The organism is Planomonospora antibiotica, assembly GCF_014647955.1.
In the GTDB taxonomy this organism is placed as follows: domain Bacteria; phylum Actinomycetota; class Actinomycetes; order Streptosporangiales; family Streptosporangiaceae; genus Planomonospora; species Planomonospora parontospora.
In genome coordinates, this window is sequence record NZ_BMQE01000004.1 from 57277 (window position 1) to 112152 (window position 54876).

The 54876-nt window shown below is 73.9% G+C and carries 58 protein-coding genes (2 of these 58 cut by a window edge); 27 read left to right on the plus strand and 31 right to left on the minus strand.

All coding sequences use genetic code 11. The features are described 5' to 3' along the window. Positions 1-109, minus strand: the start of a protein-coding gene (gene ku / locus IEZ06_RS04940; protein WP_189235453.1) for a non-homologous end joining protein Ku. Its footprint begins 782 nt before the window's first position; 109 of the gene's 891 nt are visible here — the first part of the coding sequence; it begins with the start codon at positions 107-109; its stop codon lies off the left edge, out of view. Positions 110-307: 198 nt separating this feature from the next. Between ku and IEZ06_RS04945 the strand changes: the two genes are divergently transcribed. The 3 genes from IEZ06_RS04945 to IEZ06_RS04955 all read left to right on the plus strand — a co-directional run bounded on the left by IEZ06_RS04945 (position 308) and on the right by IEZ06_RS04955 (position 1572). After that, a complete protein-coding gene (locus tag IEZ06_RS04945) occupies positions 308-541 on the plus strand; it encodes an Rv3202a family protein (RefSeq protein WP_229797792.1) in 234 nt (77 codons plus the stop codon). A 68-nt stretch (positions 542-609) separates the two neighbouring features. After that, the gene (locus IEZ06_RS04950) at positions 610-1230 is read left to right on the plus strand and encodes a TetR/AcrR family transcriptional regulator (RefSeq protein WP_153054514.1); all 621 of its coding nucleotides are present in this window, start codon (positions 610-612) and stop codon (positions 1228-1230) included. A gap of 111 nt (positions 1231-1341) precedes the next feature. Then, on the plus strand, positions 1342-1572 hold the full coding sequence (locus IEZ06_RS04955; RefSeq protein ID WP_068901389.1) for a DUF3107 domain-containing protein: 231 nt from the start codon (positions 1342-1344) through the stop codon (positions 1570-1572). A gap of 159 nt (positions 1573-1731) precedes the next feature. Here the strand turns inward: IEZ06_RS04955 and IEZ06_RS04960 are convergent, their stop codons facing one another. Then, a complete protein-coding gene (locus tag IEZ06_RS04960) occupies positions 1732-2382 on the minus strand; it encodes a ferritin-like fold-containing protein (protein WP_189235454.1) in 651 nt (216 codons plus the stop codon). A gap of 403 nt (positions 2383-2785) precedes the next feature. Between IEZ06_RS04960 and IEZ06_RS04965 the strand changes: the two genes are divergently transcribed. From IEZ06_RS04965 to IEZ06_RS04975, 3 genes are all read left to right on the plus strand, one after another. Then, positions 2786-4537, plus strand: coding sequence for a DEAD/DEAH box helicase (locus tag IEZ06_RS04965; RefSeq protein ID WP_203871819.1), 1752 nt, complete (start codon positions 2786-2788; stop codon positions 4535-4537). Between the two features lie 98 nt (positions 4538-4635). Further along, a complete protein-coding gene (locus tag IEZ06_RS04970) occupies positions 4636-5508 on the plus strand; it encodes an alpha/beta fold hydrolase (protein ID WP_189235455.1) in 873 nt (290 codons plus the stop codon). A 149-nt stretch (positions 5509-5657) separates the two neighbouring features. Beyond that, positions 5658-6575: an oxygenase MpaB family protein gene (locus IEZ06_RS04975; RefSeq protein ID WP_189235456.1), complete on the plus strand. Its 918-nt coding sequence runs from the start codon at positions 5658-5660 to the stop codon at positions 6573-6575. A 143-nt stretch (positions 6576-6718) separates the two neighbouring features. Here the strand turns inward: IEZ06_RS04975 and IEZ06_RS04980 are convergent, their stop codons facing one another. The 4 genes from IEZ06_RS04980 to IEZ06_RS04995 form a co-directional block, all read right to left on the minus strand. Then, positions 6719-7642, minus strand: coding sequence for a RecB family exonuclease (locus tag IEZ06_RS04980; RefSeq protein ID WP_189235457.1), 924 nt, complete (start codon positions 7640-7642; stop codon positions 6719-6721). Positions 7643-7648: 6 nt separating this feature from the next. Continuing rightward, complete coding sequence (locus IEZ06_RS04985) at positions 7649-8365, minus strand: MBL fold metallo-hydrolase (RefSeq protein WP_189235458.1); 717 nt, start codon at positions 8363-8365, stop codon at positions 7649-7651. Positions 8366-8408: 43 nt separating this feature from the next. After that, a complete protein-coding gene (locus IEZ06_RS04990; protein WP_189235459.1) occupies positions 8409-9026 on the minus strand; it encodes a MarC family protein in 618 nt (205 codons plus the stop codon). A gap of 176 nt (positions 9027-9202) precedes the next feature. Continuing rightward, positions 9203-9844 (minus strand): DUF6758 family protein, encoded by a 642-nt coding sequence (locus IEZ06_RS04995; protein ID WP_189235460.1) that lies wholly within the window; start codon positions 9842-9844, stop codon positions 9203-9205. An 89-nt stretch (positions 9845-9933) separates the two neighbouring features. Between IEZ06_RS04995 and IEZ06_RS05000 the strand changes: the two genes are divergently transcribed. After that, positions 9934-10338, plus strand: a complete 405-nt coding sequence (locus IEZ06_RS05000) for an NUDIX hydrolase (protein WP_229797793.1) — start codon at positions 9934-9936, stop codon at positions 10336-10338. Here IEZ06_RS05000 and IEZ06_RS05005 read toward each other — a convergent pair. Both IEZ06_RS05005 and IEZ06_RS05010 read right to left on the minus strand, forming a co-directional pair. Beyond that, complete coding sequence (locus tag IEZ06_RS05005; protein ID WP_189235462.1) at positions 10301-12649, minus strand: hypothetical protein; 2349 nt, start codon at positions 12647-12649, stop codon at positions 10301-10303. The genes IEZ06_RS05000 and IEZ06_RS05005 overlap by 38 nt on opposite strands. Positions 12650-13707: 1058 nt before the next feature. Next, the gene (locus tag IEZ06_RS05010; protein ID WP_203871820.1) at positions 13708-15249 is read right to left on the minus strand and encodes a transposase; all 1542 of its coding nucleotides are present in this window, start codon (positions 15247-15249) and stop codon (positions 13708-13710) included. Between the two features lie 537 nt (positions 15250-15786). Here IEZ06_RS05010 and IEZ06_RS05015 point away from each other — a divergent pair. Together IEZ06_RS05015 and IEZ06_RS05020 are read left to right on the plus strand one after the other, a co-directional pair. Next, positions 15787-16446, plus strand: coding sequence for a hypothetical protein (locus IEZ06_RS05015; RefSeq protein ID WP_189235463.1), 660 nt, complete (start codon positions 15787-15789; stop codon positions 16444-16446). After that, positions 16446-17033, plus strand: a complete 588-nt coding sequence (locus IEZ06_RS05020) for a DUF6529 family protein (protein ID WP_203871821.1) — start codon at positions 16446-16448, stop codon at positions 17031-17033. The genes IEZ06_RS05015 and IEZ06_RS05020 overlap by 1 nt, the downstream gene beginning before the upstream one ends. Positions 17034-17073: 40 nt before the next feature. On the opposite strand, the gene IEZ06_RS05025 is transcribed toward IEZ06_RS05020, so the two are convergent. After that, the gene (locus IEZ06_RS05025) at positions 17074-18015 is read right to left on the minus strand and encodes an HpcH/HpaI aldolase/citrate lyase family protein (protein WP_189235464.1); all 942 of its coding nucleotides are present in this window, start codon (positions 18013-18015) and stop codon (positions 17074-17076) included. Positions 18016-18173: 158 nt separating this feature from the next. Between IEZ06_RS05025 and IEZ06_RS05030 the strand changes: the two genes are divergently transcribed. Both IEZ06_RS05030 and IEZ06_RS05035 read left to right on the plus strand, forming a co-directional pair. Beyond that, the gene (locus IEZ06_RS05030) at positions 18174-18740 is read left to right on the plus strand and encodes a biotin transporter BioY (RefSeq protein WP_189235465.1); all 567 of its coding nucleotides are present in this window, start codon (positions 18174-18176) and stop codon (positions 18738-18740) included. A 64-nt stretch (positions 18741-18804) separates the two neighbouring features. After that, on the plus strand, positions 18805-19158 hold the full coding sequence (locus IEZ06_RS05035; protein ID WP_189235466.1) for a hypothetical protein: 354 nt from the start codon (positions 18805-18807) through the stop codon (positions 19156-19158). Here IEZ06_RS05035 and IEZ06_RS05040 read toward each other — a convergent pair. Next, positions 19145-20092, minus strand: coding sequence for an EamA family transporter (locus IEZ06_RS05040; protein ID WP_189235467.1), 948 nt, complete (start codon positions 20090-20092; stop codon positions 19145-19147). The two genes, IEZ06_RS05035 and IEZ06_RS05040, sit on opposite strands and share 14 nt — an antisense overlap. A 129-nt stretch (positions 20093-20221) precedes the next feature. On the opposite strand from IEZ06_RS05040, the gene IEZ06_RS05045 reads away from it, so the two are divergent. Both IEZ06_RS05045 and IEZ06_RS05050 read left to right on the plus strand, forming a co-directional pair. After that, on the plus strand, positions 20222-21457 hold the full coding sequence (locus tag IEZ06_RS05045; RefSeq protein ID WP_229797794.1) for a magnesium transporter MgtE N-terminal domain-containing protein: 1236 nt from the start codon (positions 20222-20224) through the stop codon (positions 21455-21457). After that, positions 21454-21960: a DUF1003 domain-containing protein gene (locus IEZ06_RS05050; RefSeq protein WP_189235468.1), complete on the plus strand. Its 507-nt coding sequence runs from the start codon at positions 21454-21456 to the stop codon at positions 21958-21960. The genes IEZ06_RS05045 and IEZ06_RS05050 overlap by 4 nt, the downstream gene beginning before the upstream one ends. 79 nt (positions 21961-22039) lie before the next feature. Here the strand turns inward: IEZ06_RS05050 and IEZ06_RS05055 are convergent, their stop codons facing one another. After that, on the minus strand, positions 22040-22510 hold the full coding sequence (locus IEZ06_RS05055; protein ID WP_229797795.1) for a MarR family winged helix-turn-helix transcriptional regulator: 471 nt from the start codon (positions 22508-22510) through the stop codon (positions 22040-22042). Between the two features lie 256 nt (positions 22511-22766). Between IEZ06_RS05055 and IEZ06_RS05060 the strand changes: the two genes are divergently transcribed. Beyond that, entirely contained in the window at positions 22767-23909 is a 1143-nt protein-coding gene (locus IEZ06_RS05060; RefSeq protein WP_068901354.1) for an Mrp/NBP35 family ATP-binding protein, read from the plus strand. 123 nt (positions 23910-24032) lie between these two features. On the opposite strand, the gene IEZ06_RS05065 is transcribed toward IEZ06_RS05060, so the two are convergent. The 5 genes from IEZ06_RS05065 to sigE form a co-directional block, all read right to left on the minus strand. Continuing rightward, entirely contained in the window at positions 24033-24407 is a 375-nt protein-coding gene (locus IEZ06_RS05065; protein ID WP_189235469.1) for a sec-independent translocase, read from the minus strand. A gap of 162 nt (positions 24408-24569) precedes the next feature. Then, positions 24570-26165 carry a S1C family serine protease gene (locus IEZ06_RS05070; protein WP_189235470.1) on the minus strand — a complete coding sequence of 532 codons (1596 nt, stop codon included), beginning with the start codon at positions 26163-26165 and terminating at the stop codon, positions 24570-24572. A gap of 261 nt (positions 26166-26426) precedes the next feature. Beyond that, complete coding sequence (locus IEZ06_RS05075) at positions 26427-26975, minus strand: anti-sigma factor family protein (RefSeq protein WP_189235471.1); 549 nt, start codon at positions 26973-26975, stop codon at positions 26427-26429. After that, complete coding sequence (locus IEZ06_RS37085; protein WP_268245577.1) at positions 26972-27106, minus strand: hypothetical protein; 135 nt, start codon at positions 27104-27106, stop codon at positions 26972-26974. The genes IEZ06_RS05075 and IEZ06_RS37085 overlap by 4 nt, the downstream gene beginning before the upstream one ends. After that, a complete protein-coding gene (gene sigE / locus IEZ06_RS05080; RefSeq protein ID WP_189235472.1) occupies positions 27103-27735 on the minus strand; it encodes an RNA polymerase sigma factor SigE in 633 nt (210 codons plus the stop codon). Before sigE ends, IEZ06_RS37085 begins: the two co-directional genes overlap by 4 nt. Before the next feature lie 171 nt (positions 27736-27906). On the opposite strand from sigE, the gene IEZ06_RS05085 reads away from it, so the two are divergent. Continuing rightward, on the plus strand, positions 27907-28557 hold the full coding sequence (locus IEZ06_RS05085) for an O-methyltransferase (protein ID WP_189235473.1): 651 nt from the start codon (positions 27907-27909) through the stop codon (positions 28555-28557). 143 nt (positions 28558-28700) lie between these two features. Here IEZ06_RS05085 and IEZ06_RS05090 read toward each other — a convergent pair whose 3' ends face one another. Together IEZ06_RS05090 and IEZ06_RS05095 are read right to left on the minus strand one after the other, a co-directional pair. Continuing rightward, complete coding sequence (locus IEZ06_RS05090; RefSeq protein WP_229797796.1) at positions 28701-30236, minus strand: leucyl aminopeptidase family protein; 1536 nt, start codon at positions 30234-30236, stop codon at positions 28701-28703. 150 nt (positions 30237-30386) lie between these two features. Next, complete coding sequence (locus IEZ06_RS05095) at positions 30387-30554, minus strand: DUF3117 domain-containing protein (protein ID WP_068901342.1); 168 nt, start codon at positions 30552-30554, stop codon at positions 30387-30389. 190 nt (positions 30555-30744) lie between these two features. Between IEZ06_RS05095 and IEZ06_RS05100 the strand changes: the two genes are divergently transcribed. Next, positions 30745-31527 (plus strand): PaaX family transcriptional regulator, encoded by a 783-nt coding sequence (locus tag IEZ06_RS05100; protein WP_189235475.1) that lies wholly within the window; start codon positions 30745-30747, stop codon positions 31525-31527. A 74-nt stretch (positions 31528-31601) separates the two neighbouring features. Here the strand turns inward: IEZ06_RS05100 and IEZ06_RS05105 are convergent, their stop codons facing one another. Both IEZ06_RS05105 and IEZ06_RS05110 read right to left on the minus strand, forming a co-directional pair. After that, positions 31602-32147, minus strand: a complete 546-nt coding sequence (locus IEZ06_RS05105) for a DNA-3-methyladenine glycosylase I (protein ID WP_189235476.1) — start codon at positions 32145-32147, stop codon at positions 31602-31604. Then, a complete protein-coding gene (locus IEZ06_RS05110; RefSeq protein ID WP_189235477.1) occupies positions 32144-32824 on the minus strand; it encodes a hypothetical protein in 681 nt (226 codons plus the stop codon). The genes IEZ06_RS05105 and IEZ06_RS05110 overlap by 4 nt, the downstream gene beginning before the upstream one ends. An 85-nt stretch (positions 32825-32909) precedes the next feature. On the opposite strand from IEZ06_RS05110, the gene IEZ06_RS05115 reads away from it, so the two are divergent. Further along, positions 32910-33359, plus strand: coding sequence for a hypothetical protein (locus IEZ06_RS05115; RefSeq protein ID WP_189235478.1), 450 nt, complete (start codon positions 32910-32912; stop codon positions 33357-33359). Here the strand turns inward: IEZ06_RS05115 and IEZ06_RS05120 are convergent. The 3 genes from IEZ06_RS05120 to dapE form a co-directional block, all read right to left on the minus strand. Further along, a complete protein-coding gene (locus tag IEZ06_RS05120) occupies positions 33336-33923 on the minus strand; it encodes an LOG family protein (RefSeq protein ID WP_189235479.1) in 588 nt (195 codons plus the stop codon). The two genes, IEZ06_RS05115 and IEZ06_RS05120, sit on opposite strands and share 24 nt — an antisense overlap. A 9-nt stretch (positions 33924-33932) precedes the next feature. Continuing rightward, positions 33933-34727 (minus strand): LOG family protein, encoded by a 795-nt coding sequence (locus tag IEZ06_RS05125; RefSeq protein ID WP_189235480.1) that lies wholly within the window; start codon positions 34725-34727, stop codon positions 33933-33935. Between the two features lie 282 nt (positions 34728-35009). Beyond that, the gene (gene dapE / locus IEZ06_RS05130; RefSeq protein WP_068901332.1) at positions 35010-36071 is read right to left on the minus strand and encodes a succinyl-diaminopimelate desuccinylase; all 1062 of its coding nucleotides are present in this window, start codon (positions 36069-36071) and stop codon (positions 35010-35012) included. Positions 36072-36240: 169 nt separating this feature from the next. On the opposite strand from dapE, the gene IEZ06_RS05135 reads away from it, so the two are divergent. Continuing rightward, positions 36241-37062 (plus strand): hypothetical protein, encoded by an 822-nt coding sequence (locus tag IEZ06_RS05135; RefSeq protein WP_189235481.1) that lies wholly within the window; start codon positions 36241-36243, stop codon positions 37060-37062. Here IEZ06_RS05135 and IEZ06_RS05140 read toward each other — a convergent pair. The 3 genes from IEZ06_RS05140 to fdxA form a co-directional block, all read right to left on the minus strand. Further along, on the minus strand, positions 37059-37760 hold the full coding sequence (locus IEZ06_RS05140) for a DUF4178 domain-containing protein (RefSeq protein ID WP_189235482.1): 702 nt from the start codon (positions 37758-37760) through the stop codon (positions 37059-37061). The two genes, IEZ06_RS05135 and IEZ06_RS05140, sit on opposite strands and share 4 nt — an antisense overlap. Before the next feature lie 11 nt (positions 37761-37771). Beyond that, on the minus strand, positions 37772-38851 hold the full coding sequence (gene dapC / locus IEZ06_RS05145; RefSeq protein ID WP_189235483.1) for a succinyldiaminopimelate transaminase: 1080 nt from the start codon (positions 38849-38851) through the stop codon (positions 37772-37774). Between the two features lie 110 nt (positions 38852-38961). Next, positions 38962-39288 (minus strand): ferredoxin, encoded by a 327-nt coding sequence (fdxA, locus tag IEZ06_RS05150; protein WP_189235484.1) that lies wholly within the window; start codon positions 39286-39288, stop codon positions 38962-38964. Between the two features lie 109 nt (positions 39289-39397). On the opposite strand from fdxA, the gene IEZ06_RS05155 reads away from it, so the two are divergent. From IEZ06_RS05155 to IEZ06_RS05190, 8 genes are all read left to right on the plus strand, one after another. Next, the gene (locus IEZ06_RS05155) at positions 39398-39622 is read left to right on the plus strand and encodes a putative acetyltransferase (RefSeq protein ID WP_189235485.1); all 225 of its coding nucleotides are present in this window, start codon (positions 39398-39400) and stop codon (positions 39620-39622) included. Positions 39623-39677: 55 nt separating this feature from the next. Next, on the plus strand, positions 39678-40772 hold the full coding sequence (locus IEZ06_RS05160; RefSeq protein WP_189235486.1) for an ABC transporter substrate-binding protein: 1095 nt from the start codon (positions 39678-39680) through the stop codon (positions 40770-40772). 129 nt (positions 40773-40901) lie between these two features. Continuing rightward, on the plus strand, positions 40902-41654 hold the full coding sequence (locus tag IEZ06_RS05165; protein ID WP_189235487.1) for a class I SAM-dependent methyltransferase: 753 nt from the start codon (positions 40902-40904) through the stop codon (positions 41652-41654). 121 nt (positions 41655-41775) lie between these two features. Beyond that, on the plus strand, positions 41776-43881 hold the full coding sequence (locus IEZ06_RS05170) for a hypothetical protein (protein WP_189235488.1): 2106 nt from the start codon (positions 41776-41778) through the stop codon (positions 43879-43881). 3 nt (positions 43882-43884) lie between these two features. Beyond that, positions 43885-45996, plus strand: coding sequence for a UvrD-helicase domain-containing protein (locus IEZ06_RS05175; RefSeq protein ID WP_189235489.1), 2112 nt, complete (start codon positions 43885-43887; stop codon positions 45994-45996). Positions 45997-46044: 48 nt separating this feature from the next. Next, complete coding sequence (locus IEZ06_RS05180; RefSeq protein WP_189235490.1) at positions 46045-47892, plus strand: sigma factor-like helix-turn-helix DNA-binding protein; 1848 nt, start codon at positions 46045-46047, stop codon at positions 47890-47892. A 48-nt stretch (positions 47893-47940) separates the two neighbouring features. Next, complete coding sequence (locus IEZ06_RS05185; protein ID WP_189235491.1) at positions 47941-49056, plus strand: CysS/YqeB C-terminal domain-containing protein; 1116 nt, start codon at positions 47941-47943, stop codon at positions 49054-49056. Between the two features lie 58 nt (positions 49057-49114). Next, positions 49115-49591: a GNAT family N-acetyltransferase gene (locus IEZ06_RS05190; protein WP_189235492.1), complete on the plus strand. Its 477-nt coding sequence runs from the start codon at positions 49115-49117 to the stop codon at positions 49589-49591. A gap of 147 nt (positions 49592-49738) precedes the next feature. Here IEZ06_RS05190 and rraA read toward each other — a convergent pair whose 3' ends face one another. The 5 genes from rraA to mshB all read right to left on the minus strand — a co-directional run bounded on the left by rraA (position 49739) and on the right by mshB (position 52758). After that, the gene (rraA, locus tag IEZ06_RS05195) at positions 49739-50218 is read right to left on the minus strand and encodes a ribonuclease E activity regulator RraA (protein WP_189235493.1); all 480 of its coding nucleotides are present in this window, start codon (positions 50216-50218) and stop codon (positions 49739-49741) included. 119 nt (positions 50219-50337) lie between these two features. Beyond that, a complete protein-coding gene (locus IEZ06_RS05200; protein WP_189235494.1) occupies positions 50338-50772 on the minus strand; it encodes a hypothetical protein in 435 nt (144 codons plus the stop codon). A gap of 73 nt (positions 50773-50845) precedes the next feature. Then, a complete protein-coding gene (locus tag IEZ06_RS05205; protein WP_229797798.1) occupies positions 50846-51340 on the minus strand; it encodes a flavin reductase family protein in 495 nt (164 codons plus the stop codon). An 18-nt stretch (positions 51341-51358) separates the two neighbouring features. Further along, complete coding sequence (locus IEZ06_RS05210; protein WP_189235495.1) at positions 51359-51841, minus strand: DUF6113 family protein; 483 nt, start codon at positions 51839-51841, stop codon at positions 51359-51361. An 11-nt stretch (positions 51842-51852) separates the two neighbouring features. Next, complete coding sequence (gene mshB, locus IEZ06_RS05215) at positions 51853-52758, minus strand: N-acetyl-1-D-myo-inositol-2-amino-2-deoxy-alpha-D-glucopyranoside deacetylase (RefSeq protein WP_189235496.1); 906 nt, start codon at positions 52756-52758, stop codon at positions 51853-51855. Between the two features lie 185 nt (positions 52759-52943). Here mshB and IEZ06_RS05220 point away from each other — a divergent pair, with 185 nt between their 5' ends. Next, on the plus strand, positions 52944-54876 hold the 5' portion of the coding sequence (locus tag IEZ06_RS05220) for a S9 family peptidase (RefSeq protein WP_189235497.1). Its footprint extends 137 nt past the window's final position; only the first 1933 of its 2070 coding nucleotides appear in the window; its start codon is at positions 52944-52946; its stop codon lies beyond the right edge, outside the window.

Consider the following 54876-nt stretch of genomic DNA (forward strand, 5'->3'; position numbering starts at 1 on the left):
CCCGGTGCACCTGGTTGAAGGCGACGCCGCGCTGCTCCGTCGCGGGGTACAGCCTGATCGGGATCGTGACGAGCCCGAACGACACCGCGCCGTTCCAGATGCTCCGCATGCCGTCTCCCTACGTCGGAACTCCCCCATCGATTTTCGCGCACCTGTTCGGAAAAATCGCCAAGCGCATGGAAACACTTACCAACGAGGGACATACCCGCCACGGTGCATCCGATGCCCTGCCTTGCCCGGCCCGGACGCCCGGGGGACGTACGCTGGGTGGCGTCCCTTGTTCACAGCAGGACGGAAGGACGGGCCGATGTCGGAGATGGACGTGAACGAGACCACCCTCGAGGAGATCGACGACGCCCTGTCCGAGACGGCGGGCCCGGAGGCGGGCCTCGAGACCCCCGAGGCGGACGCGGCCGAGCAGCACCGCGAGGTGCGCGCCGGGAACCGGAACTGGCCCGACCGGATCCCCTTCGACGCGGATCCCGCCGACGCCACGGACCAGAGCCGCGAGGTGGAGCTCGACGAGGATGACTATCGCTGACCTGGTTACCCGCGCGTAGGATGACCCGAGACGTAGGAGACGCAGGAGCATCCCGCAAGGAGAACGCCGTGACCACTACCCCGGACGCCAAGCCCCGGGGCACCCGGCTGCCCCGGATGGCCCGCCGCCGTCAGCTGCTCAGCGCGGCGCAGGAAGTGTTCGTGGAGAACGGCTACCACGCGGCCGCGATGGACGAGATCGCCGAGCGGGCCGGGGTCAGCAAGCCGGTTCTCTACCAGCACTTCCCCGGCAAGCAGGAGCTCTACCTCGCCCTGCTCGACCTGCACGTGGACGACATGATCACCCGCTGCCGGGACGCCCTCGCCTCCACCACCGACAACAAGCAGCGCGTCCAGGCGGCGATCGGGGCCTTCTTCGACTTCGTCTCCGGGCAGGGCGAGGCCTTCCGCCTCGTCTTCGAGTCCGACCTGCGCAACGTGGCCCCGGTCCGCCAGCGCATCGAGCGCAACCTCCGCGAGAGCGCCGAGATGATCAGCCAGGTCATCCAGGAGGACACCGGCTGCTCCAGCGACGAGGCCCACCTCCTGGGCGTCGGCCTGGTCGGCATGGCCGAGGTCAGCGCCCGCTACTGGCTCAGCAGCAACGGCTCCATCCCGAAGGACGCCGCCACCCAGCTCATGGCCCGCCTCGCCTGGCGCGGCATCTCGGGTTTCCCCCGCACCGGCTGACCCGGCCCGCCGCGCACCGGCGGGCTGTTCGCTTGACGCGATCAACCGGCGCGCGGAGCTCCCCGAGGGGCGACGATGAGACAGGCAGCCCTCATCGAAAGGGAGCAGCACATGGAAATCAAAATCGGCGTGCGGTCCGTGCACCGCGAGCTCGTGGTGGAGACCGACCTCTCGGCCGAGGAGGTCGAGAACGAACTCGGCAAGGCCCTCGCCGCCGACCGGGGCATCTTCTCCATCACCGACGTCAAGGGCCGCAGGGTCCTCGTCCCGATCACCTCGCTCGGCTTCGTCGAGATCGGCGAGGAGGAGTCCCGCCCCGTCGGCTTCGGCGGCACCCTCTGATCCGGCGCCCCGCCGCCGGGCGCCCTCCCGGGCGTCCTGCCGCCGGGCGCCCTCCGCTCGTGCACCGCGCCCCGGCCGGGCACGGCGCCTGACCGCGCCGTCCCCGGGAGGGGTCCCCGCCGCGGCGGGGACCCCTCCCGGGGCCGTGCCGCGGCGGGATCACGGCCCCGGGGTCAGCCCCAGAGCGGCCATCCGCCTGCCGTGCGCCTCGGTCAGCCGGTTGAACATCCGGGTGACGTCCTCCCCGTCCGTGCTCACCAGCAGCACCGCCAGCTCCGGCCGCGCCTCGGCCACCCGCCGGGCCTGGCTCAGCGCCTCGCCCACCATCCGCCTGGACCACAGCGCCAGCCGGCCGGCGAGCTTCGGATCCTCCTCCAGGGCCGCGCCGACCCGGTCCACCGCGAACTGGCAGCGGCCCTCGTCGGCCAGCACCTCCTCGACCAGCGACCGCGTCCCGGCGTCCACGTGGGCCGCGGCCTCACGGTAGAAGTCGAGCGCGATCCCCGTGCCGACGTACGCCTTGACCAGAGCCTCCAGCCAGTCGTTCGGCGCGGTCCGCTCGTGCCATCCGTCCAGCGCGTCGACGAAGGGGGCCATCGCCTCCTCCGGGTCGGCACCGAGCGAGGCGAGCCGGTCACGGAGCAGCCGGAAGTGCGCGTACTCGGCCGCCGCGAGGTCGCCGAGCGCGGCCCGGTCGGTGAGCGTCGGCGCGTGCCGCGCGGCCTCCTCGGCGAGGCGGAGGAACGCGGTCAGCTCGGCGTAGGCGAGCACACCGAGCAGGTCGGCGACGCCAGGGCGGGAATCACTCATGGGGGCAGACTACGAGCGTCCGGGGCCGCCGGTGAACGGGTCCCGGTCCCCCGCGGGTCACCGGCCTTATTCATGCGGAATACCAGGAAATCGGTTCTCGGTTGTGGTATCGGGTACACTTCCCAGTGAAAGTGCGACCGCACTGTGTTAACCCAGGAGATCTCTCCTGAACGCCCCCCGGAAATCGGCGTGACGCCGCAGCGGTCGCTGATGACATTGAGAGGGCTGGCCCTTCCGCGAGGACCCGGCACGGGGATCTGTTGGCCCGTGGTCCCGGCAGGACTGCCTTCAACGGAGATTTAGGCAGGCCAAGCTGACGACGTTCCGAGACCTCGGAGTCACACCAGAGATCGCTGACGCCCTCGACACCGAGGGCATCACCACGCCGTTCCCGATCCAGGAGATGGCACTCCCCCTGGCCCTCGCGGGCCAGGACATCATCGGCCAGGCGCGCACCGGCACCGGCAAGACCTACGCCTTCGGCGTGGCGATGCTCCAGCGTGTCGGCAAGCCCAGGAAGAACCGGAAGAAGCCTCGCGGGCTCATCGTCGTACCGACCCGCGAGCTCGCCGTCCAGGTCACCGAGGACCTGGTCACGGCCGCAGGCAAGCTGGGCTCCCGGATCCTCACCGTCTACGGCGGGCGCGCCTACGAACCCCAGATCGAGGCCCTCAAGCAGGGCGTCGACGTCATCGTCGGCACCCCCGGCCGCCTGCTCGACCTGGTCAAGCAGAAGCACCTCGACCTCTCGCAGATCGGCGTGCTCGTCCTGGACGAGGCCGACCGCATGCTCGACCTGGGCTTCCTGCCCGACATCGAGCGCATCATCAAGCTCGTCCCGGCCGAGCGGCAGACGATGCTGTTCTCCGCCACCCTGCCGGGCGAGATCGTCGGCCTGTCCCGGCGCTACCTCAACCGCCCGACCCACGTGCGGGCCGAGAACAACGACGCCGAGGCCGAGGCGACCCCGCAGACCACGCAGTTCGTCTGGCGCACGCACCGGATGGACAAGATCGAGATCCTCGGTCGCCTCCTCCAGTGCGAGGGCCGCGGGCTCACGATGGTCTTCTGCGAGACCAAGCGCGCCTGCGACCGGGTCGTGGAGGACCTCAAGGAGCGCGGCTTCGCCGCCGCCGCCGTCCACGGCGACCTCGGGCAGGGCCAGCGCGAGCAGGCCCTGCGGGCCTTCCGCAACGGCAAGATCGACGTCCTGGTCGCGACCGACGTCGCGGCGCGCGGCATCGACGTCGACGACGTCACCCACGTCGTCAACTACGACTGCCCGCAGGACGAGAAGGCGTACGTGCACCGGATCGGCCGCACCGGCCGCGCCGGCCGCACCGGCGTGGCGGTGACCTTCGTGGAGTGGGAGGACCTCACCCGCTGGAAGGTCATCAACAACGCGCTCTCGCTGGACTTCGCCGAGCCCGTCGAGAGCTACTCGACCTCGCCGCACATCTACAGCGCCCTGGGCATCCCCGAGGGCACCAAGGGTGTGCTGCCGCGCGCCAACCGCTCCCGGGCCGGCCTGGCGGCCGAGGAGGTCGAAGACCTCGGCGAGACCGGCCGCACCCGTTCGCGCACGCCCCGCAAGGGCCGCGACGAGGAGCGGGAGGAGCGCCGTGAGCGTCCCGCCCGCACCCCCCGCGAGCGCCGCCGCACGCGCGGCGCCCGGAACGGCGCGGAGGCCCCGGAGACGGCCGCCGTCGAGGAGGCCGCAGTGCCGGCAGAGGTCGTGGCGCCGGTCGAAGCCGCGGCGCCGGTCGAGGTCGCGGACGTCCCGAGTCCCGCCGTCGAGCTCCCCCAGGTGGAGGCAGATGTGGCACCGCACGACGGTGAGTCCGCGCCCCGGCGCGGCCGCACCCGCAGGACCGGGCGGAGCCCGGAGACCGCTCCCGTCGAGCCGGTGGCCGCCGAGGACCTCGACGCCCCCGACCTGGACGTCGAGGAGCCGGCGCCCGCGCCCCAGCAGCCGCGTCCCGAGCCGGAGAAGATCATTCCGCCGAGCCCGTTCGCGGTGATCTTCAAGTCTCCCGACCTGGCGACGGACGACGACGAGATCGCCCCCTCGGCGGCCTCCGAGCGCGTCCAGAACCGCCGCCGCCCGGCGGCCCGGGGCCAGCAGCGGGGTCCCCGCCGCGGCAACCAGCCGTAACCGCGGGGGAGGGGCTCCGGGCATCCCGCCCGGCGCCCCTCCCCCGCCGTCCGCGGAGGCGGCAGGCCATCCCGACCAGAGAGGTATCGTGGTCTCACGTGAGTACGCCGCGTTTTCTGACCCTGCCTCCTGGCGTCCGCCCGATCTCGGTCGACACGGCGGCGGGCACGTTCGCCGCGCTGGAGGCGATGCCCGTCAGCGGCATCCCGGAGCGCTGGCCCGCCCTGCTGGTCCCCGGTCTCACGGGCAGCAAGGAGGACTTCATCTCCGTCCTCCAGACGCTCGCCCAGTCGGGCCGCCGGGTCATCGCGATCGACATGCGCGGCCAGTTCGAGACGGACGGCCCGGACGACCCCGCCGCCTACACCTGCGCGGCGCTCGGCAACGACATCGACCTGCTGGCGCAGACGGTCGGTGAGGGTGAGCCCCTCCACCTGGTCGGCCATTCCTTCGGCGGACTGGTCACCCGCGAGGCGGTCATCGACGGCCGCACCAAGTTCGCCTCCTACACGCTGATGAGCTCGGGTCCGGGCGCGATCGTCGGCCCGCGCGAGCGCTTCAGCCGGAAGATGCTCGCCGAGCTGCCCGAACGCGGCATGGAGCACCTGTGGCACGACCGGATGGAGCCGGAGGCGCTGGCCGTCGGGGTGCCCGACGAGATCGTCGCGTTCCTGCGCAAGCGGTTGTTCTCCAACTCGCCGGTGGGCATGGCCGCCATGACCCGGCAGGTGCTCTCCGCGCCCGACCGCTGCGGCGACCTCGCCCAGGTCGGCGTGTCCACCCTGGTCCTGTACGGCGAGCACGACGACGGCTGGCCCCCGCACCTGCAGGCCGAGATGGCGCACCGGCTGGACGCCGAGTGCGTGGTCGTCCCCGGCGCGGCGCACTCCCCCGCGGTGGAGGCCCCCGAGACCACGGCCGCCGCCCTCGTCCGGTTCTGGAACTCCGCCGAGGCCCGGCTGCTGAGCTGACCGTCCGGGGCAGGGCGGTTCCCCGGCCGCGGAGGCGGCGCTCCTCTGCGGTCACGGCGGGGCGCACGTCACGGGACGGGACGGTTCCCCGGTCACGGAGGCGACGTTGTTGGACGATCCGTCCAATCCCATGTAATCATCTACTTACCATGGCGAGCATCGAAGACATCGTCGTCCAGCCCCCGTACACCGCGACCTGGCTCGTGCACATCGACCGCTCCATGTGGATCGGCGGCGTCCGCGGCCTCATGCTCCAGGCCCTGCACCCCCTCGCGATGCGCGGGGTCTGGCAGAACTCCACCTTCCAGGACGACCCGTTCGGGCGGCTCCGCCGTACCGCCGACTTCGTGGGCCGGGTGACCTTCGGCAGCCCCGCGGAGGCCGAGGAGATCGGCCGCCGGGTCCGGGGCATCCACCGGAGCCTGCGCATCGACGACCCGGACACCGGCCGGACCCACCGGGTGGACGATCCCGAGCTGCTGCTCTGGGTGCACTGCGCCGAGGTCTCGTCCTACCTGTCGGTGGCGCGGCGGGCGGGTCTCGCGCTCACCGACCGCCAGGCCGACCGCTACCTCGCCGAGCAGCGCCGCAGCGCCGGCTACGTGGGACTGCACGCCGAGGACGTGCCGGGCTCGCTGGCCGAGCTGGACGACTACCTCGCCGGGATCCGGCCCGCGCTGAAGGTCACCCCCGAGGCCGCCGCGACCGTCCGCTTCCTGCTCTGGCCGCGCCTGCCCGCCGAACTCCGCATGCTCAACCCCGGCAAGCCCGCCTACTTCCCGTTCGGCGCCCTGTGCTACTACTCGCTGCCCGGCTGGGCCAGGCGACTGTACGGCGTGCTGCCCGAGGTGCCCCGCGGCGCGGTCACCGCGGCGCTGCGGGCGTTCCGGCTGAGCATGAACGCGCTCCCCGAGCCCGTCCACGACCGGGCCTTCACCGAGCGGACCCGCGCCATGCTCACCGCCTCCCGCGAGCGGCTGGGCGCGGCGGGCTACGACGTGAGCCGGGGCCTGAAGGGGCTGACCGATCCCCGGCGCTGGCCGGGCGGCGCGTCCCGGGCCGCCTGAGACGGATCTGCGCGCCGCCGGAGACGGCCTGGGCGCCGCCCGAGACGGGCCTGGGCGCCGCCTGGGCGGAGTGGCTCGCCCGGACCCGCCCAGGGGCCCTGCCCGTCCGCTGCGGCCGGCGGCCGGGGAAGGACGAGGGCTCCTCAGGAGTCGGCCAGGCCGTCCCAGGGAAGCTTGTCCGGCGCCGCCGCCCGCCCCTCCGGGCAGTGGCGGCGGAAGTCGCACCACGAGCAGAGCGGGCCGGTCCTCGGCGGGAAGAGCGCGTCGATCTCCGGCGGGACCTCCGGCGGCGTGCGGTCCGCGTTCCCCGCCGCGCCCCTGCCTCTGCCCGCACCCGCACGCGAGCTCCGCCCCGCCGCCTCCGCCCAGCTCCCGTAGCGCTCGTCGGCCTCGGCGGCCTCGGTCGCGATCTCCTCCGCCCGGCGCAGGTGGCGCTCCAGGGACTCCTCGGTGTGCTCCCACGCCGCGACCGAACCGGTCGGCAGGTGGTGGAGCTCGACCCGCCTGCACGGCCGGTGCAGCATCCGGGAGGAGGCCAGGGCGTAGACGGCCAGCGCCAGCGAGGAGCGGGCGTCGTCCTCGGTCAGCGGGCGGCGGCCGGTCTTGTAGTCGACCACGACCAGCTCCCCGCCCCTGCGGTCGAGCCGGTCGACGCGGCCGGACAGCGCGAGCACGGAGGTCTTGGTCGCCACGGTCCGCTCGACGCCGACGGGCTCGTCGGCCGGGTCGAGGGTCGCGGTGTAGCGGGCGACCATCGCCCGCGCCCGGTCGAGCCAGGCCGCCGACTGCCCGGCGTCCCGGAACCCGTCGCCGATCCACCCCCTGGCCAGCAGCGTCTCCGCCGTCGCCGGGGTGCGCCGGTCGTACGGCTCCCGCCACCAGCCCGCCAGGGCGTTGTGCACGCTCACGCCCACGCTGGTGTGCGCCCACCGCGGCCCCCGCTGCGGCGCGGGCCGGTCGAGGTAGCCGAACCGGTAGCGCCGGGGACAGTCCAGCCAGCCGTTGAGCCGCGACGGCGTGCAGGAGTAGAGCCGCCGCGGGACGCCCTCCAGGGGGAGCTGGTCCATGGAGGGCTAGTCGCGGTCGAGGTTCAGCCGGATCCCCGCGGCGCGCGTCCCGTCCTTCAGCGGGCCCTCGTCCTCCGCCTCCGCGGCGCCGCGGGTCAGCGAACCGGACAGCCAGGCGTCGAACTGCGGCTCCAGGTCGCCGATGACGGCCTCCTCGCCGTGCGCGGGCAGCACGCGGGTGCTGTGGCGCAGGGTGAACAGCCGCCCGCCGATCGTGGAGAGCTGGTCGGCCAGCGCGGGGTACTCACCGGCGATCCTGCCCGGGCCGTCGGCCAGGAGCGTCTTTCCGGTGAAGACCGCGTCGAGCTCCTCGCAGTAGAGCGAGATGCCGCCCAGCGTGACGCCGGGAGTCGTCATGACCTCCAGCTCCACGTCGGCGACGGCGAACACGCCCTCGTCCTCCAGCTCGATGTCCGGCCACGTGTCCGGCCAGGTCCGGCGCCACAGCGGCTTGTCCTTGGGGTGCATGGCGACCACGGCCTCGTCGCGCGCGGCCACCTCGATGGCGGCGCCGACGTGGTCGGGCAGGCCGTGGGTGCAGATGACGGCGAGCACCTCCCGCTCGCCGACCTGCTCCAGGATCCTCTCCGCGTCGCGCGCGGGGTCGATGACGATGACCTCCTCATCGTCACCCACGATCCAGGTGTTGTTCTCGACCTTGTGCTCGGTGCCGTCGATGTCGACGGCACCCTCGGTCACCACTCGCTCGATACGGGCTGTCACGCTTCAGAACTTTACTGCCTCCGCTTCACTGCGACGCTGCGCGTCACGGCGCCACCCCCAGGAGCGTGCGCATGGCGGTGATGATGAGCTGTACGGCGAGCGCCGAGAGCAGCAGGCCCGCGATGCGGGTGACGAGCTCGATGCCGTTCTCCTTGACGACCCGGACGATGGCCAGCGAGAAGCGCATGAACACCCAGAGCAGGATGTGCACGACCCCGATGGCCAGGGCGAGCGCCAGGATGCCGCCGCTCTTGGCCCCGGCCTGCTGGGCGAAGACGATGGTCGCGACGATCGCCCCCGGGCCCGCGAGCAGGGGGGTGCCGAGGGGGACCAGGGCGACGTTCACGTTGGACTTCATCGTGTTGGCGGGCGGCTCGGTCTCACCGGTGAGCAGTTGGAGGGCGACCAGCAGGAGCAGCAGGCCGCCGGCGATCTGCATGGCCGCCACCTCGACGTGCAGGTAGCCGAGGATCGCCTGCCCGAAGACCGCGAACAGCACGACGAGGCAGAACGCGACGATGGGCGCCTGCCAGGCGATCCGCCTGCGCTCGGCCGTACTGCGGCCGCCGGTGTAGGCGAGGAAGAGCGGGATGATGCCGGGCGGGTCCATGATGACGAACATCGTGACGAACGCCTCGACGAAGAACTGGATGTCGAACACGCGTCCCCCTGGCCGGAGCGGAGGGGGATCGCCTCAATGCTAGCCACCCGGCCCGCGCCGGGGCCTGCGGGGTTCCAGCCCGAGCGGGCCGGCGCCGGGGCCCTGGCCGGATGGGACTCCGCCGAGGCCGTGGCCGGACGGGACTCCGCCGGGACGCGCCGGGGGGCGCCGAGGTGTCAGGCCTCCCCGACCTCCAGGCGCGGCGAGAAGGCGCCGAAGGGCAGGTCGAACACCTGTCCGTCGTCGCGGAGGTCGCGCAGGGAGAGCTCGAAGAGGGCGACCAGGCAGCCCGCGTCGGCGGGCCAGACGACGGCCCACAGCCAGTCGCCCATCGCCTCACCGGCGTAGACCGCCCGGTCGGCGGCGCCGCTCACGCACCAGAGCGCGGCGGGGTGGCCGTTCACGTCGATCTTCGCGTGCGGCGGGCCCTCGCCGAACCCCTCCCCCGGGTCGGGGCCGGGCAGCCCGGCGAACCCCGCGCCGAGTCCCACCCCGGGCTCCTCCGCGATGATCAGCAGATCGGCGGGGCCCTGGGTCAGCGAGGGGCCGGACAGCGCGACGACGGTGGCCCGGGTGCCGGTGCGCTCGTCACCGGCCGCGGCGAACCCGGTGACCAGCCAGCCGGTCGGCAGCGGCCACGGCATCCAGACCGGGACGTGGGCCTCGCGGGTGACGGCCTCCACGGCCGCCTCCGACGGTTGCCGCGGCGGCTGCAGGGGCAGGACGTCGCCGTGCGGGCCGCATCGCCAGGCGCTTGACCAAGCACTCGGCGGGCGAAGCGGGCCGAAACAGCGTGGGCAGGTAGGCGATGCTCTCACGCCTACCCACGGTGCTCTCCTGATGACCGGTCAGTCAAGAGCGCAGTCCGTTATGGAGCCGTAATCTTGTTCAGGTGCGCGTAAATTGTGTGGGGGCGATCATCTCCGATGACTCCCGCCGGTTGCTCCTCGTCCGCCGCGGCCGCCCGCCCGGCGAGGGGCTCTGGTCGGTTCCCGGCGGCAGGGTGGAGCCCGGCGAGTCCGACGCCGGGGCGGTCGTCCGGGAGGTGGCCGAGGAGACCGGGCTGGCGGTCGCGGTCGGGCCGCTGGCGGGCACGGTGGAGCGCCCGGGCCCGGGCGGCGTGGTCTACGAGATCCGCGACTACCTGGCCGAGGTCGTCGGCGGCGTGCTCGTCCCCGGCGACGACGCCGCCGACGCCCGCTGGTTCGACCCCGGTGAGCTGCCCCGCCTGCCCCTGGTCCCGGGCCTGCTGGACGCCCTCACCGGCTGGGAGGTCATCGGTCCGCCGTCAGGGTCGAGCGCCACAGGGTGAGGTGGTCGGCGTCGTAGGTGGTGGACCGGCCCAGGGCCACCACCCGGTCGCCGGAGACCGCGACGGCGCCGAGCCACTGGACGCCGCCGCCGGCGAGGTGCCCCTGGGTGGGCGTGTGCAGCTGCCAGGACCGCCCGTCCCCGGAGGTCCACACCGCGCTGTCCCCCTCTCCCCGAGCGCCCTGCCGGCCCACCGCCACCACCCCGTCCTGGGTCGCGGCCAGGTCGTGCACGGCGGCCGCCTGGTCGGCGGGGAGCCAGACCGTCTCCCACGTCGCCCCGTTGTCCCGGGAGACGGCGCCGAACGCCCGGCTGCCCTCGGCGGTCTCGGCGGCGCCGATCGCGACGGCCTGCCCGCCGTACGTGACCACGTGCCGCAGTCCCGCCGACGTCGCGCCGACCGGGAGGACGGGTTTGCGCGCGGTCCAGGTGACGCCGTCGGCCGAGACCCACACCACGCCGGTCTCGTGCCCCGCCGTACCGGAGCCGCCGACGGCCATGTAGCCGGAAGAGGTCGGCGAGACGTCGTGCAGGCGCACCCCCACGCCGCCCGCGGGCAGCCCCGCCGCCCGGGTGAAGCGTTTCAGGTCGGCGGAGAACCACAGGACGGGGGCGGCGGTGGCCGCGCCCCGCTCCTCACCGGCCAGGACGTAGCCGGAAGGGCCGGCCGCGACCGCGTGCGGGGCGAGGAAGTCCCGGTCGCCCGCCGGCTTCAGCGCGTCCCCGGCCGGGACCCTGCGCCAGTCGCCGCCGTCGGCGGAGGTGACGAGCAGCGGCTCCGTCGAGGAGGCCCCGCTCATGGTCCCGCCCACCGCGAGCCAGCCCTTCCTGCCGTACGCCACGTCGCCGAGGGCCTGCCGGTGCGCACCGCCGAGGACCTCCGCCGATCCCGCGGCCTGCCAGTCCTCCCCGTCGGGACTGCTCCAGATCCCGGCGTCGCCGAAGACCGAGCCGACGGCGACGAACCGGCCCTCCCCCGCGGCCACCCGGGCCGTCTCGCGGGCGGCCCGGACCAGGCCCCGGATCTCGGCCAGGGGGACCGCCTTCGCCCCGCTCCCCTTGGCCGCCGTGATGAGGACGAGCCGGTTGTCCACCTCGGCGGCGCGCTCGTCGCCGCCGACGACGAGCGTGCCCGTGCCGGAGACCGCCAGGGCCCGCAGCGATCCGGGCAGCCGGCCGAGGTCGGCGGCCCTGGTCCACTCGCGGCCGTCCGCGCTGGTGTGCACGGCGTAGCGTTCCAGGCCCGTCTCGGTGACCGCGGCCACCCCCTCGGGGGAGGAGGTCAGGCGCTTGACGCCCGACCCCTGCGCGTCCAGCCCCGTGATGGCGCCGCAGGCCTCCCACTTCCCGCCGTCGGCCGAGCAGTGGACCCGTACCTCCCCCTTGGCGCTGCGCTGCTGGAGCGGGACCAGGACGAACCCCTTCCGGGCCACGGCGAGCGTGCCCGGCTGCGCGACGACGCCGTCCAGCGCCACTCCGGACGGCAGCCAGGACCTCCCGCCGTCGCCGGAGCGCAGGACGACCGAGCCCGAAGCGCCCTGGGCCGGGTCGGCCAGCGCGACCACGGCGTCCCCCCGGGCGGCGACCGCCCTGAGGCCGCGGATCCTGTCCGGGGCGCCGATGTCGCGCGTCTCCACCCTGGTCCAGCTCCGCCCGTCGGGCGAGGTCCAGGCGGCGGCGCCCGAGGTGCCGTCGCCGAGGACGGCGGTGCCGACCGCGACGAAGCCGGAGGATGTCCGGGCCAGGTCCGTGATCCTGTCGCCGCTCGCGAACGCGGTCAGTCCCTCGGCGTCCACCGCGCTCCAGCGGTGGCCGTCGACGCTGCTCCACAGCCCCACGGTGAGCCCCCCGGCGGGCCCTCCGGTGCCGGACGGCTCGTTGCCCGCCGCCAGCCACCGGCCGTCGCCGCCCGCGACCAGCCCGACCGTGGCCGGTCCGCCTTCCTGGCCCGCGAACCCGGTCACCTTCCCCAGCCGCCAGGTCGTGCCGCCGTCCGGCGAGACGAGGAACAGCGGCCGGGGGACGGGGCTGGTGGTGTCGCTGCCGACCGCCACCACGGTCGGCCCCACCGCGGCGATGGCGTTGAGCACCTGGCTGGAACCGTCGCCGCCGCCGTCGACGGGCGAGGCGAAGGTCCCGTCCGCCGGTTGGAAGTCACCACCCGCCAGGCGCAGCCCCGTGCCCAGCGAGTCGCTCACCCAGCCCCACAGCGCCAGGCCCCCGCCGACCGCCGCGGTGAGGACCAGGACCATCACCAGGGGGACGACCAGCCGGCGTCCGCCCCTGCCCCGCTTCGGACTGGAACGGCGCACGGCCGAGGGCGCGACGGCCGGCCGGTGGCGCCCGCCACCCTGCCCGCGCGGGGGAGGCCCCTGGGCCACCAGGAGGTCCGGCCGGGCCGGTCTTCCGGCGGGCGGGCGTCCGACCCGCCGCACGGGCTCGAAATCGTCCTGCCGTTCCGGCTCCTCCCGTGGTACGGCGGGCGGTTCCGCTCCAGGCTCCGGCCCGGCGGGAGCGGACGCCACCAGCCGGTCGGGGCGGTCCGCCACTCTCCTGCGCGGACGGGGCTCCGCTCCAGGCTCCGGCCCGGCGGGAGCGGACGCCACCAGCCGGTCGGGGCGGTCCGCCACTCTCCTGCGCGGACGGGGCTCCGCTCCCGGCTCGGCTCCCGGCTCGGCTACGGGGGCTCCCGCGGAGTGCCGGTCTACTGCGGGCACGCCAGAGGGATCCGGTCGCGCCGAGGGGTTCTCCGGTTCCGGAGAGCCCTGCGGCGGGGCGTCCGCGGAGGCGGAGGGCGAGGCGTACGGCCGGGCGTAGGGACGGCGGCGGCCGGTGCCGGAGGGCCGGGGCGGGGAAGGGGGACCGGCGTCCTCCGGCGCGGGAGCGGCGAAGGGCGGCGCCACCCAGGGGGAGGAGAGCGGAAGACCACGCGGCCGGCCATCGGAGGGACCGGGAGGGAAGTGCTGCATCGTCGGCGGGGACTGGGGCTCCGGAGGCTCCTGGGGCTCTTGGGGCTCTTGGGGCTCTTGGGGCTCTTGGGATCCACGGGTCCCGCGGGACTCCAGCGGCTCCTGGTGCTCCGCTCCGTACGCCATCCCACCGGACGCGCCGTCGTCGTCCGCCGGCCGTTCTCGCGAGCGCGGGTCGTGAGGGCCCGAGGCCACGCTCAGCACCTCCTCGAAGGAAGCCTACGCGCCCGGATCCATTGATTCCGGACCGTTCCAGTCGTCTCCAACGCCCGACCGCAATCCCTTATGGAAACGGCAAATCGCACGCGACCCTACTACTACCGTTCCTTTTCAGTGAGCGGGAGTGAATCCCGGCCCACCGGCGCGCCCCGAACGGTCCTGGACGCACTGGGTCCCCGCGTTCACGTCCCGCCCGGCGGCGGCCCTCCACGGGGCCGATCCGGATCAGGTGGACGGGTCCCCTGCCCGCGCTCCGGGGCGTGCTCTCCGGCCTGGACGTCCCGAAGCCTCTGGTGATCACTCCGGTCACCAGGGGGGCGGGTCGTCCGACGCCGGATCGCGTGCCCCAGAGCACGTCGTGCGATCGCGATGCTCGCCGCCTCGTGCCGGGTGACCCGGCGGCGGGGGGCGCTCATCGGCCGCTGCCAATGCTCGGCTCCCCACCGGCTGGTGTAGGCAGGATCGACCGCCACCACCGCCACGTCCTGCTCGGCCGCCATCGCCACCAGCCGGTTGCGCAGCTTCGCGGTCGGGAAGCGGGAGATCAGGTTCCGGAAGCGCTTGCGCCGCCCGTGCTTCTCCCGCGTCTTGTCGTTCGTGAAGTCGAGGTCCTCGATCGCGATCGCCTTCACGCCGCACTGCCGGGCCCAGTGCAGCAGCCCGCTCAGCGCGTGACGCACCTGCGCGTCCCGATGCTGCGCGCTGCCGGACAGGTCGTAGGCGAAGCGGCGCGGCGCGCCGACCGGGTTGCCGTGCGCATCCAGCCGCCAGGCGGCCAGGTGGTCGTTGTTGGCGTCCACGCCGAGGCAGCCGCCCGCCAGCGCCGCCTCCACCGGCAGGACGGGGGCGGGTGGGCGCTGCCAGGACGCGGTCGCATACCACCGGCCCCGCACCGCGTCATAGCCGATGGTGTAGGCGACCGCCTTATCGGCAGTGATGCGGTCGGCCCACTCGGCACCGCGGTGCGCGAAACGCACCGTGCAGGAGAGCACGTAGCGGCCGTGCGGGGCGTTGGCCAGGTGCGCCAGCGCCGACGGCAGCCGGATACTGATCTCGCCGTCGGGGGACAGGCGGATGGTCTCGTTGCCGAACCGCTTGCCCGACTCGCCGTCCGCGGACAGGAACAGCCGCGCCGCCCGCCAACGTTCCCGCCACTTCTCCTCGGTCAGGTCGGCCTGCTCCAGGTGGTGGCGCGTGGTGGCCAGGCGCTTGCCGCCCCGGCAGACCCGGACCCGGCCCGCCTCCCAGTCCCTCCGCACCGCCGCACACCGGGCTTCCAGCAGGTGCAGGCGGCGCTGTTTGGCGTGCCGCTCGGCCTTCGAGCGGTAGCCGCCCGGCGCGCGGTTGGTGCCGGGAGCGCCGAGGGGCTGGGACAGGCGGTGGCGCAGCACCGCGATGCCCGCCTCCAGCTTCTGCAGACGGTCGAGTTGCGCCCGCCGCGCCAGCGCCCACTGGTCGTTGGTCGCCTTGGTGATGGACCCGGCCCACCGGGCTGAGGAGGCCACGGTGAGTTCCCGCTTACGCGCCGCCCACGCGGCGGTGTCGTGCTCGCGTCCGGCGGCGCAGCGGGTCTTCAGGTCGCGGGAGGCCAGCGCGCCGAGGAACGCGCCGACCTCGGCCAGCACCGCCGCATCCGCCTCCGACAGGCGCAGCCGGTCACGGATCGCCACCCCGGCCGGACCGGGCACGGTGAACGGGTCTGCGATCGACCGCAGCTCACCCACGACTCACCTCCCGCGCCTGCAGGGCCGTACCGGCCCGCCCTTGATCGAACACACGAGCGACAGTAATCACATCGTCGCACACTGTCAAAGAGACGGTGTGATCCCCTCGGTTCGGCGCGGACCGGCCGGAGAGCGCAGCGCGACGGTCATCCGATCCGGAGCGCCGTCGGCCCGTCATGCCCGCCCGCCCAGGCCACCGGGCCACTCACGGGAATCGACTCGAACGCACTCAAACGCACTGGAACTCCAACGGTTCGAACCCCGTCCCACTGAAACATCACCTCTCACCGTCGCGCGGTCCCGGCGGGCCGCGCCCCATCCAGACCAACATGCCGGAGCCCTCCTGGCGAGACCTCTCTAGCGAGATTTATCGGTCCAGCGCCAGATTTGTCACCGCCAGAAATGGCGAATCCGATTTCGACCGCTCCCGGGTGCACAGGAATCTCTCCTCTCCGCCCCAGTGCGCATTACTTCACAGACACCACGGCCGGTGGGAGCTTTCATGAGGGCAGGAAACCCCGACCCCAGGGAGCGAACATGAAACGGCTGGGGCCCGTACTCACGCTGGCGGCCGGCGCGGTGACGACCGTCGCGCTCGGCGCGCTCAGCGCCACCACCTCACCGCCGGCCCGGGACGCCGGCGCGGCGGGCGAACCCGCCGCGGTGGCCGAGGCCACCTCGGAGGCCTCGGCCGCGCCCGCGCCGTCCAGGACCGCCAAGCCCGTCCCGGCCAAGGCCGACTACGCGGGCCGGGTCAAGGGCAACGGCGGGCTCGTCGCCGTCTCCATCCGCAACGGCAAGGCCGTCGGCTACTTCTGCGACGGCAGGGTCGAGGCCTGGCTCAGAGGGAAGGCCGCCGACGGCAAGGTCGTGCTGACCGGGCCCGAGGGGGCCTCCCTCACCGCCGCACTCGGTGGCGGCAGGGCCACCGGGACGCTGGAGTTCGGCTCGAAGGAGTGGGACTTCACCGCACCGACGGTCAAGAAGCCGTCGGGCCTCTACCGGGCCAGCGCGATCGTCCGCGGCGCGAAGGTCCGGGCCGGATGGATCTACCTCGCCGACGGCACCCGCGTCGGCCTGACCCTGGTCGACGGCGCGCCCGCCGACGTCGCCGTCCCCGAGCCCGGGGAGAACGCGACCGTCAACGGCGAGCAGGTCGATCCCAAGGACGTCGACGAGTTCATCGAGGAGTTCTGATGAGCGGCACCCCAGCGAACGGCACCGCGGACGACACGCAGGCCCTGCGGGTCCCGCCCCGGCAGAACCTCGCCCCGCTGCTCGTCCCGCTCGTCGTCGGCGGGCTGGTCGCGGTCGCGCTCGGCGTCTACGGACGCACCCACACGCCCACCGGCTTCGCGGTCGGCCCCGCCGGGTTCTCCGGGCCGCTGGCCATGAAGTCCTGGCTCACCACCGGCGCGTTCCTGCTCGCCGGGGTCCAGGTCTTCTCCGCGCTGGTGATGTGGGGCCGGATCAGGCTGGACGCGCCGTGGATCGGCGCCCTGCACCGCTGGTCGGGCCGGGCGGCGTTCCTGCTGACGATCCCGGTGGCCTTCCACTGCCTGTACGCGCTGGGCGCCCAGTTCGACGTGGCCCGCGTGCTGGTCCACTCGCTGCTGGGCTGCTTCTTCTACGGCGTGTTCACCGCGAAGATGCTGGCCCTGCCCAAGCGCGGACTGCCCGGCTGGACCCTCCCGCTGCTCGGCGGGCTGGCGTTCACCGCGCTGGCCGGCCTCTGGGTGACCTCGTCGCTGTGGTTCTTCACCACGATCGGGGTCAAGCTCTAGGCGGCGTGCAGGCCGCCGTGGTTCCTCACCGCCATCGCGGTCAAGCCGCAGGCGGGGTGAAGGCGGTGGTGCGCGGCAGTCCGGCCGCGCGGCCCTTGGCCGCCACCACCAGCGCCATCTTCCGGGACGCCTCGTCGATCATCTCGTCGCCCAGCATGACCGCGCCGCGCCGCTCCACCGTCGTGTAGTACTCGTACGCGTCGAGGATGAGCTCGGCGCGGTCGTAGTCCTCCTGGGACGGCGAGAAGACCTCGTTGGCCGCCTCGATCTGGGTCGGATGGAGCACCCACTTGCCGTCGAAGCCGAGGGCCGCCGAGCGCGCGGCCACCCGCCGGTAGCCGTCCAGGTCCTTGATGGCCAGGTAGGGCCCGTCGATCGCCTGCAGGTCGTGCGCGCGGGCGGCCATCAGGATGCGCATCAGGATGTAGTGGTAGGCGTCGCCCTCGGTGTAGCCCGGAGGCTGCTCACCGACGACCAGGGTCCGCATGTTGATCGAGGCCATGAAGTCGGCGGGGCCGAAGACCAGCGTCTCCAGGCGGGGCGACGCGGCGGCGATGGCGTCCACGTTGACCAGGCCGCGGGCGCTCTCGATCTGCGCCTCGATGCCGATCCGGCCGACCGGCAGCCCGTTCGCCCTCTCGATCTGGGTCAGCAGCGTGTCCAGCCAGGTCACCTGCCCGGCGTCCTCGACCTTGGGCAGCATCAGGCAGTCGAGGAACTCCCCGGCGCCCTCGACGACCTCGATGACGTCCCGGTAGGTCCACTGCGTGGACAGGTCGTTGACCCGGACCACCCGGACCCGGCCCGACCAGTCGCCCTCGCGCAGCGCGGCCACGATGTTCCTGCGCGCCTCCTCCTTGGCCAGCGGCGCGACGGAGTCCTCCAGGTCGAGGAAGACCTCGTCGACGGCCAGGCCCTGCGCCTTCTCCAGGAACCGGGGGCTGCTGCCGGGGACCGCCAGGCACGAACGTCGGGAGCGCATGGCCACACCGTAGCGGGCACCCCGGCAGATTCCGCGGACGGGGGCGCTGTCGCGCCCGCACAAACTCCGACCCCTGTTTCTTGGCGCACCCCTTGAGCGGACCACGGGCCGGATGTCCGAATAATGGGGAGCACGCTTCGGCAAAGGGAGACGAAACGATGGCAAACGCTTCTCCGGTGGCTCAGCCCGCCGTACTGTCCGACCTCATCCCGGGGACCTGGGTCCGCGACGCCGCTCTCGTCGTGGGCGCCGCAGCGCTGACCGGCGTGGCCGCCCAGCTCAGCTTCCCCATCCCGGGAACCGACGTCCCCCTGACCATGCAGACCTTCGCCGTCCTGCTCTCGGGAGCCGCGCTCGGCCTGCCGCGCGCGTTCCTGGGCATGGCCCTGTACCTCGCGCTCGGCCAGCTGGGCGTGCCGTGGTTCTCCCCCGCCGGGGGCAACGCGACGGTCGGTTACATCGTCGGCTTCGTGGTGGCGGCCTCGGTGGTGGGCGCCCTCGCCGGCCGCGGCGGTGACCGCACCCCGGTCCGCACGCTCGGCACGATGGCGCTCGGCACTCTGATCATCTACGCCTTCGGCCTGCCCTGGCTCATGATCGCCAAGGACCTGGACCTCGGCACCGCCTTCGCCGGAGGCGTCCTGCCCTTCCTGATCGGCGACGGCCTCAAGATCCTCGCCGCGGCCGGGCTGCTCCCCGCCGCGTGGAAGCTGGCCCGCCGCTGATCCGCCCCGATCGTGTACGGCCCGCGCCCGGGGCTCGCAAGGGCGCGGGCCGTACATTCTTTTCATGAGTGTGATCGAGGAGGGCGCGAAGAAGTCGGGCGTGCTGTGGCTCTCGCTGGACCGGCCCCGGCTGGCCTGGCACACCTGGCACGACGGCGCGATCTACGTGGTCACCGGCGGCGGCGAGCAGTCGCTGCCCGGGCTGACCGAGGCCGGCCGGGTCGAGGTGACGCTGCGCAGCAAGGACAACGGCGCGCGGCTGGTCTCCTTCGACGTCTCGGTGGAGGTGGTGGACCAGGCCGAGGCCGCCGACGCGGTGGCCGCGCTGGCCAAGGACCGGCTCAACGCCGCCGACGGCGCGGGGCTGACGGCCCGCTGGGCCGCCGAGTCCCAGGTGGTACGGCTCACGCCGCGGTGACCGGCTCCCCGACCCCGGCCGCCCGGGCCGGCAGCTCGGCGGTGGCCCGCTGGGCGAGGTAGGCGCCCGTCAGGACGATGAGGCCGCCGAGGATCTGGAAGGCGCCCAGGGCCTCGCCGATGAGGAGCCAGGCGATGACCGCGCCGGCGATGACCTCCAGCGAGGCGACCGTGGAGCCGACCGCGGCCGACAGCCGGCGCACCGCGGTGACGCCGAGGATGTAGGCGGCGACCGTGGCGACCACGATCATCCAGAGCGCCGCCGCCGCCACCGGCAGGACGGGGGCGTCCGGCGACGGCGAGACGGCGTCGCCGAACGCCCGCCACGGGATGTCCCACGGCCGGGAGACCGGGACGAGCACGACCGCCGCGCCGACCAGGCCCCAGGCGATCAGGCCGAGCGGGTCGACGTCGTCGCCGAAGCCGTCGCTGAGCAGGAAGTATCCTGCGCAGCACGCCGCGGCGCCGAAGGCCAGCAGCAGGCCGAACGGGTCCAGGCTCAGGCCGGACCAGACCTCCACCACGATGCCGAGCCCGGCCACGGCCACCACCGCCCCGGTGAAGGCCGCCCGGGGCAGCCGTACCCGGCGGACGAAGCGCACCCAGAGCACGACGAACACCGGCGCGGTGAACTCGATCAGCAGGGTGACGCCCACCGGCAGCCGGGTGATCGCCGCGAAGTACAGCGCCTGCACGCCCGCCACCGCGACCACCGCGTAGGCGCCGAAGAACGGCAGCCGGGCGCGGGGGATGCGCAGCGCCCGGGGCCTGACCGCCGCCAGGATGCCGACGAGCAGCAGCCCGGCCCCGGCCATCCGGACCCAGACGGACTCCAGCGGGGCCAGCCCGCCGCCGCCGAGGTACTTGGCCATCGGTCCGGAGAACGCGAAGCACCAGGAGGACGCGAACGCGATCAGCAGGCCGGCACGCCTCATGTGACACCATCCGTGTAATTACCGTTTGCGAGCTTTGATGCTGTCACGCCGGAGAGGCAGGGGCAAGAAATGTCCGGCATGTGAGCGTGCCTCGGCCCTCTGCCCCGGGCCACCGCCTACGCTTCGAATGTGAGGATCTTCATCGCCCGGCTCGCCGGCACGCCCGTCTTCGACCCGGCCGGGGACCAGATCGGCCGGGTGCGGGACGTGGTGGTGACCGTCGCCGGATCCGCCCCGCCTCACGTCCACGGCCTGGTGGTGGAGATGCAGCCGCGCCGCCGGGTCTTCCTCCCGATCACCCGCGTGCTCACCGTCGAGGCCGGGGCCCTGGTCTTCAGCGGCCGGCTCAACATGCGCAGGTTCGAGCAGCGCGCCTCGGAGACCTTGGTCATCGGCGAGATGCTCGACCTGTCCGTGGAGGTCGACGGCGAGCGCATGACGGTGCTCGACCTGGCCATGGAGAAGACCCGCACCTCCGAGTGGCTGGTCACCAAGGTCGCCCTGGCCAGGAGCGGCGGGACGCTCGGCCTGCGGCGGCGCGGCGCGAGCAGGATCGTGGACTGGCGCGAGGTCAAGGGCTTCAGCGCCGTGCAGAAGGACCAGGGCGCGGCGAGCCTGCTGGCCGCCTTCGAGACCATGCGCGCGGCCGACCTGGCCAGCGCCCTGCACACCCTGTCCGACAAGCGGCGGGTCGAGGTCGCCGCGGCCCTGGACGACGTACGGCTGGCCGACGTGCTGGAGGAGCTCCCCGAGCGCGACCAGATCGGCATCCTGAGCCGCCTGCACCCGGAGCGGGCCGCCGACGTGCTGGAGGAGATGCGGCCCGACGACGCCGCCGACCTGCTCCAGGACCTCTCCCCCGAGCAGGCCGAGGCGCTGATGGCGCTGATGGAGCCCGAGGAGGCCGCGCCGGTCCGGCGGCTGCTGGTCTACCCCGAGAACACCGCCGGCGGCATCATGACGTCCGAGCCGCTGATCCTGCCCCCGACCGCCGCCGTCGCCGAGGCGCTGGCGGTCATCCGGCAGCGGGACCACATCCCGGCCGTGGCCACGCAGGTCTACGTGACCCGCCCGCCCGTCGAGACGCCGACCGGCAGGTTCCTCGGCCTGGTGCACTTCCAGCGGCTGCTGCGCGAGCCTCCGTCCACCCTGCTCGGCACGGTCATGGACGACTCGCTCGACCCGATCAGGCCGGAGCTCACCCTGAGACAGGTGACGTCCTACCTGGCCACCTACGACCTGGTGGCGGTGCCCGTGGTCGACGACGCCGGCCGGCTCGTCGGCGCGGTCACCGTGGACGACGTGCTCGACCACCTGCTTCCCGGCGACTGGCGGGAAGAAGAGGACCGCGGAGGGAACCCGTGACCGAACGGCTCGACCAGCCCCGCGAGCTGGGCCTGCGCCTGCGCCCGCACTACGACCCGGAGGCGTTCGGGCGGCTGTCGGAGCAGATCGCCCGCTTCCTCGGCACCGCGCGCTTCATCGTCTACATGACGGTGTTCGTCGCGGTCTGGATCCTGTGGAACGTCTTCGCCCCGCAGGGCCTGCGTTTCGACCCCTTCCCGTTCATCTTCCTGACGCTCATGCTCTCGCTCCAGGCCTCCTACGCCGCCCCGCTGATCCTGCTCGCCCAGAACCGGCAGGACGACCGGGACCGGGTGCAGAACGAGCACGACCGCAGGGCCGCCGAGCGCAACCAGGCCGACGTCGAGTATCTGACCCGGGAGATCGCCGCGCTGCGCATCGCGCTCGGCGAGGTGGCCACCCGCGACTACCTGCGCTCGGAGCTCCAGCACCTGGCCGAGGACCTCCGCGAGGCGCGCGGGCCGTACGAACCCGTCCCGGCCCGATCGAAGAGCCCTCGTTGAACCGCCGGAGCCCGTCCCGTCCGGGAGCACGGCCGGCGGCGCCCCGGCGGGAGCCGCGCCGCCGGGGCGTCTCCGGCCGCTATCCGGCGGGCTCCGGGAACAGCTTGTTCAGCATGGCCGCGCACTGGCGCAGCTCGTCCTCGTCGAGCACGTCCAGGAACCGGCTGCGGATGCCCCGCAGGTAGGTGGGGGCGGCCTCGGCCAGCCGGTCGGCGCCGGCGTCGGTCAGCACCGCGAACAGGCCCCGTGCGTCGCTGGTGCAGGCCTCCCGCTCCACCAGGCCGTCGCGCTGGAGCCGGTCGATGAGCCGGGTCAGGCCGCTGCGCGAGAGCAGCACCCGCTCGGCCAGGTCGTTCATCCGCAACCGCCGCCCGGGCGACTCGGCCAGCTGGTTGAGCACGTCGTAGGAGGCCAGCGCCAGGTCGTGCGCGACCATCAGGTCCGCCTCCAGCAGCCGGGTGATCCGCACCTGGGCCCGCTGGAGCATGCGCCAGACCTCCAGCTCCTCCGAGCCGATGGCATCTCTTGACTCGCCCGCCGTCAGGGTCACGCAGTAACCTTAGAACGTTGCACACGCATCTACATAGCGAATTGTCCGGATCGCGCGACGAGGCGCCCCTGGACCCCGCCCCGGCGGGTAACAGGACGTCAAAGACGCCTCCGCGGCACCGAGCACCCGGAATTCTTCGCACGCCTCCCGGGTTCATACGATGGACCCGCCCGAGGAACGCCCGGACGACACACAGACAAGGAGGGACGGCATCCCCCGTCGCCCTCACCGGTGGCGGTCTCGTGCCCACACTTCGATGGCACCTACCCCGGAACTCGTGACGGCCGCTCTCGCGACCGTCAACGACCCTGAGATCCGTCGGCCGATCACCGAGCTCGACATGGTCAAGAGCGTCGACATCTCCCCCGAAGGGGTGGTGCGCGTCGGCATCTTCCTCACGGTGTCGGGCTGCCCCATGAAGGACACCATCACCCGCGACGTCACCGCCGCGGTCTCGCGCGTCGACGGGGTGACCGGCGTCCAGGTCGAGATGGACGTCATGAGCGCCGAGCAGCGCAAGGAGCTGCAGACCAAGCTGCGCGGCGACCGGGGGCCGGAGAAGGAGATCCCCTTCGCCAAGCCCGGCTCGCTGACCCGCGTCTTCGCCGTCGCCTCCGGCAAGGGCGGCGTCGGCAAGTCCTCCGTCACGGTGAACCTCGCCGCCGCCATGGCCTCGAACGGCCTCAAGGTCGGCGTGGTGGACGCCGACATCTACGGCCACAGCGTGCCCCGCATGCTGGGCGTCTCCGAGCGGCCCACCAAGGTCGAGGACATGATCATGCCGCCGGTGGCGCATGACATCAAGGTCATCTCGGTCGGCATGTTCAAGCCGGAGGGCAACACCCCGGTGGTGTGGCGCGGCCCGATGCTGGACCGGGCGCTGCACCAGTTCCTCGCCGACGTCTACTGGGGCGACCTCGACGTCCTGCTGATGGACCTGCCGCCGGGCACCGGCGACATCGCCATCTCGGTGGCGCAGCGCATGCCGTCCGCCGAGATCCTCGTGGTGACCACCCCGCAGCAGGCCGCCGCCGAGGTGGCCGAGCGGGCCGGGTCGATCGCCGCGCAGACCCACCAGCAGATCGCCGGCGTCATCGAGAACATGTCCTGGCTGCCGTGCCCCCACTGCGACGAACGGATCTCGGTCTTCGGCGAGGGCGGCGGCCAGTCCGTGGCCGACGCGCTGACCCGCACGCTCGGCGCCCGGGTGCCGCTGCTCGGCCAGGTCCCGATCGACATGCGGCTGCGCGAGGGCGGCGACGAGGGCAAGCCCCTCGTGCTCACCGACCCGGACGCTCCCGCCGCGGCCGAGCTGCACCGCATCGCCGCGGGTCTGAGCAAGAAGTCCACCAGCCTCAAGGGCCTCCAGCTCGGCATCTCCCCCACCCGGGGCCGCTGAGCGGGCGTCCGCGGTCCGTGCTCCGCATCCGCGGAGGCACGGCCCGGACGGAACGCGAGAGGAGGCGCCCCTCACCGGGGGCGCCTCCTCTCTCGTCTTCCGGCGGGCGCGGCCCGCCGGACCTCAGGTGGCCTCGGAGTCGTACGGCGGGATCTCGCCGTAACCGAGTTCCTCGGCCGCCTCGGCCGCGTACGACGACGGGCCGTAGGCGGGCGTGGCGAGCACCGCGGCGGAGGCGGCGCCGTTCCAGTCGTCCTCGAGGTCGGCCGTCAGGTGCTTGCGGACGAAGTTCTTCGGGTTGAGGTCCGCCGGGTCGAAGTCGGCGAACTCCGGCCCCAGGCCCGCCTGTAGGTCGTCCTTGGCGTTGTTGGCCATCCGCCGCAGGTTGCGCAGCGTCCGGCCCGCCTGCGCGGCGGCCTGGGGGAGCTTCTCCGGCCCGAAGACGAGCAGGGCGATGACCACCAGTGCCGCGACCTCAAACCACCCGAGTCCGAACACGGCGATCTCCTAGCGGCTCAGCACGAGGGAGTGCCCGGCGGATGCGGCCCTTCTCGAGCGCGGGTTCATCGGACCCCCCTTAAGGTCAGCGCTCCGGGACGGGTCCCGGAGCGCTTCCAGACTAATGCCCCCGGCCGCGAGGATGCTCCCGCGGAGCGCCGGTCAGGAGGGCCGCGGCGTGGGCGTGGCGCGATCGGCCTGCACGATCACGGTGGTCGTCTTCTCCTGGCCGCCCCGCTGGAACTTGACCTCCAGCCTGTCACCGGGAGCCCTGCCCCTGACCAGCGCGATCAGCTCGTTGCCGTCCTGCAGCGTGAGGCCGTTGACCTCCAGGATGACGTCACCGGGCTTGAGACCCGCCTTGTCCGCCGCCCCGCCGGGCGAGACCGGCGCCTGGCCGTCCTGCGCCTCGCTCCTGATCCGCACCCCGGTGCCCTGGTAGGCCTGGTCGATGAGCACGCCGATCCGCGACTTGCTCGCGGAGCCGGTGGTGACCAGTTCCTCGGCGACCCGGCGGGCGTGGTTGACCGGGATCGCGAAGCCCAGGCCGATGCTGCCGCTCTGACCGCCGACCTGCCTGCCGAGGGTGGCGATCGCCGAGTTGACGCCGATCACCTCGCCGCGCGCGTTGACCAGCGGACCCCCGGAGTTGCCGGGGTTGATGGCGGCGTCGGTCTGGATCGCGCTGAACCAGGTGGTGTCGGAGCTGTTCTCCTCTCCCGCCTGGACCGGCCGGTTGAGCGAGCTGACGATGCCGGTGGTGACCGTGCCGGTCAGGCCGAGGGGGGAGCCGATCGCGATGACCGGGTCGCCCACCACCACGTTGTCGGAGTCGCCGAGGGTGATCTCCGGCATGCCGAAGGTGTCGTCCGGCTTGACCACGGCCAGGTCGGACTCGGGGTCGCGGCCGACGATCCTGGCCGCGGTGGACTTGCGGTTGTTGAACTGGATCTGGATCTGCCCGCCGCTCGCCGCGGCCGCGACCACGTGGTTGTTGGTCACCACGTAGCCGCCCTTGATCAGGAAGCCCGAGCCGGTGCCCGCGCCCCCGCCGGCCTCGACGGCCAGGGAGACCACGCTGGGCAGCACCTTGGACGCCACGCCCGCGACCGACTCCGGCGGCCGGGCGGTGGAACCGCCGGAGGCCGCGGGGATCCGGTAGGACGGGTCCACGCCCGAACCGCTCGGCCGGGTGAGGAGATAGGTGCCGACGCTGCCGAGCGTCGAGGCGAGCAGCGCGATCACCACCGCGAGGGCGACGAGCGTCCTCGTGCCCGGCCCGCGGTGCCCGGCGGCCGCCGTGGCGCCCGCCGGCCCGCCGGGCGGCGGAGGCGGGGCCCAGCCGGGACCCATGCCGAACGCCTGCGGAGGCGGGGGCGGCGGGGCCGTCATGACCCCCGTGTGACCGGCGGCCTGTCCGTACGGCGGGCCCGCGACCGCGGGCTCCGGGCGCGGACGGCCCGAGGGGTCGCCCCAGCCGCTCTCCTCCGGCGCGTCCACCCAGCCGTCCTGGCGCTGCTGCGCGACCGGGGCCGCCGGCTGCTCACCGCTCCACCCGCCCGGCGCCGGCGGCTGCCCCAGCTGGCTCCACCCCTCGTCACCCGGCTGCCCGCCGCCGTGCAGGCCCGTGGTCTCGCCCGCGGGCAGGAAGTCGGGCCGCGAGGACTCCGGAGCCGGGCCCCGGCCGCCGCTGAAGTCCGACGGCGCACGCCCCTCGGCATCGTGCGCCTCGTGGGTGCGGGGATCGTCGGTCGTCATCGGATACTCACTACTCCTTAGCCTCGTATGAGGCCGCTCGCCGGCGGCAGCCAGGCAATCTTCCCCGGAGCTGCATACGAGAGACATAAAGCGCGATTTGCCCGTCCGGATGCCTCGGATACCAGTATCCCGGAGACTCGCCGTGCACGAGCCGCGACCCCGGCACCCGCCCCGCGGGACCCCGGAAACCCGGAAACACGACCGCCCGCCACCGGCTCCGGGGGCGGGACGCCTCCGGGGGCCCGGTGACGGGCGGGCGGATCACCTGGCGGGCGACGGCGTCAGCGAGGGGACGGGCGTCGCCGTACCGCCGCGGTGCACCGTGTTCGCGGGGCTCCCGGGCTGGTTGGCGAACATGTCGACCGGCGGCACGCGCGGGTTGGACTCGGCGCCCCCGACGACGAACAGCGTGCCGAGCGCCACCGCCGCGGAGGCGAATCCCACGGCCACGTAACCCGCCCGGCGTGACCGCCGGGCTCCGCCGGCCCGGCCGCGCGGCCGGTTGTCCGGCGGCGCGATGCTGTGCATGCTCGGGATCGGCGCCCCCCCGAAGGTCCGGGGGGCGGGGAAGGGCCGCTCCCGCGGCGGCAGCGGGCCACCGGGCTCGGCCATCCGCAGCAGCGAGACGGTCAGGTCCGTCGGCATCGACGGCCCGTCCAGGGACCGCAGCCGGCTCTTCAGCGCTCGCACGGCGTCGACCTCGGCGCGGCAGTCGGCGCAGAAGGTCAGGTGGGACAGGGCGCGGTCGCGCTCATGGTGGTTCAGCTCGCCGTCGACGAGCGCGGAAACGCGTTCTCCGAGATGACTCATGCCGCCTCCTTGCCGAGCGGCTCGTCGTGGCGGTCGCCCTTGATGATCGGGTCCGGTCCGGGTCCTCGCCTCGCGTTCACACTTTCGCCCTCGGTCCCGGTCCGTCGCTTCGAATGCCTGTGGTCTGTCATGCGAACTCCTCCCCGCGGGTGATGGTCGGGGGGGATTGCTCGCTGCGGGGCGCGCGGTGCTCCAGCGCGTCACGCAACTGTGCCCGGCCGCGATGGATGCGGCTGCGGACGGTGCCGAGCTTCACGCCGAGCGTCGCGGCGATCTCCTCGTAGGAGAGCCCCTCGATGTCGCACAGCACGACGGCGGCGCGGAACTCGGGGGCCAGCGCGTCCAGCGCCGCCTGGATGTCGGCGTCCAGATGGGTGTCGTCGTACACCTGGGCGGGGGACGGCTCGCGCCCGCGCAACCGCTCGGCCGCGTCGTCGGCGAACCCCTCGAACCTGATCCGCTGCTTGCGCCGCGCCATGTCGAGGAACAGGTTGGTGGTGATGCGGTGCAGCCAGCCCTCGAAGGTGCCGGGCGTGTAGTTCGACAGGGACCTGAAGACCCGGACGAACACCTCCTGGGTCAGGTCCTCGGCGTCGTGGACGTTCCCGGTCAGCCGGTAGGCCAGCCGGTAGACGCGCGCCGAGTGGGTCCGGACGACCTCGTCCCAGGTGGGAGGCTTCCAGTCGGACACGGGAGCATCCACCTGGTGGTCGGGCTCGTCCACCAGCACCCCTCTCTTCGGGACCACCGCTATCGCCATAGTGCCTGGTTTCGTCCCTTCGTGCGCGCTCACTACCCACAGGACCGGCAAACGCCGCTTTAATCCATGCAACGTCCCGCCCGGGGCATGAGTTCCCGATCCGGGCCTCCTCCCTTAGGCTGCGACCCAGCGCCCATGCGACTGTGCACGAGAGAGCGGGAGGAGAGGCCGATGGCAGAGACGCCGACAAGTCCGTTGGAGGCCACTCTGGCCTATGCCGAGGACTTCCACCCCGAGGACGAGATCCTCCGCCTCGCCCGGCAGCGGAGCCTGGAGGTGGGGATCACCCCGACCTCGCCCAGCGGCGGCGCCGCCCTCTGCTTCCTCGCCAGCGCCGTCAACGCCCGCGCCGTGGTGGAGATCGGCACCGGCTGCGGGGTGTCCGGTCTGTGGCTGCTCCGCGGCATGCGCCCCGACGGCACGCTCACCAGCGTGGACGTGGAGCCGGAGCTCCAGCGCCTGGCCCGGCAGAGCTTCGCCCAGGCGGGCTTCTCCGGCGGCCGCGTCCGGCTGATCACCGGCCGGGCCCTGGACGTGCTGCCGCGCCTGTCCGACGGCGGCTACGACATGGTCTTCTGCGACGGCGCCATGCAGGAGTACGGCGACTATCTGGCCGAGTCCGTCCGGCTGCTGCGCGCGGGCGGCGTCGTCGTCTTCGACAACGCGCTCTGGCACCACCGGGTCGCCGACCCCGCCCGGCGCGACCCGGACACCGTCGCCGTCCGCGAGCTGGGCAAGCTGGTCCGCTCCGACGAGCGGCTCCGCCCCCTGCTGCTCCCGCTCGGGGGCGGCATCCTCGCCGCGGTCAAGCTCACCGGCTGACCCGGCGGCCGGCCGAGTCCCGGCAGGCCGCGGCGCCGAGGGCGGCGGCCGCGTCCCGGCGGCTCCGCCGGACGGCGGAGTCCCCGGGTGTGCGACTCCGCCGGGGCGAGGCCGCGCCCCGGCCGCTCTCGCGCCGCCCGGGTTCAGCGGCCGGACAGCCACTCCAGCAGCAGGCGGACGCCGAAGCCGGTCGCCCCCTTGGCGGACAGGCCCTCGTCCACCGTGCTGCGGCCGACGCCCGCGATGTCCAGGTGCGCCCACGGCCGCTTGCCGGTGAACTCGCGCAGGAACAGCGCCGCGGTGATCGAGCCGGCGCCGTAGGCGGACCCGGCCTCGATGTTGGCCAGGTCGGCCACGGAGGACTCCAGCGCCGGGACGTAGTCGTCGATCAGCGGCATCCGCCAGAGCCGCTCGCCGCTGGCCTCCCCCGCCCCGGCCAGCTCCGCGGCCAGCCCGTCGTCGGAGGCGAAGAGCGCCCCCAGGCCCTTGCCCAGGGCGATGCCGATCGCCCCGGTCAGCGTGGCGATGTCCACCATGACGTCCGGGTCCAGCTCCGCGTCGGCGTAGGCCAGCGCGTCGGCCATCACCAGCCGGCCCTCGGCGTCGGTGTTGAGCACCTCGACGGTCCGCCCGCCGTACTGCGTGATCACGTCGCTGGGACGCTGCGCCGTACCGGAGAAGGAGTTCTCCGCCGCGGCGATCAGGCCGGTGACGCGGACCCGCGCGCCGAGGGCGGCCAGCGCGCCCAGGACGGCGATGACGACCGCGCCGCCCGCCATGTCGGTCTTCATGAACTTCATGCCCTCGGTGGGCTTGAGCGAGAGGCCGCCGGTGTCGTAGGTGATGCCCTTGCCGACGAGGACCACGTGCCCGGTGGCCTCGCCCTCCGGCTCGTAGGAGAGCTGGATGAGCCGCGGCGGGCTCACCGAGCCCTGGCCGACGGCGAGGATGCCGCCGAACCCGCCGGCCCGCAGCTCCCGCTCGTCCCAGATCCTGGTGGTGACGCCCTGCTCCGCGGCGCGCTCGGCGAGCCAGGCGGGGGTCTTCACCGAGGCGGGGGTGTTGGCCAGGTCCCTGGCGAGCGCGACGGCGCCGGCCACTGCCCTTCCCCTGGCGATCCCGGCCTCGACGGCGGCGGTCCCGGTCTCCCCGGTCCCGCCGGTCTCCGCCGCGTCGCCGGTCCTCCCGTCGTCTCCGGGGGCTCCGGTCCCCCGGTCGTCTCCGGGGGCTCCGGTGGCTCCGGTGACGAGCCGGATCGAGGCCACCGGCCGGGACGAGGCGGCGGTCTCGCCGATCCGGAAGGTGTAGGCGGCCAGCAGCGCGCCCTCCGTGAACGCGGCCACCGCTCCGGCGGACGCCCCGGGCGGCACGACGGTGATCTCCTCGCGGCCCCTGCCCCGGCGGGTCACCGCCGCGCCCGCCTTGCGCAGCGCGTCGGCCGAACCGTCGCCGATCCCGTACAGCAGGATCCGGCCGACGGCCTCACCCCGGGCCACCGGCACCTCGACGATCTCCCCCGCCTCGCCCTTGGCCTCGTAGCAGGCCAGCAGCGCGGCGGCGGGCACGGGCAGCCCGACCGGCGGGTCGAGGTCCGCCGCGAAGGGCACCGCGAGCAGCGCGGCGTCCTCCGGCGGCCGTGCGGCCGTACTGATCGAGGTTTCCAGGGGCACGTCGCTCATTCCTTCCATCGTGGAGACCCCGGCCTCGGCACGGGACCTCGGCGACTCCGGTGCGGGACCGGGGCGGAACGCCGCGGCCCTGGCGCGAGCCGCCGCGGGGGCGGCCCTGCGGCCAGGGCCGTGTCGTCAGACCGTGTCATCGGGCCGGTCTCAGCCGACGACCTTCTTCAGCTCCTCACCCAGGGCGCCGGCCTCGTCCGCGGAGAGCTCGACGACGAGCCGGCCGCCACCCTCCAGGGGAACCCGCATGACGATCCCCCTGCCTTCCTTGACGACCTCCAGCGGACCATCACCGGTCCTCGGCTTCATCGCCGCCATGCGTGTATCCCTTCCTGCTTCGGGCTCCGGATCTCCGACTGACCCGAGGGTGGCCGACGCATTCACGTCTTCTGTGATGTCCTATTATCCCGCCTCCACGCTCGGAATGGGAACGATCAGGTTCCAGGCCGGTTCCACCGGAGGCCCGATACCGTTGTCCGGGACTCCTCCGCCGACCAAACTGGTCCCTGTGAACGCCCGCGCCGCACTCTTCGACCTGTACGGTGACCACCTGCGCTCCCGGGGCGGCCGCGCGTCCGTCGCCGCCCTCGTCCGCCTGCTCGCCCCGTTGGAGATCGCGGCCCCGGCCGTGCGCACCGCCATCTCACGCATGGTCCGGCAGGGCTGGCTCACGCCCGCCCGGCTGCCTCAGGGCCCCGGCTACGAGGTCACCCCGAAATGCGTGCGGCGGCTCGACGAGGCCGCGCTGCGGATCTACCGGGCCGGGACCATCACCTGGTCGGGCCGGTGGCACCTGCTCGTGATCGAACCGGTGCGCGAGCGGCCCCGGCGGGAGCGGCTCAGGGCCGACCTGTCCTTCCTCGGCTACGCGCCGCTGACGGAGGGCACCTGGATCGGCCCGCATCCCTCGCCCGAGCTCGACCCGCTGCTCGCGGGCGAGGAGATCCACGCCGAGCGCTTCGAAGCGGTGCTCGACGGCGACCCCCGGGCGCTCGTCGCCCGCACCTGGGACCTGGACGCCATCGCGGCGGCCTACGAGGAGTGGCTGGCCCGGGCGGTGGAGCTGGTCGACTCGCTGCCGGACGACGCCGACGACGACCGGGTCTTCGCCGTCCGGAGCAGGCTGCTGCACGGCTGGCGCAACTTCCTCTTCCGCGACCCGGGCCTCCCCGCCGAGCTGCTGCCGGGCGGCTGGCCCGGGGACAAGGCCAGGGCCTACTTCGAGCGGGAGGCCACGCGCCTGCTCCCCGCGGCCTCGGCGTTCGTCGACCGCCATCTCACCGAACCGTGAAGGGAGCGCGGTCCGGCCGGCGGGCCCGGAGCGGGGCGGACCCGCCGGCCCGGAGCCGGGCGGACCGGCGGACCCTAGACCCGGTCCCGGACCCAGCAGTCGGCGACGTGGTCGTTGACCAGGCCGATGGCCTGCATCAGCGCGTAGGCGGTGGTGGGGCCGACGAAGCGGAAGCCGTTCTTCTTGAGCTCCTTGGCCAGCGCCACCGAGCCCGGCGTCAGGGCGGGCACGTCGGCGCCGCTCGCGGGCGCCGGGGAACCGGGATCGGCGTGGCGCCAGACGAGATCGGACAGGCCGACGCCGAGCGCGGCCCGAGCATTGGAGATCGCCGCCTCGATCTTGGCCCGGTTGCGGACGATGCCCGGATCGGCCAGGAGGCGGTCCACGTCGTCCTGGTCGAACGCGGCCACGGCGGGGATGGAGAACCCCGCGAACGCGCTCCGGAAGTTCTCCCTCTTGCGCAGGATGGTGATCCACGACAGGCCCGACTGGAACGCCTCCAGGGTGAGCCGCTCGAACACCCGGTCGTCGCCCTCGACCGGGCGGCCCCACTCCTCGTCGTGGTAGGCGATGTACTCGGGGGCGGAGCTCACCCACCCGCACCGGACGAGTGCGGTCACCCGCGCCCCTCCTCGTCCGCCGGCCCGCCCGTCCGCCGCACGGAGGCGGCGCCGGGCTCCCCTTCCGGCCCCGCCTGGTCGTCCCGCGGGCCCCTCCCGGCCGTCTCCCCGGATCCGGTGCCCTCCGGACCCTTCGGACCCTTCCGGTCTCCGGCGCCCTCCGGCTCCTCCGGGCCGTCGAGGTCCTTCGGCTCCTCCGGGCCGCCGGGCTCCTCCGGGCCGCCGAGGTCCTTCGGCTCCTCCAGGTCGTCGAGGGAGGCGGGGGCGGAGGCGGAGGCGCCTCCGCGCGACCGGACGAGATCCTCGCGGGGGGCGCCGGGCCGGTGCTCGGTGACCGGCCCGTACGCCGGGCCGGCGTGCATCTCCTGCCGCGCCTGGAGCCTGCTCGCCAGCAGCTCCGACACCCGCTGCTCCAGCACCGCGATCCTGGTGTCCCGCTCGCTCAGCGCGTTCGCGGCGCGCTGCAGCGTCTCGTCCACGCTCTGCGTGTGGTAGCCGACCAGGCTCACCGGCAGTTGCAGGGCCATGAAGTCCACCGCGGTGAGCTGCCCGGCGGCGGGCAGGGCGAGCGGGGGCACGTCGGGGGCGAACTCCTTGAGCTCACCGCCCCTCCCCGTGGCGACCAGCACCACGCCGGCGAGAACGGCCAGGGCAGCGAGAACGAGTACGACCAGCACATACGAATCGTGCCACAACTCCCTTCCTCCGGGTTCCGTCCCGCGCATCCGGAAGATCCGCGGGGCCAGGACCTATGATCACCGCATGGCAGATCCCCTGGTGGTCGGAGCGGACGCGGAGGCCGGGCCCGACTGGGTCGAGGCCCACTCGATCGACGAGGTCGAGCGCCTCGTCCGGGCCGGGCGCACCGTCGCCGTCACCCCGTCGGAGCTGGCCCGCTCCTCCGCACGGACCTCGGCACGGACCTCCGCACGGACCTCGGCACGGACCTCCGCGCGGACGGCGGGGCCCGACGAGGACCCGGCGGCCGCAGCGGACACGACGGACCCGGCGGCGGGTGCGACGGACGCGGAGGCCTCCGCGGAGGCCGGGGACGACGAGGCCGCCGAGCTCGCCGCCGCCGCGGTCTGCGCCTGGCTGGGCGCCCGGGTCTTCCGCACCGCCCGCCCGGACCAGGTACGGCTCGCGGTCGCGATGACCGAGTCCCTGGCCGGGAGGCGGCCGCCCGCGCTAGCCCGCCGTGGCCTCGCCTAGTTCGTCGAGGCTCGGCGCCAGGTGCCCGGCCGGCTTCTCCAGCAGCTCGAACGCCTCCTCGACCGTGGTGGTCCAGGAGATCGCGTCGAAGACGCCGGCCCGGGTGAAGCCCGCCTCGTGCATGCCCTCCACCAGTTCCTTCAGCGGCGCGTAGAGGCCCCACGGGTCCAGCAGGACCAGCGGCTTGTCGTGCAGCCCCAGCGTCCTGGCGGTCCAGATCTCGAAGAGCTCCTCCAGCGTGCCGATGCCGCCGGGGAGCACGAGGAAGGCGTCGGAGCGGGCGTCCATCGCCCCCTTGCGCTCCCGCATGTCGGCGGTGACGATCAGCTCGTCGGACTCGGTGTCGGCCACCTCGATGTCCACCAGGGCCTGCGGGATCACCCCCACCGTGCGGCCGCCGCCCGCGCGGACCGCACGGGCCACCGCGCCCATGCACGACACCCGCGCCCCGCCGCTGACCAGCGTGTGCCCGCGTCTGGCGAGCTCGGCTCCCACCTCCTCCGCCAGCCGCAGGTACTTGGGATCGATCCTCTGGCTCGAGGCCAGGAACACGCAGATGAACACCGGACAACCTTATTCCGCGGCGGCCACCGTGCTCTCCGCCGCCTCCTGCTCCTTCTCCAGCTGCTCCGGCCTGCCCGCGTCCGCCTCGGCGATGATCCGTACGGCCTCCGCCGGGTCGTCGGTGACCTGGATCAGGTCGACGTCGGCCGGAGAGATCTTCCCCGTGGACACGAGTGTGGTCCTGATCCAGTCGAGCAGCCCGCCCCAGAACTCCGTGCCCAGCAGCACCACGGGGAAGGAAGTGATCTTGCGCGTCTGGACGAGGGTCAGCTCCTCGAACAGCTCGTCCAGCGTGCCGAACCCGCCCGGCAGCGCGACGAAGCCGCAGGCGTACTTCACGAACATGGTCTTGCGGACGAAGAAGTAGCGGAACTCGATGCCGAGATCGACGTACTCGTTCATGTGCTGCTCGAAGGGGAGCTCGATGCCGAGCCCGACCGAGATCCCGCCCGCCTCGACCGCTCCCTTGTTCGCCGCCTCCATGCAGCCCGGACCGCCGCCGGTGATCACGGCGTACCCCGCCTCGGCGAGCCCCCGGCCGAGCCGCACGCCCAGCTCGTAGTCGGGCGAGTCCACGGGTGTGCGTGCCGAGCCGAAGACGGTCACCGCCCGGGGCAGCTCGGCCAGCAGGCCGAAGCCCTCCACGAACTCCGCCTGGATGCGCAGCACCCGCCACGGGTCCATGTGCAGCCAGTCGGCCGGTCCGCGCCGGTCGAGAAGCCGCTGGTCGTAGGTGGAATCGGGGACGAAGTCACCGCGGACCACTGCGGATCCCTGGCGGCGCTCCGGACGTGTCTTCTTCATGCGATCACGCTAGCGCCGCTCCGGGAAAAATCTTGAAAATTCTCCGCGAAAACACGGAACCGGATTTCGACGACCCCGCGTCTAACCGGCGAGGGTGCTGCTCGGGACTGAAAGTGGCTTTCCCCGCCAAATGGCCGGCGAGGAAAGCCACTTTCTCGTTTCACGGCGGATCTACGGCAGGCCTGCGGCGACGCTGCGCGCCGCGGCTCGGGGGCCGGTGACCGCCGCCTTCGCTCCTCGGTCCAGCCGCCGGAGCCCTCTCGCGGGTCCGCTCCCGAGGTCTCAGGAGAGCCAGGAGAGCAGGTGCCGCTCGGCTTCAGCGATCTTGGACAGTGAGGCGAACTCGCCGCGCTGGTGGGCCAGGTTCGGGTCGCCGGGGCCGTAGTTGACGGCCGGGACGCCCAGGCCGGAGAAGAGCGAGACGTCCGTCCAGCCGAGCTTGGCCCTCGGCACGCCGCCGACCGCCGTCACGAACGCCGCCGCCACCGGGTGGTTCAGGCCGGGCCGCGCGGCCGGGGCGCCGTCGGTGAAGCGGAGCTCGAACCCGTCGAACACCTCGCGCACGTGCTCGCGCGCCTCCTCCAGCGACAGGTCGGGGGCGAAGCGGTAGTTGACCGTCACCACGCACTCGTCGGGGATCACGTTGCCCGCGACGCCGCCGGTGACGCCGACCGCGTTCAGGCCCTCGTGGTACTCCAGCCCGTCCACGACCGGCGTCCTGGCCCGGTAGGCGTTCAGGACGTCCAGCACCGGCCCGGCGGCGTGGATCGCGTTGACGCCGAGCCAGGACCTGGCGCTGTGCGCCCGCTTGCCCCGGGTGACGACCTGCGCCCGCAGGGTGCCCTGGCAGCCGCCCTCGATCACCCCGTCGGTGGGCTCCATCAGCACCGCGAAGTCCCCGGCGAGCCAGCCGGGGTGGTTCCGGCTGAGCCGGAGCAGCCCGTTGCGCTCGGCCTCGATCTCCTCGCAGTCGTAGAAGACGTAGGTCACGTCCCGGTTCGGCGCCTCCAGCGCGGCGGCCAGCTTCAGGGCGACCGCGACGCCGCTCTTCATGTCGGACGTGCCGCAGCCGTACAGCAGGTCGCCCTCCACCCTGCTGGGCAGGTTGTCCGCCACCGGGACCGTGTCGATGTGCCCGGCGATCACCACCCGCTCGCCTCTGCCGAGCTCGGTGCGGGCCACGACCGAGTCGCCGTCGCGCTCCACCCGCAGGTGCGGCAGGGCGCGCAGCGCCTCCTCCACCGCGTCGGCGAGCGCCTTCTCGTTTCCGCTCACCGACTCGACGTCCACGATCCGCGCGGTGAGCGCGCCGACGTCCTGGGTGAGGTCCAGCCGCGTGTCCATGCAGGCGACCCTATATCCGCCCGGCGCCGCCGTCCCGCCCCCGTCCGGGGCGGCGGTCCCGGGAAGGGCCCCGGCACGGGCCCCGGTCGCTCGCGGAAGGCCCGCGGGCCCGGGGTCACCGGGCTCCGGAGGGCCGCGGACCGGTCCGGCGCCCGGTAGGTTCTTCACCGTGCGACGGCGGTTCTCCCCAGGTGTCATCGCGATCATCGTGATCGTGACCGTGCTCGCGGTGGCCATCACCGTGGGCCTGTTCGCGTTGCTCGACCGGCCCTCGACGGACGAGGGCTGCCGGGTCACCGCCGCCGGGGGCACCCTCGACCTGGAGATCGAGCAGGCCCAGGTGGCCGCGGCCATCGCCGGCGTGGCCCACCGCCGCAGGCTGCCCGAGCGGGCCGTCGTGATCGCCTACGCCACGGGCATCCAGGAGTCCAAGCTGTACAACCTGCCGTTCGGCGACCGCGACTCCGTGGGGGTGTTCCAGCAGCGGCCCTCGCAGGGCTGGGGCACCCCCGAGCAGCTGCTCGACCCGGTCTACACCGCCGGCAAGTTCTTCGCGGGGCTGGTCAAGGTGAAGGACTACCAGGACATCCCGCTGCACGAGGCCGCCCAGGAGGTGCAGCGCTCGGCCGACGGCTCGCTGTACGCCCAGCACGAGGAGAACGCGAAGATCCTGGCGGCGGCGTTCACCGGGCGGGCGCCCGGCGCGCTGCACTGCTGGTTCCCCCTGGAGGGGGGCGAGACGCCCGTCCCGGCCCCCGCGCCGGCCAAGGCGACCAAGGAGCTGGCCCGCACGCTCGGCGCCGGGACCACCCTGAAGGCGGCCTCCCGGAGGCAGGGCTGGCTGATCGCCTCCTGGTCCCTCGCCCACGCCCAGAAGTACGGCCTGCGCCGCATCGGCTACGACGGCCGTTCCTGGACCGCGGAGGGCGGCGAGGAACAGGGCTGGACGGCCGACCCCGGCGCCTCCCGGGACGCGGTCCGGATCTCCTAGCCCCTGCTCAGGATCGTGATCGACCCGGGCGGCAGCGACCGGGCGTAGGAGGAGTTCCAGCCCTCGCCCTGCACGCGCTCGAAGGAGAGCAGCCGGCCGTCGGCGGCGCGGTAGTCGGCGAAGTCGAGCAGCCCCCGGTCGGGCATCCCGGTGAAGCCCTCCGAGCGGAACGCCGCGGTGCCCCGGTCGGCGGGGAAGAACTCCACGCCCTCAACGATGATCATCGCCTTGGCCGGGACCATCCCCTCGGACGGGACCGGCGTCCACAGCAGCACCTCCAGGTGGGGCGCGTCACCGGGGGCCCGGCCGGGGTGCATCTCGACCGAGAGCCACTGGCGGCGGCGGGTCCCGTCGTCGAGGAGGTACTCCGTCCACTGCACGCCCTGCCGCGACAGGTGCATCGCGCCGAGCACGCGGGCCCGCACACCCTGGTGGTCGATCGTGTCGCCGACCTTGATCGTGCGGGGGTCGGGGTAGTCGATGCCGACATGGCCCGAGGCCTCGGGTCCGGGCGGCGGAGGAGACGAGTCCGCGGACCGCGGCGGCCGGACGGTCCCGGCCGGAGCGGTGGTCGTCTCGCCGGACGACCCGGGCGCGGACGTCCTGCGGTCCTGGCGGGTGGTCGCGTAGAACGCTCCCAGCAGCAGGACCGCGGTCAGCACGCTCAGGCCGAGGATCACGGCGACCTCAGGGGTCATGCCGCGCGATCCTACTGGAGGCGGAGCACCGCCGCACCGATGCGTTCGTCGCTCGCTGTCAGGGCGATCCGGACATGTCTGTCGCCGGCCGTGCCGTAGAACTCCCCCGGTGCGACGAGGATCCCCTTCCCGGCGAGAGCGCGCACCTGGTCCCAGCAGCCGGTGCCGTCGGACGCCCACAGGTAGAGCCCGGCGGCGGAGTGCTCGATCCGCCAGCCCGCCGCCTCCAGCGCGGGGCGGAGCACCGCCCGCCGGGCCGCGTAGCGGGCCCGCTGCTCGTCGGCGTGCGCGTCGTCGTCCAGCGCCGCGGTCATCGCCGCCTGGACCGGTGCCGGCACCATCATGCCCGCGTGCTTGCGGACCTCCAGCAGCCGCTTGACCAGCGCGGGGTCACCGGTGACGAAACCCGCGCGGTAGCCCGCCAGGTTGGAGCGCTTGGAGAGCGAGTGCACCGCGAGCAGGCCCTCGTGGGAGCCGCCGCACACGTCGGGGTGGAGGATCGAGATCGGCTCCTCCTCCCAGCCCAGTTCGATGTAGCACTCGTCGGAGGCGACGACCGCGCCGTGCTCGCGCGCCCAGGAGACGACCTTGCGCAGGTGCTCGGCGGGCAGGACCCGGCCGGTGGGGTTGGACGGGGAGTTCACCCAGACCAGCGGCACCCGCTCCGGCCCGAGCGCGACCAGCCCGTCCGTGGCGTACGGCTCCGCGCCGGCGAGGCGGGCGCCCACGTCGTAGGTGGGGTAGGCCAGCTCGGGGAAGATCACCCGCCGGCCGGGCCCGACGCCGAGCAGCGTCGGCAGCCAGGCCACGAACTCCTTGGAACCGATCAGCGGCAGCACGGCCGCCGGGTCGACGGTCACGCCGTGCCGGCGCCGCAGCCAGCCGGCCGCGGCGGCGCGCAGCCGCTCGGTCCCGTAGGTCAGCGGGTAGCCGGGGCTGTCGGAGGCGTCCGCCAGCGCCCGCCGTACGACGTCGGGCACCGGGTCGACGGGGGTGCCCACCGACAGGTCGACGATCCCGCCGGGATGCTCCAGCGCCAGTTCCTTGTACGGCGTGAGGCGGTCCCAGGGGAAGTCAGGCAGCCCGATCACAGTTCTCTCCGCTGTCGCGCCCCCGGCCCGGGGCGAGCGGGGGAAGGTCTCGGTGGATCCGGTCGGCGGGGGCCGCGCCGTTCGTGCGCGCCGCCCCCGCCCGCGGCCGGCTAGTGCTCCTCGGCCTGCGGCGGCAGGGCCGCGACGGTCGGGTGGTCCTTCTCGATCTTGCCGACCTTGGAGGCGCCGCCGGGCGAGCCGAGGTCTTCGAAGAAGTCCACGTTCGCCTTGTAGAAGTCCTTCCACTGCTCGGGGAGGTCGTCCTCGTAGAAGATCGCCTCGACGGGGCAGACAGGCTCGCACGCACCGCAGTCCACACACTCGTCGGGGTGGATGTAGAGCATGCGCTCGCCCTCGTAGATGCAATCGACGGGGCACTCCTCGATGCACGCCTTGTCAAGCACGTCCACGCAAGGCTGCGCGATGACGTAGGTCACCTCGGGCTCCTTCTTCTTTACGCACCTAGGCACGACTTCGACCGCGGGTTGCTACGCCCTAGTATTGCCGTGCCCACCGGGACTCTGAAACGGGAGGGGGGCAAACGAGATGAACCCTGGCTTCGGCGCCCGCCTCAGCATCACGATAACCCCCTATGACGTGGGGAAAAGAGTAACGACCCGGAGAAGGGTCCCGGAGGGTTTCCGGGACGCCGTCGGCGAGCTGGAATTCTGGCGGGACGGAGTGCTCGGCGTGCGCAGGCGCGGCGGCGATCTGGTCGAGATCGACGAGCGGACCCTCGTGGCGGCCAAAGTCGTCCCGGGCCGGGCGTAAGCCGTTCACCAAGAACGGTCGCGCCTCCTCGACCGCCCCGATCACCGCCAAGAGTATGCGCGGTGTGACTGCATGCACCCGATTCGCCATCGCCACCGCCGTGGTCCTCGCCGCCGCGATCACCGGATGCGGCGGCGCGCCGGCCACCGAGGGCACGCCGCTGCCTCCGGTGAAGCTCCAGGCCGCCTCCCTGGAGGAGGGCTTCACCAGCATGGAGCGCCTCGTCGAGGCGGCCAGGAAGGAGGGCTCGCTCAACGTGGTCGGGCTCTCCCGGGACTGGGTGAACTACGGCGAGATCATCGACGCCTTCTCCGACGAGTACGGCATCGAGGTGAACGAGCTCGAACCCGGGGCGAGCGGCCGGCGGGCGATCGAGGCGGCCGGGCACCTCAAGCCCGACGTGTTCGACCTGAGCCTGGAGGTGGCGGTCGCCGAGGCCGGCTCCCTGGCCACCTACAAGGTCCGCGGCTGGCAGGACCTCCCCGACCACCTCAAGGACCACTCCGGCAAGTGGTACGCCGCCTACGGCGGCTACATGTCCATCGGGTACGACGCGCGCAAGGTCGCGGCCCCGGCCTCCTACGCCGACCTCCTCGAGCCGGGCCACGGCGTGTGGCTGCCCGGCGACCCGCGGCGGAACGCGGCCGCCTTCGCCGCCGTGATGACCGCCTCCCTGCGCGGCGGCCGGGCCGACGCGGAGCGGGGCGTGGAGTTCTTCGACGACCTGGCGGAGGCCGGGAACCTCGTGACCGACGGGCGGCCGCCCTCGGTCGTGCTGGACTGGGACTTCCTCAACGCCGCGCGGGCCGCCGAGGAGCCGGGAGCGGGCGGGCCCGACTGGAAGGTGGCGATCCCCGGCGACGCCGTGATCGCCTCCCACCACGTCCAGGCCGTCAGCGCCGCCGCGCCGCACCCCGCCGCGGCCCGGCTCTGGCAGGAGTTCCTGTTCTCCGACCGGGGCCAGAACCTGTTCCTGAAGGGGTACGCCCGGCCCGTCCGGATGGAGGCCATGCGGATGGCCGGCACCCTGGACGCCGAGCTCGCCGCCCGGCTCCCGGCGACGAAGGCCCGGCCGGTGGTCCTCACCGTTCCGGAGACCGACGAGGCGAAGGCCGTGGTCACGCGCGAGTGGGACCGCGACGCCGGTTGACCGCGGGATCGGTGCGACCGCTGCGTCGCGGGATGTCCGAGGCTCTAAAGTGTCCGGAGGGTACTGGTGAGAGGCCTGACGGCCTCGGAATGTGAGCTGATCATCGTGCGATACGACACGCCGAGCCTGATGACGTGGAACGCTCGCACCTACGACGGCGGCTTCGGATACGTCTCGGCTCACGGCGCCCCCCTGGTCGACCTGCTGGACCCCCGGCCCGGGGAGCGGATCGTGGACCTCGGCTGCGGCACCGGCGTGCTGACGGCGGAGATCGCCTCCCGGGGCGCGCACGTCCTGGGGATCGACGGCTCCCCCGCCATGATCGAGAAGGCTCTGGCGCAGTACCCCGGGCTGGACTTCATCGTCGGCGACGGACGCGACTTCGTGGTCGCGCAGCCGTACGACGCGGTCTTCTCCAACGCGGCCCTGCACTGGATGGGGAGCGAGCCCGACGCGGTGATCTCCAGCGTCCGGGAGGCGCTGGCCCCGGGCGGCCGGTTCGTGGCCGAGATGGGCGGGGCGGGCAACTGCGCCGCGCTGACGGCGGCGGTCTCCACCGCCTGGCGGGAGCACGGGCTGCCCGATCCGGACCTGCCGTGGTACTTCCCGCCCCCCGCCGAGTACGCCGGCCGGTTGGAGAAGGGCGGCTTCGTCGTCCGAATTCTCGAGTACTTCGACCGGCCGACTCCACTTGACGAGTGCCCCAACGGAGCGGCGGACTGGGTACGGATGTTCGCCGGTTCGCTGCTGCACCAGCTCCCCGCGGAGCTGATCGAATCCCTGCTGCGGCGGGTGAACGAGCTGGCAGCGCCCGCACTGCGGCGGGAGACCGGCTGGATGGCCGACTACGTGCGGCTCCGGTTCGCGGCCGTCCGCCGCTGAGCCCGCTGGGACCACCCGATGCGCTAAGGCGATTTGCCAGACTATGGTCTGTTCCATGAGTCTCGTTCTCCAGCGACGAGGAACGGCTCGGGCAAATCAGAGGTGCTGGTGAAGGGTGCGGATGAACGTCTGTCTGAGTGACCTCGTGCCGCCGTTGCGCTGGAGCGACGCGGCCGCGATCCCGCTCCTGCGCGACCAGCCCGAGCTGCCGGACGCCTGGTGGCGCAGCCTTCCCCTGCCCGCGGTGCTCGCCGTGCTGGGGCCCGAGCGGCTCGCGGAGATCGTCACGGAGATCGCCCTGGAGCACTGGCCCGCCGCGTCGGTGGGCGACGTCCTGCCCGCCCTGTACGTCCTGGACCCCGACGAGGCCGACGAGCCCTGTACGGCCATCGCCCTCGACCGGGCCGGATCCTGGCCGGGGCTGCTCTCCTTCACCGGCCACGACCTGCGGGACCAGCCCTTCGTGCAGCCCCGCCCCCTGCTGCACACGCTCTTCGGCGCGGTCTTCGCCCGGCTCTCCCCGGTGCCCGGCGGTTCCCGGACCGCCGCTCCGGAGCCCGTGCGCGCGACCGCCCCCGAACCCGTGCTCGAGACCTCCTCCGAGACCGCACGCGGATCCGCCTCGGCGGAGGCCTCCCCCGCACCCGCACCCGCACCCGCACCCGCACCCGCACCCAAGACCGAACCCGCACCCAAGACCGAACCCGAACCCGAGACCGCCGTCCCGGCGTCCGCGGACGAGGTGGAGGACGGGGCCGGGGACGAGCCGGAGGACGAGACCGGGGACGAGGCGGCCGGGGCGGACGCGCCGCGGCGCGCGCCGAGCCTGCACGCGCTGCTCGACACGGCCTTCCTCGACCTGGAGGATCTGAGCTGGGCCGTCGCGCAGAACAGGGTCTTCACCGACGATCCCGCGGCGGTGGAATCGCTGTCCAAGCTCTTCGCGGTCCAGCCCGAGGTGGTCCGGGACGCCGAGGCCGAGCTGCGCGCACGGCTGCGGCGCTGGCTCGCCTCCGATGAGGCGGCGCCGTACCGCGACCATCTGACCGCGCTCAGGAAGACCCTCGGCAAGGCCGCGCCCGTCGACCGGCTGATCGACGCGGCCGACTGGCACGCGTGGGAACTGCACTCCCTCGACGTGCCCGCCTGGCAGTTCGTGCTGGCGACCCTGCCCGACTACTACCTCGTCGGCGACTGGCTGGTGGACGGTGACATCGCCGACCTGCGCCACCGGACCCGCGACCTGATCAGCAGCGCCGAGCGCCCGCCGACCGTCGGCCGGGCCCTCGAACTGGTCTCCACCCTCGGCATCCACCCCGAGGTCGCCAAGGAGTGGCTGGAGAACGTGCCGCAGCTGCGCATCCTCGGCGCCGGAGAGTCGGCCCGCCGCGCCAACGGCGCTTCCCCGCGGCAGGCCCCGCCCGCCCCGGAGCCGGACCCGGACCCGCGGCCGGTCGGGCGAGCCGACCCGGAACCCGGCCCGGCATCCGCCCGGCGAGCCGACCCGGAACCCTCCCCGGAACCGGTCGGCGAGGCGGGACCGACGGCGCCACCCGAGGCCGAGCGCCCCTCCGGCACCGCCTTCCCGCCCGGGAACCCCGGCTTCTTCGAGTCCTCGCTCCCGCCCGGGAACCCCGGCTTCTTCGAGTCCTCGCTCCCGCCCGGGAACCCCGGCTTCTTCGAGTCCTCGTTCCCGCCCGACGCCGTCGCCCGGCCGCTCAAGGACGTGTCGCTCACCCGGCGCTGCTTCCGGCAACCGGACGGCCGCTGGTGGCTGCGGGTCGACATCACCGCCGACCACCTCGCGGGCGCCGAGTGCCCGCTGCCCAGCGGGTTCGCCGCCTACCTGGGCATGGCCCCCGGCGACAGCCGCACGGTCACCAGCATGGTCGGCGAGATGACGCTGCGCTGGCGCGACCGGCCGGCCCTGGAGTCGCTCGTGCTCCTCCTGCACGACGTGGGCGCCAAGGAGGGCGGCCACCTGTTCCTGACGCTGTCCGAGGAGGGGGTGCTGCGCGCCCGGCACCTGCCCGCCGCGGCCTCCGGGACCGAACCGATCGCGCGGGCCCTGCGGCTGGTGGGCTACACCGCACCGAGCGGCACGCCCGAGCAGGCCGCCAGGGTCATCGCCACCCGGATCGGGATGACGGGGCCGGTGAGCCAGGCCGACCTCCTGGCCCGCCTGCGCGAGCGCGGCGACCGCGACCTGCAGTCCCTGCTGGGGTAGCCGATGCCCCGACTCGCGATCGCCCCGGAGTTCCCCGTGGAGCTCAGCGCGCTGCCCCAGCCGGCGCGCCGGGACGCGCTGGTCTCCGTACGCAGGTTCCTGCAGAACGCGGCCGGCGCGCCGCACCCGGAGCGGGTCAGGGGCGCCAGGGACGACCGCGTCGCGACGCTCCGCCTCGCCGAGCGGCACCGCGGTGTGGTGGTCCGGCAGCGGGACGTCCACTGGCTGCTGACCGTCCTGCCGGACGCCGAGGCGTGGGCCTACGCCCGGCGGTACCGCTTCGGGGTCAACCCCGTGATCGGCGTGGTGGAGGTGTGGGACGCCGAGGCGCTGGAGCGCGTGGAGACGGCGATCCGCAGGTCCGCGGCGTCGTTCCCGGCCCGGCTGTTCGCCGACACCTGCGACACCGACCTGATCGAACTGGGCGTCGACCACCGCTTCCTGCCCCTGGTCCGGCTGATCACCGACGAGCTGACGCTGGAGGCGCTGGAGCCGCTGCTCCCTCCGACGCAGTACGTCCCGCTGGCCGCGCTCGCCAGGGGGGAGTCCGTCGCCGCGGCCTGGCGGGAGCTCGACGCCTGCCGCGCGGTCGACGCCGTCCCCGCCCCCGGCCCGGTCGGCCCCGCCCCCGGCGCCTCCCCGGCCGGCGCCGCCGCCGCGATCGACCCCGACGACCTCGCCGCCGCGCTCGCGCGCAGCCCGGACCGCGCCGTCTTCGCCGCGGACCCGCGCGAGCTGAACCACGTGCTCGACGCGCCCGGCTGGTGCGTGTTCCTGCACCCCGCCCAGCACCGGCTCGCCTACCGGGAGTCCTACGACCGGCCGGTCCTGGTCACCGGCGGCGCGGGCACCGGCAAGACCCTCCTCGCCCTGCACCGGGCCGCCTTCCTGGCCGCGCGCGGCGCGGGTCCGGTCCTGCTGGTCACCTTCTCCCAGGGGCTGAGCGGCGAGCTCTCCTCCCGGCTCGACGTGCTGATCGAGGACGGGGTGGTCCGCAAGCGCGTCGAGGTCGGCAACGTGGACCGGCTGGCCCACCGCATCGTCTCCGACGCCGAGGGGCACCCGCCCGTCCTGGTCGGCTCCGACGAACTGGGCGCGCTCTGGCGGGAGGCCGCCGGCGGCCGCAGCCCGGCGTTCCTGCTGCGCGAGTGGGAGCAGGTCATCCTGGCGCAGAACCTGCGCACCCTGAACGAGTACCTGTCCGCCCCCCGGCCGGGCCGCGGCGTCACGCTCCCCGCGGACGAGCGCGCCGCCGTGTGGGCGGCGGTCGGGCACGTCACCGGGCGGCTGGCCGAGCGCGGCAAGCGCACCCTGCTCCAGCTCGCCGCCGAGGCGTCGATCCTGCTCGGCCAGAGCACCGGGGACCTGCTGGAGGAGGCCGCGCCCCGGCGGGAGCCGTACCGGCACATCGTGGTGGACGAGGCGCAGGACCTGCACCCGGTGCAGTGGCGGCTGCTGCGCGCCGCGGTGCCGCACGCGCCGGACGACCTGTTCATCGTGGGCGACCCGCACCAGCGGGTCCTCGACACCCGCGTCTCGCTCGCCTCGCTCGGAATCGACGCGGTCCAGCAGCGGCTTCAGGTGTCCCACCGCCTTCCTGGGGAAATCCTCTCCTGGGGGGTACGGCTGCGCGGGGGCGGACCGGCCGACGGGCTGGTGGCCGGAGTGCAGGAGCTGTACGGTTTCCGCGCCACCCGACACGGCCCGCATCCCGTGGTCCGCGCCTACGACTCACCGGAGGACGAGCTGAACGGCCTGGTATCCCACGTCTGGCGGTGGATCCGGGAGGACGGCGTGCCTCCGGAGGAGATCGCCGTGGCCGCCAGGACCGCCGGGCTCGTCCGGGAGGCCAGGGCCGCCCTGCGGGATTCGGGGGTACGGGTGACCACGCTGCACGGCATGAAGGGGCGGGAGTTCCGGCGGGTGGCCGTGATCGGCGTCGCCGACGGGGTGGTGCCCGCCCCCGACTCGCTCACCCCGGCCGAGGAGGACCTCTCGGCGCGGGCGCACGACCTCCAGCGCGAACGGGGCCTGCTGTACGTGGCCTGCACCCGGGCGCGGGAACTGCTCTACGTCTCCCACTCCGGGCGGGCCAGCCCGTTCCTTCCCATCTGATCACATACTCTGAACTGCGGATACATTCCCCTTGCCGGTTGGACCCCAATGAACCTCAGCCTGAGCGACATCGCGCCACCCCTGCGCTGGACCTCTCCCGGCCAGGTAGCGCCGATCGCCAACGACCCCCGCCTCCCCGAGGCGTGGTGGCAGGCGCTTCCGCTGGAGCGTGCCTGCTCCATCGTCGGGACCCCCGAGGTCGCGGGGCGGCTCGCCGACCTCGCCCTGTCGTGCTGGGGCCATCTGATGCTCGGCGACGTCCTGCCCCTGCTCAGGTTCGCCGACCCGGCGTCGAGCGTGCACACGCCCGAGGGGCTCGGCCGCGAGACCGTGCACAAGCTCTTCACCGGGGTGCTGGAGCGGCTGCTCGAACCCGTGACCGAGGACAGCGTCGCCCCCGTCCCGGCCTCCCGGCCGGACCGGCCGCTGCCGGAGCTGATCGACGAGGTCTTCGCCACCCTGGACGAGCGCCAGCGCGCCATCGCCAGGGACCGCCTGTACGCCTCCCAGCGGGTGACGCTGGACGAGCTGGCCCAGCGGTTCTCGGTGACGCGCGAGCGCATCCGGCAGATCGAGCGCGACCTGCGCGACCACGTGGACACCTGGCTCTCCGGCCCGGACGCGGCCCCGCTGGTGGCGCACGTGTCGTGGCTGCGCGGCCGGCTCGGCTCGGCGGTGCCCGCCGACGACCTGGCGGCGGCGGTGCCGTGGCACCGCACGGAGCTGAAGACGCTCTCCATCCCGGCCTGGCGGTTCGTGCGGACCCTGCTGACCGGCTACGAGCAGGTCGACGGGTGGCTGGTCGCGGGGGGCGCCGACGAGCTGCGGGAGAAGACCCGGCAGCTGTTCACCGACGGGCCCCGGCCCCTGGCGGAGGCCGTCACGCTGGTCAGCCAGCTCGGCATCCGCGAGGACGTGGCCGAGCGGTGGCTCGTCTCGGTGCCCCAGCTGCGGGTGCTGGAGGAGCACGTGGTGCCCTGGCCGCGCAGCGTCAACGACAAGGCGGAGGCCGTGCTCGCGGTGGCGGGCGGCGCGCTGACCCCCGAGGAGATCCAGGAGCGCATCGGCGAGGACTACAGCCTGGTCGGCATCCGCAACCAGCTCACCGCCGACGACCGGTTCCTGCGGCTGGACCGGAACAAGTACGGCCTGACGCGCTGGGGCGGCGAGCAGTACCTCGGCATCCGCGAGATGATCGCCCGGGAGATCGAGCGGGCCGGCGGAGAGGCGCCGGTCAACACGATCGTCACCAACCTGACCTCCCGCTACGACGTGAGCGAGAGCTCGGTGCGCGCCTACGCGGGCGGTCCCGGCTTCGAGCGCACCCAGCGCGGGTGGATCCGGGTGGCGGGGGCCGAGCAGAGCGACTACCAGCCGCGCCGCGACGTCGCCTCGACCCGCCGCTGCTTCCGCAGCCGGGACGGCCGCTGGTGGCACCGGGTGGACGTCAACGCCGAGCACCTGCGCGGCTCCGGCTCGCCGCTGCCCACCGGCTTCGCCGCCTACCTCGGCATGGCCCCGGGAGGCCAGCTCACCGCCTCCACCCCGTCCGGCGACGTGGTGATCAGCTGGCACAACCAGCCGACCATGGGCTCCATCCGCCCGGTCCTGGTGGCCGCGGGCGCCTCCGAGGGCGACCACGTCTTCCTGACGGTCTCCGACGGCGGCGAACTGCTCACCCGCTACCTGCCCGCGGCGGCCCCCGGCATCCCGGCGCTGAACCGGGCCCTGCACCTGATCGGCTACACCGCCCCGGTGGCCTCGGAGGCCGAGGGCCTGCGCCTGATCGGCGGCCGCATCGGCCTGTCCGAGGGCGCCGCCCGCGACGAGGTCCTGGCCCGCCTGCGGGACCGCGGCGACCGCGACATCCTCACCTTCCTGGAGGGCGCCGCCTGATGGGCCTTCCCGGCGCACGCCGTCCGACGAGCCGACGGGAGCCGTTCCGTGCTGAGACTCCTTGACCCCGGTGGCCGGGCCGATCCGGTCGTGCCCGAAGGGGCCCGCTCCCTGCGGATGTACACCTGCGCCCCGCCCGCGGACCGCCCCGCCCGGCTGGGCGACCTGCGGCCGCACCTCCTGGCGGACCTGGTCAGGCGGGTGTGCGAGCGGCACCGGCTCCGGGTCGTCCTGCACCGCGTGGCCGGGGATCCCGGCGGGCTCCACGGGGCCGGCTCCGGGGCTCCCGGCGGGCCCCACGGCGGGGCTACCGGGGAGACCGGCGGGGTTCCCGGCGCGGGCGGGCCTTCCGTCCGGGAGTACGTGCCCTCCCACGAGGAGGTGTTCCGCGCGGACGCGACGGCGCTGAACCTGCGCCCGCCCGAGCACTCGCCCCGCGGGAGCGAGGCGGCCGTCCTGCTCGCCGAGATGGCCGTCGTCCCCGGGGGCCTCGCCCCCGCCGGGGAGGAGGCCCTGCTGCGCTCCCCCGAGAAGACCGTCCTGCTGGAGGCGGTCGCCCCGGGGGCGGCCCGGCGGCCGGTCCGCAGCGCACCGCTGCGCTTCGAGGGCGGGGCCGCGGACGGGAGCGCCGGGGCGGAGGTGTCCCTCGGGGACGTGGCCGCGGCGGGCCTCGACCCGCTGGCCGTACGGCTGGCGCTGCTGGAGCACCGCTACCGCGAGCCGGTGGACCTCACCTGGGACGCCCTGCGCGCCGCCGACCGGGCGCTGCGGCGCCGGCGGGCCCGTGTCGCGGAGTGGTCGGAGTCCCCCAGCCGGCCCATGCCCGCCGAGCGGGTCGCCCGGATCGAGGCCGCCTTCGACGACGACCTCGACACGCCGCTGGCGCTGCGCCTGCTGGACGAGATGGAGGAGGACGAGTCGCTCGCCCCGGGCTCGCGCTTCGAGGCCTTCCTCCACCTGGACCAGGTCCTCGGACTGGACCTGCCGCTGGACATCGGCCGGCCCCCGACCCTCCCGCCGGGCGCCGCCGAACTGCTGGAGCGGCGCCGGGCCGCCCGCGAGGCCGGCGACCAGCCCGCCTGCGACCTGCTCACGCGGGAGCTGACCGGGCTGGGCGTCGAGGTCGCCGACACCCCGCAGGGCCAGTCCTGGACGGTCCGGTAGCGGGAGTCCCGGGACGGTTCGCGGTGAATGTCGGTGCCGCCCGCTAGCGTCCCGTCTCATGAGTGAGATCGGTGTTGTCGTACGGCCCGCCCAGGCCCAGGACCTGGACGGGGTGGTGGCCTGCAGCGCGGCGCTGTTCGCCGAGGACGCCGGGACGCGGGACCCGTCACTGAACATCGCCTGGCCGCGCGAGCACGGCGCGGCCAGGTTCGCCGCGGCGATGGACGACCCGGCCCGCCTGGTCATGGTCGCCGACGACGGGGGACGGATCGTCGGCCACCTGACCGGCTCGCTGTCCGGGCCCACCCCGATGCGGCCGGTCGCGGTGGCGACGCTCGGCAGCATGTACGTCCAGCCGCCCTACCGGGGGCGCGGCGTCGGCTCCCGGCTGGTGGCGGAGTTCCGGAGCTGGGCGCGCGAGCACGGCGCGCAGTACGCCGGGGTGACGGCCTACGCCGGCAACGAGGGCGCCGTGCGCTTCTACCTGCGTCACGGCTTCGCGGCCCGCTCCACGGTCCTGGAGACGGCGCTCTGACCGGCATGGCACGCGGCCGACGTCGGTGACGTGCCGTGCCGGTTCGCCGCCATGCGCGCCGGGCGTCCCGCCGACCGGCCGCGGAGCCTGAGGCCCTGGAGCTCCGGCGGGACGGCGCCTTCCCGCGCCCCGCTCCGTCGCCGGAGTCTACGGCAGGGCGTGCGGGCTGACGACGATGCCGTCCTCGTCGCTGTAGAGCCAGGCGCCGGGGGCGAAGGTGACCTCGCCGAAGGTGACGGGGACGTCGAGGTCGCCCCTGCCCGCCTTGGCGCTCTTGCGGGGGTTGGAGCCCAGCGCCTTGATGCCGAGGTCGAGGCCGGCGAAGGCGGCGGTGTCGCGGACGGCGCCGTTGACGACCACTCCGGACCAGCCCGAGGCGACGGCGGAGGCGGCGATCAGGTCGCCCATCAGTGCGGTGCGCAGCGAGCCCGCGCCGTCCACCACCAGGACCCGGCCCTCTCCCGGCGTGGCCAGGACCTGCTTGACCAGGGCGTTGTCCTCCAGGCAGCGGACGGTGGCGATCGGCCCGGCGAACCGGGCGCGCAGGCCGTACGAGCGGAACTGCGTCACGCAGCTCGCCAGGATGTCGCCGTGGGTGTCGATCAGGTCGGCGGTCGTGAACTCCATGCGCCGCATTCTCCCGGACACGGCCGCGGCCTTCCCCGCCCGGGGTGGTCCCCGTCCGGGCCGGGTCGCGCCCGGCGCCCGTGCCGCCGCGGCGGATCCGGACGAGGGTCCTTCCCGGCCTACCTCCGCCGCCGCGCCCTCGCCCGGGTCCACCACGGCGGTGTGCGGGGGTAGTTGCCGTCCTCCAGGTCCGCCAGCCGCTCGAAGACGTTCCAGGAGCCGGGGTTCCCGCAGACCAGCACCGAGACGGCCACCGCGGCGACGTAGAGCGGGAGCATGGGCAGTCCGGCGCACGCGGCGTACTGCGAGGCGTGCCGGTCCTCGTGGCGGAGCAGGGCGCCGGTCAGGTAGCCCTCCCCGTGCCGGGTCAGGACCACGTTGCCGACCGTGAACGCCCCGGCCACCGGGAACGGGATGCGGTAGCCGTGCGCCAGCAGCAGGCCGTCCGGCCCGGCGGTCAGCCGGGCCCGGCCCAGGCGGGCCACCAGCAGCCCCAGCGGGGTGGAGAGGTTCGCGTAGTTGAGCGCCCGCCGCGCCCGGTGCCACCGTCGCATACGGCGATTGTGCGCCCTGCGGACGCCCGGCGACAGGGCGGGGCCGCGACGGGGAGGCGCCGTGGGGAGAGGTTCACCCCAGCCGTCGGTAGCGGCCCTCGTGGTAGAGCAGCGGCGAGCCCTCCGCCGGGGTCGCCACCGCGACCACCGCGCCGACCACGATGGAGTGGTCGCCGGCGTCGTGGACGGCGGCGGTCCGGCACTCCAGGGTGGCCAGCGCGTCGTCGAGCAGCGGGACGCCGAGCCCGCCGTGATGGTGCGGGCGGCCGTCGAGCTGGCCCGCGAGCGGGCGGCCCCGGTGGGCGAAGAACCGCGAGACGTCCTCGGCGGTGTCGGGCAGGACCGACACCCCCCACACCCCGGCGGCGAGCACCGCGTCGTGGAACCGGGCGACCTTCTCCGCGCAGAACAGCGCGAGCAGCGGGTCGAGGGAGACCGACGCGAAGGAGTTCACGGTCATCACGTGGTCGATCCCGCCGAGCCGGGTGGTCACGACGGCGATGCCGGTCGCGAAACGGCCGACGGCCCTGCGGTAGGCGTCGCGGTCCACTGGCTGCTCAACGTGCACGAACGCCACCCTACGCAATCAGGACGAATCTGATCTCACCGGGTGCGATCCGTGCGGGTAGCCGCTGAGCAGCCACGATCCGCTCCCCGGCGGGACGAGCAGGGCGCCCGCGAGCGCGGCGAGCAGCCCGCCGTACAGGTAGACGTAACCCGAGACGTCGTCGGCGATGACCAGGTCGCCCTCGGGGCGCGCGGTCAGCCAGAGCGTCGTGACCGCCAGCCAGCCCGCGGCGGGCGCCATGGCCCCCGCCCGGCCGCCCATCGCGCGCCCCGCGCCGTGGCAGACGGCGAAGACCCCCAGGACCCAGCCGATGGCCGAGACCGGGACGGGCCGGAGGTACCACGAGTGCTGGAAGCCGCCCAGCAGGCCCATGAGGGCGCCGAGGAGGACGAGCACGGCGTAGGCCGCAGCGGTGACCGGCCGCGGCGGCGGCCCCGCGGCCGCCTGCGCCCCACCTGTCCCGGGGCCCGTCTCCGGGCCCGCCTCAGGAATTCCCCCCACGAGCACCGAGGCTAGCCGATGCCCGCGAAGAGATCGTCCTCGCGGTCGTACGGCTCGCCGACGCCGCCGGCCTCGACCGGCGCCCCCGGTCCCGCCGGGCCCGGCACGCCGCGGCGCAGGATGTACTGCTCGACCCCGAACGCCTGCTGGCCGATGCCGTTGGACAGGGCGAACCAGGGCGGGTCCACGCTGATCTGGGTGGCGTGCGCGCGCATCGCCTCCAGTTTGGCGCCGACGTGCTCGCGGGCGTCGATCTCGGTCGTGACGTCCTCGTCCGCGCAGCCGTACGGCAGGTCCTCGGCCTCGGCGACCTGGAAGGGCGCGTCCGCCTCGCGCATCGCCTCGGCGGCCCGGCGGACGGCGGACCTGGCCATCGCGGTGAGGTAGAACTTGGCGATCCGCCACGGCTCGCCCTCGCCGAACGCTGGGTCGCCGGCCAGCTCCGCGGCGCGCCAGGAGACGCGGTGGGCCTGGATGTGGTCGGGGTGGCCGTAGAAGCCGTTGTCGTCGTAGGTGACGAGGACCTGGGGGCGCACCTCGCGGATCACCTTGACCAGTTCACCGGCGGCCTCGTCGAGGTCGGCCTGCCAGAAGGCGTTCCGGCGGTGGTTGGCGGCGGCGCCCATCATGCCCGAGTCGCGCCAGCGTCCGGCGCCGCCCAGGAAGCGGTGGTCGGTGACGCCGAGCGCCGCGCAGGCCGCCGCCAGCTCGCCGACGCGGTGCGCGCCCAGCGTGTCGTCGCGGTCGGCGGCCAGATGGGCGAGCTCCGGCGGGATGACCTCGCCCTCCTCGCCCAGCGTGCAGGTGACCAGGGTGACCCGGGCGCCCTCGGCGGCGTACTTGGCCATGGTGGCCCCGGTGCCGATCGTCTCGTCGTCGGGGTGGGCGTGTACCAGCAGCAGGCGCCGATCGTTCATGACTCAGAGCGTATCGGGGCATCGGGGACGACCGGGGCGCGGAGGAACTTGTGAGCCGGTGGCCGCGCCGGTGAATAGGTAATTCGTATCGTAAGTCTTGTATGCCCATTTTCTTTCATAACAGCCTTCACTCGAACGCCCCCGGGCACCGTGGAATGCGCTGTCAAGCTGGCAGGATGGGCGCCATGAGTGAGAGCTTCCCTCGTCTGCATGCCCGGACCCGCCGCTTCACCCTGGGGGTGCCGCGCGGCTTCACGATCTCGCCCGACGGCTCCCGGGTCGTCTTCCTGCGGACGAGGAGCGGCTCGGACCCGGTCACCTGCCTGTGGGAGTTCGACGTCGCCGGAGGCGGTGAGCGGCTGATCGCCGACCCCCGCGCGTTCGACGCGGGCGAGGAGGACCTGCCCCCCGAGGAGCGCGCCCGCCGGGAGCGCAGCCGCGAGCAGGCCGGCGGCATCGTCGGCTACAGCACCGACGGCGCGGTCACCACGGCCGTCTTCGCCCTCGCCGGCGGTCTGTACGCCGTGGACCTGAAGACCGCGGGCGTGCGCCGCCTGGCCACGCCCGGCCCGGTGATCGACCCGCGCCTGTCCCCCGACGGGAGCTACGTCGGCTACGTGACCGGCGGCGCCTTCCACGTCCAGAGCCTGGCGGACGAGGTGGACCACGTCCTGGCCCGGCCCGAGGGCCCCGGGGTGACCTACGGCCTGGCGGAGTTCATCGCGGCCGAGGAGATGAGCCGCATGCGGGGCCACTGGTGGTCCCCGGCGGGCGACGCGGTGCTGGTCGAGCGGGCCGACGAGTCGGCGGTCCAGGAATGGTTCGTCGCCGACCCCGCCAACCCGTCCCGTCCCGCCGCCCCGCAGCGCTACCCCGCCGCGGGCACGCCGAACGCGAAGGTCGAGCTCTTCGTGCTCGGCCTGAGCGGCTCCCGCGTCCAGGTCCCCTTCACCGACGAATACCTCGTCAACGCCCGCTGGGACGCCCACGGCCTGGCGATCGTCACCCTCTCCCGCGACCAGCGGTCGATGAGGCTGCTGAAGGTGGACCCGGCCACCGGGGAGTCGACGCTCGTCCGCGAGGACACCGACGACGCCTGGGTGGAGATCGTCACCGGCGTGCCCGGCCACCTGTCCGACGGCACCCTGGTCTGGGTCGCCGACGCGGGCGGCGGGCGCCGGCTGGTCATCGGGGACGAGCCGGCCACCCCGCCCACCCTCCAGGTCCGCGAGGTCCTCGACATCGACGGCGACACCGTGCTCTTCCGGGCCAGCGGCGGCGACCCCGCCGAGATCGCCGTCTGGGCCTACCGCGACGGCCGGATCACCCTGGTCAGCCCGCCCGAGAGCGGCGTCTACAACGGCCGCACCGCGGGCGGCACGCTCGTGCTCGTCGGCCAGACCCTCGACAGCGAGGGCCCGCAGGTCCAGGTCCTGCACCACCACCGGCCGCGCGGCCACATCGCCTCGCACGCCGAGCGGCACGGCCTGGACCTGCGGGTCTCCCTGATCCGCACGGGCGAGCGCGAGCTGTCCACCGCCGTGATCCTGCCCAGCGGCCACGTGCCCGGCTCGGCGCGGCTCCCGGTCCTGATGGACCCGTACGGCGGGCCGCACGCCCAGCGCGTACTGGCCGCGTCCGGCGCCTACCTGACCAGCCAGTGGTTCGCCGACCAGGGGTTCGCGGTGGTCGTCGCCGACGGCCGGGGCACCCCCGGGCGGGGCCCGGAGTTCGAGCGGGCCGTCCTGCACGACCTGGCGGGGCCGGTCCTCGACGACCAGGTCGACGCCCTGCACGGTGTCGCCGAGCGCTTCGGAGACGACCTCGACCTGTCCCGGGTGGCCATCCGCGGCTGGTCCTTCGGCGGCTACCTGGCGGCCCTGGCCGTGATGCGCCGCCCCGACGTGTTCCACGCGGCCGTCGCCGGCGCCCCGGTGACCGACTGGCGGCTCTACGACACCTGCTACACCGAGCGCTATCTCGGGCAGCCGGAGGAGGGCCACTACGACGCCTCGTCGCTCTTCGCCGACGCCGAGAAGCTCGACCGGCCGCTCCTGCTGATCCACGGCCTGGCCGACGACAACGTGGTCGCCGCGCACACCCTGCGGCTCTCCTCGG

What these genes read in the sequence shown, in the direction of transcription:
- IEZ06_RS05180 (WP_189235490.1), top strand. Translation starts at nt 46,045, where the DNA reads ATGAACCTCAGCCTGAGCGACATCGCGCCACCCCTGCGCTGGACCTCT.
- sigE (WP_189235472.1), bottom strand. Translation starts at nt 27,735, where the DNA reads ATGGCGATAGCGGTGGTCCCGAAGAGAGGGGTGCTGGTGGACGAGCCC.
- IEZ06_RS04975 (WP_189235456.1), top strand. Translation starts at nt 5,658, where the DNA reads ATGGCGAGCATCGAAGACATCGTCGTCCAGCCCCCGTACACCGCGACC.
- IEZ06_RS05075 (WP_189235471.1), bottom strand. Translation starts at nt 26,975, where the DNA reads ATGAGTCATCTCGGAGAACGCGTTTCCGCGCTCGTCGACGGCGAGCTG.
- IEZ06_RS37085 (WP_268245577.1), bottom strand. Translation starts at nt 27,106, where the DNA reads ATGACAGACCACAGGCATTCGAAGCGACGGACCGGGACCGAGGGCGAA.
- mshB (WP_189235496.1), bottom strand. Translation starts at nt 52,758, where the DNA reads ATGAACGATCGGCGCCTGCTGCTGGTACACGCCCACCCCGACGACGAG.
- IEZ06_RS05040 (WP_189235467.1), bottom strand. Translation starts at nt 20,092, where the DNA reads ATGAGGCGTGCCGGCCTGCTGATCGCGTTCGCGTCCTCCTGGTGCTTC.
- IEZ06_RS05140 (WP_189235482.1), bottom strand. Translation starts at nt 37,760, where the DNA reads ATGACCCCTGAGGTCGCCGTGATCCTCGGCCTGAGCGTGCTGACCGCG.
- IEZ06_RS04960 (WP_189235454.1), bottom strand. Translation starts at nt 2,382, where the DNA reads ATGAGTGATTCCCGCCCTGGCGTCGCCGACCTGCTCGGTGTGCTCGCC.
- IEZ06_RS05025 (WP_189235464.1), bottom strand. Translation starts at nt 18,015, where the DNA reads ATGCGCTCCCGACGTTCGTGCCTGGCGGTCCCCGGCAGCAGCCCCCGG.
- IEZ06_RS05020 (WP_203871821.1), top strand. Translation starts at nt 16,446, where the DNA reads ATGAGCGGCACCCCAGCGAACGGCACCGCGGACGACACGCAGGCCCTG.
- IEZ06_RS05015 (WP_189235463.1), top strand. Translation starts at nt 15,787, where the DNA reads ATGAAACGGCTGGGGCCCGTACTCACGCTGGCGGCCGGCGCGGTGACG.
- IEZ06_RS05165 (WP_189235487.1), top strand. Translation starts at nt 40,902, where the DNA reads ATGACGTGGAACGCTCGCACCTACGACGGCGGCTTCGGATACGTCTCG.
- IEZ06_RS05200 (WP_189235494.1), bottom strand. Translation starts at nt 50,772, where the DNA reads ATGCGACGGTGGCACCGGGCGCGGCGGGCGCTCAACTACGCGAACCTC.
- IEZ06_RS05060 (WP_068901354.1), top strand. Translation starts at nt 22,767, where the DNA reads ATGGCACCTACCCCGGAACTCGTGACGGCCGCTCTCGCGACCGTCAAC.
- IEZ06_RS05030 (WP_189235465.1), top strand. Translation starts at nt 18,174, where the DNA reads ATGGCAAACGCTTCTCCGGTGGCTCAGCCCGCCGTACTGTCCGACCTC.
- IEZ06_RS05070 (WP_189235470.1), bottom strand. Translation starts at nt 26,165, where the DNA reads ATGACGACCGACGATCCCCGCACCCACGAGGCGCACGATGCCGAGGGG.
- IEZ06_RS05125 (WP_189235480.1), bottom strand. Translation starts at nt 34,727, where the DNA reads ATGAAGAAGACACGTCCGGAGCGCCGCCAGGGATCCGCAGTGGTCCGC.
- IEZ06_RS05160 (WP_189235486.1), top strand. Translation starts at nt 39,678, where the DNA reads ATGCGCGGTGTGACTGCATGCACCCGATTCGCCATCGCCACCGCCGTG.
- IEZ06_RS04965 (WP_203871819.1), top strand. Translation starts at nt 2,786, where the DNA reads ATGGCACTCCCCCTGGCCCTCGCGGGCCAGGACATCATCGGCCAGGCG.
- dapE (WP_068901332.1), bottom strand. Translation starts at nt 36,071, where the DNA reads ATGGACACGCGGCTGGACCTCACCCAGGACGTCGGCGCGCTCACCGCG.
- IEZ06_RS04980 (WP_189235457.1), bottom strand. Translation starts at nt 7,642, where the DNA reads ATGGACCAGCTCCCCCTGGAGGGCGTCCCGCGGCGGCTCTACTCCTGC.
- IEZ06_RS04945 (WP_229797792.1), top strand. Translation starts at nt 308, where the DNA reads ATGTCGGAGATGGACGTGAACGAGACCACCCTCGAGGAGATCGACGAC.
- IEZ06_RS05095 (WP_068901342.1), bottom strand. Translation starts at nt 30,554, where the DNA reads ATGGCGGCGATGAAGCCGAGGACCGGTGATGGTCCGCTGGAGGTCGTC.
- IEZ06_RS05035 (WP_189235466.1), top strand. Translation starts at nt 18,805, where the DNA reads ATGAGTGTGATCGAGGAGGGCGCGAAGAAGTCGGGCGTGCTGTGGCTC.
- IEZ06_RS05155 (WP_189235485.1), top strand. Translation starts at nt 39,398, where the DNA reads ATGAACCCTGGCTTCGGCGCCCGCCTCAGCATCACGATAACCCCCTAT.
- IEZ06_RS05085 (WP_189235473.1), top strand. Translation starts at nt 27,907, where the DNA reads ATGGCAGAGACGCCGACAAGTCCGTTGGAGGCCACTCTGGCCTATGCC.
- IEZ06_RS05115 (WP_189235478.1), top strand. Translation starts at nt 32,910, where the DNA reads ATGGCAGATCCCCTGGTGGTCGGAGCGGACGCGGAGGCCGGGCCCGAC.
- IEZ06_RS05190 (WP_189235492.1), top strand. Translation starts at nt 49,115, where the DNA reads ATGAGTGAGATCGGTGTTGTCGTACGGCCCGCCCAGGCCCAGGACCTG.
- IEZ06_RS05175 (WP_189235489.1), top strand. Translation starts at nt 43,885, where the DNA reads ATGCCCCGACTCGCGATCGCCCCGGAGTTCCCCGTGGAGCTCAGCGCG.
- IEZ06_RS04955 (WP_068901389.1), top strand. Translation starts at nt 1,342, where the DNA reads ATGGAAATCAAAATCGGCGTGCGGTCCGTGCACCGCGAGCTCGTGGTG.
- IEZ06_RS05090 (WP_229797796.1), bottom strand. Translation starts at nt 30,236, where the DNA reads ATGAGCGACGTGCCCCTGGAAACCTCGATCAGTACGGCCGCACGGCCG.
- rraA (WP_189235493.1), bottom strand. Translation starts at nt 50,218, where the DNA reads ATGGAGTTCACGACCGCCGACCTGATCGACACCCACGGCGACATCCTG.
- IEZ06_RS05170 (WP_189235488.1), top strand. Translation starts at nt 41,776, where the DNA reads ATGAACGTCTGTCTGAGTGACCTCGTGCCGCCGTTGCGCTGGAGCGAC.